The sequence below is a fragment of the Agromyces soli genome (genome assembly GCF_022811605.1).
Lineage (GTDB): Bacteria > Actinomycetota > Actinomycetes > Actinomycetales > Microbacteriaceae > Agromyces > Agromyces soli.
In genome coordinates this window covers 1,510,501-1,565,310 of the sequence record NZ_CP094533.1, presented here as the reverse complement: position 1 = coordinate 1,565,310, position 54,810 = coordinate 1,510,501, and the positions used below count along the sequence as shown (strand labels likewise).

At 73.1% G+C, this 54,810-nt stretch carries 55 protein-coding genes and 1 pseudogene (2 of these 56 cut by a window edge); 26 read left to right on the top strand and 30 right to left on the bottom strand.

Annotated elements, in window-relative coordinates:
* Positions 1-1,146 carry the 3' portion of an MFS transporter gene (locus MTP13_RS07550; protein ID WP_243570452.1) on the top strand. Its footprint begins 483 nt before the window's first position, so only the last 1,146 of its 1,629 coding nucleotides appear in the window; its start codon lies beyond the left edge, outside the window; the stop codon is at positions 1,144-1,146.
* Between the two features lie 15 nt (positions 1,147-1,161).
* Here MTP13_RS07550 and MTP13_RS07545 read toward each other — a convergent pair whose 3' ends face one another.
* The 4 genes from MTP13_RS07545 to MTP13_RS07530 form a co-directional block, all read right to left on the bottom strand.
* On the bottom strand, positions 1,162-1,719 hold the full coding sequence (locus tag MTP13_RS07545) for a hypothetical protein (RefSeq protein ID WP_243570451.1): 558 nt from the start codon (positions 1,717-1,719) through the stop codon (positions 1,162-1,164).
* A gap of 7 nt (positions 1,720-1,726) precedes the next feature.
* The gene (locus MTP13_RS07540) at positions 1,727-2,134 is read right to left on the bottom strand and encodes a DUF4383 domain-containing protein (protein WP_243570450.1); all 408 of its coding nucleotides are present in this window, start codon (positions 2,132-2,134) and stop codon (positions 1,727-1,729) included.
* 110 nt (positions 2,135-2,244) lie between these two features.
* A complete protein-coding gene (locus tag MTP13_RS07535) occupies positions 2,245-2,973 on the bottom strand; it encodes a FadR/GntR family transcriptional regulator (RefSeq protein WP_243570449.1) in 729 nt (242 codons plus the stop codon).
* 32 nt (positions 2,974-3,005) lie between these two features.
* Entirely contained in the window at positions 3,006-3,530 is a 525-nt protein-coding gene (locus MTP13_RS07530) for a RidA family protein (protein WP_189083370.1), read from the bottom strand.
* Positions 3,531-3,667: 137 nt separating this feature from the next.
* Between MTP13_RS07530 and MTP13_RS07525 the strand changes: the two genes are divergently transcribed.
* On the top strand, positions 3,668-5,260 hold the full coding sequence (locus MTP13_RS07525; protein WP_243570448.1) for a purine-cytosine permease family protein: 1,593 nt from the start codon (positions 3,668-3,670) through the stop codon (positions 5,258-5,260).
* 67 nt (positions 5,261-5,327) lie between these two features.
* Here MTP13_RS07525 and MTP13_RS07520 read toward each other — a convergent pair whose 3' ends face one another.
* Genes MTP13_RS07520 through MTP13_RS07505 form a run of 4 tightly spaced genes read right to left on the bottom strand, consistent with a single transcriptional unit; the run spans position 5,328 to position 7,123 of the window.
* Complete coding sequence (locus tag MTP13_RS07520) at positions 5,328-5,765, bottom strand: iron chaperone (protein ID WP_243570447.1); 438 nt, start codon at positions 5,763-5,765, stop codon at positions 5,328-5,330.
* A 43-nt stretch (positions 5,766-5,808) separates the two neighbouring features.
* The gene (locus MTP13_RS07515; protein ID WP_243570446.1) at positions 5,809-6,279 is read right to left on the bottom strand and encodes a hypothetical protein; all 471 of its coding nucleotides are present in this window, start codon (positions 6,277-6,279) and stop codon (positions 5,809-5,811) included.
* 2 nt (positions 6,280-6,281) lie between these two features.
* Positions 6,282-6,632, bottom strand: a complete 351-nt coding sequence (locus MTP13_RS07510; protein ID WP_243570445.1) for a hypothetical protein — start codon at positions 6,630-6,632, stop codon at positions 6,282-6,284.
* A 32-nt stretch (positions 6,633-6,664) separates the two neighbouring features.
* Positions 6,665-7,123, bottom strand: a complete 459-nt coding sequence (locus tag MTP13_RS07505; protein WP_243570444.1) for a VanZ family protein — start codon at positions 7,121-7,123, stop codon at positions 6,665-6,667.
* 87 nt (positions 7,124-7,210) lie between these two features.
* On the opposite strand from MTP13_RS07505, the gene MTP13_RS07500 reads away from it, so the two are divergent.
* Positions 7,211-7,915: a response regulator transcription factor gene (locus MTP13_RS07500; protein ID WP_243570443.1), complete on the top strand. Its 705-nt coding sequence runs from the start codon at positions 7,211-7,213 to the stop codon at positions 7,913-7,915.
* Entirely contained in the window at positions 7,908-9,029 is a 1,122-nt protein-coding gene (locus tag MTP13_RS07495) for a sensor histidine kinase (protein WP_279399769.1), read from the top strand. The genes MTP13_RS07500 and MTP13_RS07495 overlap by 8 nt, the downstream gene beginning before the upstream one ends.
* Here the strand turns inward: MTP13_RS07495 and MTP13_RS07490 are convergent.
* Entirely contained in the window at positions 8,995-10,146 is a 1,152-nt protein-coding gene (locus MTP13_RS07490; RefSeq protein ID WP_243570442.1) for a hypothetical protein, read from the bottom strand. The genes MTP13_RS07495 and MTP13_RS07490 overlap by 35 nt on opposite strands.
* 160 nt (positions 10,147-10,306) lie before the next feature.
* On the opposite strand from MTP13_RS07490, the gene MTP13_RS07485 reads away from it, so the two are divergent.
* The 7 genes and pseudogenes from MTP13_RS07485 to MTP13_RS07455 all read left to right on the top strand — a co-directional run bounded on the left by MTP13_RS07485 (position 10,307) and on the right by MTP13_RS07455 (position 13,670).
* A complete protein-coding gene (locus MTP13_RS07485) occupies positions 10,307-10,450 on the top strand; it encodes a hypothetical protein (protein ID WP_243570441.1) in 144 nt (47 codons plus the stop codon).
* A 34-nt stretch (positions 10,451-10,484) separates the two neighbouring features.
* The gene (locus MTP13_RS07480; protein WP_243570440.1) at positions 10,485-11,387 is read left to right on the top strand and encodes an arginase family protein; all 903 of its coding nucleotides are present in this window, start codon (positions 10,485-10,487) and stop codon (positions 11,385-11,387) included.
* Positions 11,388-11,437: 50 nt separating this feature from the next.
* Positions 11,438-12,067 carry a hypothetical protein gene (locus tag MTP13_RS07475; RefSeq protein WP_243570439.1) on the top strand — a complete coding sequence of 210 codons (630 nt, stop codon included), beginning with the start codon at positions 11,438-11,440 and terminating at the stop codon, positions 12,065-12,067.
* On the top strand, positions 12,067-12,303 hold the full coding sequence (locus MTP13_RS07470) for a helix-turn-helix domain-containing protein (protein WP_243570438.1): 237 nt from the start codon (positions 12,067-12,069) through the stop codon (positions 12,301-12,303). The genes MTP13_RS07475 and MTP13_RS07470 overlap by 1 nt, the downstream gene beginning before the upstream one ends.
* A 67-nt stretch (positions 12,304-12,370) precedes the next feature.
* Positions 12,371-12,541: a hypothetical protein gene (locus MTP13_RS07465; RefSeq protein WP_243570437.1), complete on the top strand. Its 171-nt coding sequence runs from the start codon at positions 12,371-12,373 to the stop codon at positions 12,539-12,541.
* A gap of 72 nt (positions 12,542-12,613) precedes the next feature.
* A pseudogene (locus MTP13_RS18285) lies at positions 12,614-12,691 on the top strand (TMEM175 family protein); the annotation flags it as partial.
* 400 nt (positions 12,692-13,091) lie between these two features.
* Complete coding sequence (locus tag MTP13_RS07455) at positions 13,092-13,670, top strand: antibiotic biosynthesis monooxygenase (RefSeq protein WP_243570436.1); 579 nt, start codon at positions 13,092-13,094, stop codon at positions 13,668-13,670.
* 154 nt (positions 13,671-13,824) lie between these two features.
* On the opposite strand, the gene MTP13_RS07450 is transcribed toward MTP13_RS07455, so the two are convergent.
* The 7 genes from MTP13_RS07450 to MTP13_RS07420 form a co-directional block, all read right to left on the bottom strand.
* On the bottom strand, positions 13,825-14,250 hold the full coding sequence (locus tag MTP13_RS07450; RefSeq protein WP_243570435.1) for a hypothetical protein: 426 nt from the start codon (positions 14,248-14,250) through the stop codon (positions 13,825-13,827).
* A 62-nt stretch (positions 14,251-14,312) separates the two neighbouring features.
* The gene (locus MTP13_RS07445) at positions 14,313-14,810 is read right to left on the bottom strand and encodes a hypothetical protein (protein ID WP_243570434.1); all 498 of its coding nucleotides are present in this window, start codon (positions 14,808-14,810) and stop codon (positions 14,313-14,315) included.
* Positions 14,811-14,888: 78 nt separating this feature from the next.
* Entirely contained in the window at positions 14,889-15,482 is a 594-nt protein-coding gene (locus MTP13_RS07440) for a response regulator transcription factor (protein ID WP_243570433.1), read from the bottom strand.
* A gap of 151 nt (positions 15,483-15,633) precedes the next feature.
* Positions 15,634-15,966: a hypothetical protein gene (locus tag MTP13_RS07435; RefSeq protein WP_243570432.1), complete on the bottom strand. Its 333-nt coding sequence runs from the start codon at positions 15,964-15,966 to the stop codon at positions 15,634-15,636.
* A gap of 400 nt (positions 15,967-16,366) precedes the next feature.
* Complete coding sequence (locus tag MTP13_RS07430; RefSeq protein ID WP_243570431.1) at positions 16,367-18,271, bottom strand: hypothetical protein; 1,905 nt, start codon at positions 18,269-18,271, stop codon at positions 16,367-16,369.
* A 292-nt stretch (positions 18,272-18,563) separates the two neighbouring features.
* Positions 18,564-19,223, bottom strand: coding sequence for a DedA family protein (locus tag MTP13_RS07425; protein ID WP_243570430.1), 660 nt, complete (start codon positions 19,221-19,223; stop codon positions 18,564-18,566).
* A gap of 134 nt (positions 19,224-19,357) precedes the next feature.
* Complete coding sequence (locus MTP13_RS07420) at positions 19,358-20,140, bottom strand: IclR family transcriptional regulator (RefSeq protein WP_243570429.1); 783 nt, start codon at positions 20,138-20,140, stop codon at positions 19,358-19,360.
* 153 nt (positions 20,141-20,293) lie between these two features.
* Here MTP13_RS07420 and hutH point away from each other — a divergent pair, with 153 nt between their 5' ends.
* Both hutH and MTP13_RS07410 read left to right on the top strand, forming a co-directional pair.
* Positions 20,294-21,856 (top strand): histidine ammonia-lyase, encoded by a 1,563-nt coding sequence (gene hutH / locus MTP13_RS07415; RefSeq protein ID WP_243570428.1) that lies wholly within the window; start codon positions 20,294-20,296, stop codon positions 21,854-21,856.
* Between the two features lie 233 nt (positions 21,857-22,089).
* Positions 22,090-23,571, top strand: a complete 1,482-nt coding sequence (locus tag MTP13_RS07410; protein ID WP_243570427.1) for a M23 family metallopeptidase — start codon at positions 22,090-22,092, stop codon at positions 23,569-23,571.
* Positions 23,572-23,632: 61 nt separating this feature from the next.
* Here the strand turns inward: MTP13_RS07410 and MTP13_RS07405 are convergent, their stop codons facing one another.
* The 4 genes from MTP13_RS07405 to MTP13_RS07390 all read right to left on the bottom strand — a co-directional run bounded on the left by MTP13_RS07405 (position 23,633) and on the right by MTP13_RS07390 (position 27,253).
* On the bottom strand, positions 23,633-24,505 hold the full coding sequence (locus MTP13_RS07405) for a transporter substrate-binding domain-containing protein (protein WP_243570426.1): 873 nt from the start codon (positions 24,503-24,505) through the stop codon (positions 23,633-23,635).
* Between the two features lie 134 nt (positions 24,506-24,639).
* Positions 24,640-25,494 (bottom strand): helix-turn-helix domain-containing protein, encoded by an 855-nt coding sequence (locus MTP13_RS07400; RefSeq protein ID WP_243570425.1) that lies wholly within the window; start codon positions 25,492-25,494, stop codon positions 24,640-24,642.
* The gene (locus MTP13_RS07395) at positions 25,491-26,333 is read right to left on the bottom strand and encodes an amino acid ABC transporter ATP-binding protein (RefSeq protein WP_243570424.1); all 843 of its coding nucleotides are present in this window, start codon (positions 26,331-26,333) and stop codon (positions 25,491-25,493) included. Before MTP13_RS07395 ends, MTP13_RS07400 begins: the two co-directional genes overlap by 4 nt.
* Positions 26,330-27,253 carry an amino acid ABC transporter permease gene (locus MTP13_RS07390; protein ID WP_243570423.1) on the bottom strand — a complete coding sequence of 308 codons (924 nt, stop codon included), beginning with the start codon at positions 27,251-27,253 and terminating at the stop codon, positions 26,330-26,332. The genes MTP13_RS07395 and MTP13_RS07390 overlap by 4 nt, the downstream gene beginning before the upstream one ends.
* A 288-nt stretch (positions 27,254-27,541) precedes the next feature.
* On the opposite strand from MTP13_RS07390, the gene MTP13_RS07385 reads away from it, so the two are divergent.
* From MTP13_RS07385 to hutI, 3 genes are all read left to right on the top strand, one after another.
* Entirely contained in the window at positions 27,542-28,024 is a 483-nt protein-coding gene (locus tag MTP13_RS07385) for a cupin domain-containing protein (protein WP_243570422.1), read from the top strand.
* Positions 28,025-28,198: 174 nt separating this feature from the next.
* Complete coding sequence (gene hutU / locus MTP13_RS07380; protein WP_243570421.1) at positions 28,199-29,905, top strand: urocanate hydratase; 1,707 nt, start codon at positions 28,199-28,201, stop codon at positions 29,903-29,905.
* Between the two features lie 14 nt (positions 29,906-29,919).
* Entirely contained in the window at positions 29,920-31,131 is a 1,212-nt protein-coding gene (gene hutI / locus MTP13_RS07375) for an imidazolonepropionase (protein ID WP_243570420.1), read from the top strand.
* Positions 31,132-31,256: 125 nt separating this feature from the next.
* Here hutI and MTP13_RS07370 read toward each other — a convergent pair whose 3' ends face one another.
* The gene (locus MTP13_RS07370) at positions 31,257-31,733 is read right to left on the bottom strand and encodes a SixA phosphatase family protein (RefSeq protein WP_243570419.1); all 477 of its coding nucleotides are present in this window, start codon (positions 31,731-31,733) and stop codon (positions 31,257-31,259) included.
* A gap of 74 nt (positions 31,734-31,807) precedes the next feature.
* Positions 31,808-32,752 carry an arginase family protein gene (locus MTP13_RS07365; RefSeq protein WP_243570418.1) on the bottom strand — a complete coding sequence of 315 codons (945 nt, stop codon included), beginning with the start codon at positions 32,750-32,752 and terminating at the stop codon, positions 31,808-31,810.
* A gap of 101 nt (positions 32,753-32,853) precedes the next feature.
* Here MTP13_RS07365 and MTP13_RS07360 point away from each other — a divergent pair, with 101 nt between their 5' ends.
* Positions 32,854-33,672 carry a hypothetical protein gene (locus MTP13_RS07360; protein WP_243570417.1) on the top strand — a complete coding sequence of 273 codons (819 nt, stop codon included), beginning with the start codon at positions 32,854-32,856 and terminating at the stop codon, positions 33,670-33,672.
* Positions 33,673-33,723: 51 nt separating this feature from the next.
* Here the strand turns inward: MTP13_RS07360 and MTP13_RS07355 are convergent, their stop codons facing one another.
* Positions 33,724-34,719 (bottom strand): NAD-dependent epimerase/dehydratase family protein, encoded by a 996-nt coding sequence (locus MTP13_RS07355; protein WP_243570416.1) that lies wholly within the window; start codon positions 34,717-34,719, stop codon positions 33,724-33,726.
* A gap of 131 nt (positions 34,720-34,850) precedes the next feature.
* Between MTP13_RS07355 and MTP13_RS07350 the strand changes: the two genes are divergently transcribed.
* Positions 34,851-37,019 (top strand): copper-translocating P-type ATPase, encoded by a 2,169-nt coding sequence (locus MTP13_RS07350; RefSeq protein WP_424221960.1) that lies wholly within the window; start codon positions 34,851-34,853, stop codon positions 37,017-37,019.
* A 98-nt stretch (positions 37,020-37,117) separates the two neighbouring features.
* Positions 37,118-38,062 (top strand): helix-turn-helix transcriptional regulator, encoded by a 945-nt coding sequence (locus MTP13_RS07345; protein WP_243570415.1) that lies wholly within the window; start codon positions 37,118-37,120, stop codon positions 38,060-38,062.
* Positions 38,063-38,246: 184 nt separating this feature from the next.
* Here the strand turns inward: MTP13_RS07345 and MTP13_RS07340 are convergent, their stop codons facing one another.
* From MTP13_RS07340 to MTP13_RS07325, 4 genes are all read right to left on the bottom strand, one after another.
* Positions 38,247-39,044, bottom strand: coding sequence for a GntR family transcriptional regulator (locus MTP13_RS07340; protein WP_243570414.1), 798 nt, complete (start codon positions 39,042-39,044; stop codon positions 38,247-38,249).
* A 107-nt stretch (positions 39,045-39,151) separates the two neighbouring features.
* Positions 39,152-39,769 (bottom strand): DUF305 domain-containing protein, encoded by a 618-nt coding sequence (locus tag MTP13_RS07335; protein ID WP_243570413.1) that lies wholly within the window; start codon positions 39,767-39,769, stop codon positions 39,152-39,154.
* A gap of 86 nt (positions 39,770-39,855) precedes the next feature.
* Entirely contained in the window at positions 39,856-40,299 is a 444-nt protein-coding gene (locus MTP13_RS07330; protein ID WP_243570412.1) for a DUF6153 family protein, read from the bottom strand.
* A gap of 10 nt (positions 40,300-40,309) precedes the next feature.
* Entirely contained in the window at positions 40,310-43,504 is a 3,195-nt protein-coding gene (locus MTP13_RS07325) for an efflux RND transporter permease subunit (RefSeq protein ID WP_243570411.1), read from the bottom strand.
* A 121-nt stretch (positions 43,505-43,625) separates the two neighbouring features.
* Between MTP13_RS07325 and MTP13_RS07320 the strand changes: the two genes are divergently transcribed.
* Both MTP13_RS07320 and MTP13_RS07315 read left to right on the top strand, forming a co-directional pair.
* Positions 43,626-44,756, top strand: a complete 1,131-nt coding sequence (locus MTP13_RS07320; protein ID WP_243570410.1) for a hypothetical protein — start codon at positions 43,626-43,628, stop codon at positions 44,754-44,756.
* 108 nt (positions 44,757-44,864) lie between these two features.
* Entirely contained in the window at positions 44,865-46,268 is a 1,404-nt protein-coding gene (locus MTP13_RS07315; RefSeq protein WP_243570409.1) for a chaplin family protein, read from the top strand.
* 215 nt (positions 46,269-46,483) lie between these two features.
* Here MTP13_RS07315 and MTP13_RS07310 read toward each other — a convergent pair whose 3' ends face one another.
* Together MTP13_RS07310 and yczR are read right to left on the bottom strand one after the other, a co-directional pair.
* Positions 46,484-49,324 carry an esterase-like activity of phytase family protein gene (locus MTP13_RS07310; protein ID WP_243570408.1) on the bottom strand — a complete coding sequence of 947 codons (2,841 nt, stop codon included), beginning with the start codon at positions 49,322-49,324 and terminating at the stop codon, positions 46,484-46,486.
* Between the two features lie 180 nt (positions 49,325-49,504).
* Positions 49,505-50,965 (bottom strand): MocR-like transcription factor YczR, encoded by a 1,461-nt coding sequence (gene yczR, locus MTP13_RS07305; RefSeq protein WP_243570407.1) that lies wholly within the window; start codon positions 50,963-50,965, stop codon positions 49,505-49,507.
* A gap of 63 nt (positions 50,966-51,028) precedes the next feature.
* On the opposite strand from yczR, the gene yczE reads away from it, so the two are divergent.
* Positions 51,029-51,715, top strand: a complete 687-nt coding sequence (gene yczE / locus MTP13_RS07300; RefSeq protein ID WP_243570406.1) for a membrane protein YczE — start codon at positions 51,029-51,031, stop codon at positions 51,713-51,715.
* A gap of 128 nt (positions 51,716-51,843) precedes the next feature.
* Here the strand turns inward: yczE and MTP13_RS07295 are convergent, their stop codons facing one another.
* Positions 51,844-52,602 carry a MerR family transcriptional regulator gene (locus MTP13_RS07295; protein WP_243570405.1) on the bottom strand — a complete coding sequence of 253 codons (759 nt, stop codon included), beginning with the start codon at positions 52,600-52,602 and terminating at the stop codon, positions 51,844-51,846.
* A 171-nt stretch (positions 52,603-52,773) separates the two neighbouring features.
* On the opposite strand from MTP13_RS07295, the gene MTP13_RS07290 reads away from it, so the two are divergent.
* The 4 genes in view from MTP13_RS07290 to crcB are tightly spaced (at most 28 nt apart) and all read left to right on the top strand, a layout consistent with a single transcriptional unit that may run on beyond the window.
* Entirely contained in the window at positions 52,774-53,634 is an 861-nt protein-coding gene (locus MTP13_RS07290; RefSeq protein WP_243570404.1) for a DUF4097 family beta strand repeat-containing protein, read from the top strand.
* On the top strand, positions 53,631-54,245 hold the full coding sequence (locus MTP13_RS07285; protein WP_243570403.1) for a PadR family transcriptional regulator: 615 nt from the start codon (positions 53,631-53,633) through the stop codon (positions 54,243-54,245). The genes MTP13_RS07290 and MTP13_RS07285 overlap by 4 nt, the downstream gene beginning before the upstream one ends.
* A 28-nt stretch (positions 54,246-54,273) precedes the next feature.
* Positions 54,274-54,693, top strand: a complete 420-nt coding sequence (locus MTP13_RS07280; RefSeq protein WP_243570402.1) for a FluC/FEX family fluoride channel — start codon at positions 54,274-54,276, stop codon at positions 54,691-54,693.
* Positions 54,690-54,810, top strand: partial view of a fluoride efflux transporter CrcB gene (gene crcB, locus MTP13_RS07275; RefSeq protein WP_243570401.1) — the start only. 257 nt of this gene lie beyond the right edge of the window; only the first 121 of its 378 coding nucleotides appear in the window; its start codon is at positions 54,690-54,692; the stop codon falls past the right edge of the window. The genes MTP13_RS07280 and crcB overlap by 4 nt, the downstream gene beginning before the upstream one ends.

The following is a 54,810-nucleotide window of genomic DNA, read 5'->3' as shown; positions in this document are numbered from 1 at the left end:
GGCACGCTCGGCACCCTCGTCGGCTGGCGGCCGGTGTTCATGATCACCCTCGGCCTCGCCGTCGCGGTCTTCGCGCTGAGCTTCGGGCTGCGTTCGGACAAGGGGGATGCCTCGGTTCGCATCGACCTCGTCGCCTCCGCCCTCATCGGCGGCGCGATCGTGCTGCTGACGCTCGGCTTCAACAACCTGAACGCCTGGGGCATCGTGCTCGCCGAGCCGGGTGCGCCGTTCGACGTGCTGGGCCTCTCGCCCGCGCCGGTCTTCGTGGTGCTGGGTCTCGTGCTCGGGCAGACGTTCTTCCTGTGGACGAGACGGCGGATGCGCCTCGGCCGGGTGCCGCTCGTGGACCTCTCGGTGCTCGGCAGCGCCCGAGAGCGCGCCGCGGTGTACGCGATGTTCATCATCGTCGCGATGGAGGCGGCGGTGAACTTCACGGTGCCGACGTACATCCAGGTGGTGCAGGGGCGCACGCCGTTCGACACCTCGCTCGCGATGATGCCGTTCAACCTGACGGTGTTCGTCACGGCGACGCTGATCGTGCGGTTCTACCGCCGGTACAGCCCGCGGGCGATCGGCCTGTTCTCGTTCGGCCTGACGACGGTCGCCCTCGTCTGGCTCGCCTTCGTCGTGACGAACAACTGGGAGACGCTGCCGACGATTCTCGGCCTCATCGTGTTCGGCATCGGCCAGGGGGCGCTCGTCACGCTCGTGTTCAACGTGCTCGTGACCGCCGCACCGAAGGAGCTCGCGGGCGACGTCGGCTCGATCCGCGGCACGACGCAGAACCTCGCGTCGGCCGTCGGCACCGCCGTGATGGGCGCGCTGCTCGTGACCATGCTGAGCCTGAACTTCACCCAGGCCGTGACGGAGCACCCGGAGCTGCCGGACGAGCTCGTCGCCCAGGTCGACCTCGATCAGGTGAACTTCATCAGCAACGACGAGCTGCGCGAGAAGTTCGCCGAGACCGACGCGAGCGCCGAGCAGATCGATGCGGCCGTCGCGATCAACGAGGAGGAGCGGTTGCGCACGCTGCGGATGGGCTTCCTCGTGCTCGCGGGCCTCAGCCTCGCGGCGGCGCTGCCCGCGTCGCGCCTGCCGCGGTACAAGCCGGAGGAGATCCCCGACCCCTCGCCCGCGGGCGAGTAGCCGGGGCCGCGCCCCTCAGTGCTGGTGCAGCTCGCCGTGCGGGACGGCGAGCTCGCCGGGCTCGGTCCCGGCGAGGGCCGGGGTCGCGAGCGCGGCGACGAGCGCGGCGCCCGCGACGAGTCCGAGGGTGGCTGCCACGGGATGCCGCGTCCGGGTGGCCGCGGGTGCGGCCGGGGATGCGGATGCCGGCGCGGCATCCCGGGTCTGATCGGGCCCCAGGCCCGGAGTGCGTGCATCGCGCAGCCGCGCCGCCGCCCCGACCGCGACGACGAGCGCGAAGCCCGCCGCCGCGATCGTCGGCAGCCCGGCGAGGCCGAGCGCCGGCGCCGCGCCCGCCCCCACGACGAGCGCGAGTCCGACGACGACCGTCAGGCCGGCCGTGAGCGTCGTGCGCGGCAGCACCGCGCCGCCCGCTCGGAGCGCGGCGAACGCCCAGGCGAGCGCCGCGAGCCCCGCCGAGCCGAGCACCCCCATGGCGACCGGTCCGGTCGCCCCCGCGGCGAGCGCCGCGAGGACGAGCCCGGCGCCGAGCGCGGCGAGCGCCGGCCAGCTGCGGAGCGCGGCGGGGAGCACGGCGGCCTCAGGCCGTCGCCAGCCGGCCGCCGCGCTCGGCCCCGAGGCCGACGCCGAGCAGCACGAGCGCGCTCGCGAGGTGGAGGAAGTGGTCCGGCGTGTTCAGCGCGAGGATGTTCGCCGCGGTGCCCGCGAGGAAGAATCCGACGATGCCGAGCAGCAGGTAGGCGGCGCCCACGATGGTGTTCACCGTCTTCGCGGCACGCGCGCTCATGAGGCCGGCGACGAGCAGCGCCGCGCCGATCAGGAGGTGCGCGATGTTGTGCAGCGGGTTCACCGCGAAGATGCCGAGCAGCAGCCCGCCCTCGGTCGCGATGAACGAGACGCCGCCCGTCACGGCGAAGCCGAGCAGTCCGACGAGCAGGTAGACCGCGCCGAACACCGTGGCGACGATGCGGTTCGGTGAGTTTCGCATGGTTCCTCCTTGATCCCGGGCCCGTGCGGGCCGTCATGTGGGATTCGGAACCGTCGCGGCAGCGGATTGGAGGAGATGCGGATGCCTCGCCGCGAAGGATTGCGCGCCGCTCAGGCGGGGAGCGCCTCGGCGCCGGGCTGCGGGGCCGAGATGACCTCGGCGATCTGCCCGAGGTGCGCGGCCATCGCCTCGTGGGCGGCGGCGGGGTCGCCCGCCCGGATGGCGTCGGCGATGCGGCCGTGCGCCCGGTGCGAGCGCAGCATCCGTTCGAGGCTCTGCAGCGTCTCGTCGCGCGAGGGCGCCGTCCACTCGTTCACGACGTCGATGAGCTCGACGAGCATCGCGTTCTGCGCGAGCGTGGCGACCGTGGTGTGGAACTCGAGGTCGAGCGCGACGAGGCGGGCGGCGGAGGGCTCGGGCCGGCCGAGCTCCTCCTCCGCGGAGGCGAGCACCCGGTCGAGCGCGGCGAGGCCCGAGGCACCCGCCCGCAGCGCCGCACGCTCGGCCAACGGGGGCTCGACCACCCCGCGGAGGTCCATCACCTCGGCGAGGAGCCGTTCGCTCGGCGGCAGCACGCCGCGCAGCGAGTCGGCGAGCTTGGGCCGGGCGACGGCTTCGACCACGCTGCCGCGGCCGGGCCGTCGGCTGACGAGGCCGCGCATCTCGAGAGCGGAGAGCGCCTCGCGCACGGTGCTGCGGGCGACGCCGCCGAGCTCGGCGAGCTCGCGCTCGCTCGGCAGCTTGTCGCCCGGCTTGAGCTCGCCCGACTCGATGAGTTCGAGCAGCCGGTTGGCCAGTTTCTCCGGCGCCCCGGCGTCGCGCGAGACCTTGAGATCCACCTCGGCCTCCCGTCGCGCGCCCCACTCGAGTGCTACGACTTTATCTCCACGGTGACCCAGTTCTCGAAGGAGGATCCGCCGGCGAGGCTCGTCACGCCGATCGTCGCGCGTCCGCCGAGTCCGGCGACGGGGCCGAAGACCTCGGCGAAGAGGTCGCTGTAACCGGAGGAGACGCGGTGCACCTCGGTGAACTCGGGCGTCGACACGACGAAGCAGAGCGAGCGGACGACGGCTTCGACGCGGTCGAGGGAGCCGAGGGCGAGGCGGATGCCGCCCAGGCAGTTGAGGGCGGTGAGACGGGCGGCCTCGTAGCCCTCCTCGACGGTGAGCGTGTCGCCGAGGCGGCCCGGGTAGCGCACCGTGCCGTCGGGCTGGTCGGGGGTGTGGCCGCTCAGGAAGAGGATGTTCCCCGAGATGTGGTGCGGCTTCATCGAGCCGTAGACGTCGGCGCCGTAGTAGCCCTCCTTGGCGAAGTCGGGGATCTCGAGCCCGAGCCGCGCGACGCGCTGCTCCGGGGTCTCGGCCGCGGCGGCGGCCTGGTCCTGCGTGTCCGTCATGTGACCTCCTTGTCCGGTTTCGCGCCGGATTCCCGGCGCTGCGCGGATCAGTATTGCACTGGTCCGACCATCAGACCATACTAGTTCCGATCCCCCAACTGGTCTGACCATCAGACCCCGACGTCCGGAGGAGCTCGATGACGACTCAACTCCCTGCTCTCGCCCCGCTCGACGTGCAGCACCACGACGACCCCAAGGTCGTCAAGGAGGCTGCCACCGAGGATTACACGACCCACGTCGTGCCGCTCTCCTGGCGGATGCCCCGGCCATCCCTCGCGATGTCCTTCTACGCCCTCGTGAGCGGCATGTTCTACCTCGTGACCGCCGCCACGCTCGCGGCGACCGTCGGCACGACCGACGCGCTCATCGGCATCGTGCTCGCCTGCGCCGCGTTCGGCGCGCTCGGCTACGCCTTCAGCCGCTACGCCGCGCGCACGGGCCTCACGGTCGCGCTCATGTCGCAGCGCATCTTCGGCACCTCCGGCTCGCTGCTCGGCGCCCTCGTGCTCGCGGCCACCGCGATCTACTACGCGGTGTTCGAGTCGTCGATGATCGCGAACGCCTTCCACGTCGCGTTCCCGCAGCTCTCGCTCGCGCTCTGGAGCGCCATCGCGGTCGCGATCAACCTGCCGCTCGTGATGGGCGGCATCCGCCGCTGGATGGACAAGTACAACGCCATCCTGCTGCCCGTCTACTGGATCGGCCTCATGGTCGTCGTCGTCATGCTCGCCATGCGCAACGACTCCTCGGGCTGGCTCGCGCACCCGCCGCAGGAGGGCGCCGACTTCGCCGCCCCGGGCTGGCTCTACGCCTTCTTCGTCTACCTCGGCGTGCTCGTGCTGATGATGTTCACGGTCGACTTCGCCCGCTTCGGCAAGCCCGAGCAGGCGCGCTCGAACGGCATCGCCGTGTTCGGCCCGGTCTTCTACGCCTTCGTCTACCTCGCCAATGGCCTCATCGGCATCTTCATCGCCTACAGTGCGGGCCTCGACGGCGCCGTCTCCTCCGAGCTCGTCGGCAACACCATGGTGAGCCTGCTCGGCGGCTGGGGGCTGTTCCTCGTCTGGGTGACCCAGGCCCGCATCAACACCGCGAACTTCTACGTCGCCTCGACGAACATGGAGGCGCTCGTCTTCCGGCTGTTCCGCGTCCGCGTGCCGCGCGTCGCCGCCGTGCTGTTCTGCGGGGCGATCACCTACGTGTTCATGCTCACCGACGTCGTCAGCTACCTGCTCGTCGCACTCGCCTGGCAGGGCGCCTTCATCGCCTCGTGGGTCGGCGTGGCCCTCGTGCACCTCGTGCGCACCTGGAACACCCGCGAGCTCGAGGAGTTCCGCGCCGGGCGCGTGCGCCGCTTCACCTGGAACGGTGCCGTCTGGGTCGCGACCTCGCTGCTCGGCATCCTGCTCTACCAGTTCGGCGGGGCCTTCGGCGCCGCCTGGTCGACGCCCATCACGCTCGTGCTCGCCGTCGTGCTCGCCGCCGTGGTCGACCGCACCGGCCGCGGCGGGCTGCTCCGCCGGGCGCACGACCCGCGCAGCGAGCTCGACGACCCCTGGGAGGCGCGCGTGCGCTGCCACGTCTGCGACCACAGCTACGTCGCCGTCGAGATGGACCGCGACCCCAGCGCCGAGGGGCAGCCGCCCATCTGCGCCGCGTGCGGCGTGCTGAGCACGGCGTACCTGCAGGCGAGCCGCCGCGAGCACGCCACCCTCACCGCAGCGGACTGATCGCCGAGCACTCGATGACGCGACGACGTGGCCGGGCCGGATCCGTGGATCCCGCCCGGCCGCGTCGTCAGCCGACGGCGCGGCGGACGAGCTCGGTGACCTCGCGCTCGACGGCGTCGGTCCACGCGCGGATCGCGAAGCCGACGGGCCACAGCTCGCCGTCGTCGAGCTTCGCCCGATCCTCGAAACCGATCGTCGCGTAGCGGGTCTTGAACTTCTTCGCCGGCTGCAGGAAGACCACGATCTTGCCCTCGCCGTTCGCGTAGCCCGGCATGCCGTAATACGTCTTCGGCACGAGCTCCGGCGCGACCTCGTGCACGACGCGGTCGAGCCCCTCGGCCAGCTCCCGGTCCTCGGGCTCGAGCGCGGCGATCGCCTCGCGCACCGCCTGCTCGCCCGCGGCCCGGCTCTTGCCGGCCTTCTCCTGCTCGCGCAGTTCCTTCGCGCGCTGCTTGACCGCCGCGCGCTCCTCCGCGCTCAGTCCGGATCCCTCGTCCTTCGCCATCAGCGGCGCTCCTCCCCGCGGGCCCCCGCCCGCGCGTCCGAGGCTACTCCCGACGCTTCCGCGGCGCAGGCTCCTCCGGTGTCGTCACGGCCTGCACCACCGTGTGCGCGGCGGCGCTCTTCGCCCACTTGCGCACCCGGTCGGCCTGCTTGCGCCGCTGCTTCAGCAGGGCGGCCCGACGCTTCGCGGCGGCCGCGGCATCCGTGATCGCCGCCCCAGGCTCGGCCGCGGCGCCCCGGTGAACCGTCGAGGGCACGACCCGGCGCGACCAGGCATCCAATCCGGCCGTCGCCCGCGCCGCGGTCCGCGCCGCCCGGCGCGGGGCGCGCTTGCGATCCGCTCTGGCCGCGCGTCGCGTCGCCCGAGACTGCGCCACGATCGCCTCCAGACGCTGCTTCGCCCGGCCCGGCGGGAGTCCGTCGGCCAGACGCTTCGCCTCCTTCTCGGCGGACTTCGCGTGCGCGAGCGCCGCCTTCGCGCGCCGCCGGTCGCGGCGCTCGGTGACCGTCGCCATCCTCAGCCCTCCGCGTCGATCAGCTCGAGCAGCGCCCGGGCGGCGTCGCGGATGTCGTCGTGGTCGTACTGCCCCGCGCGGCTCTCGAGCGAGATCACCGCGCAGCGGTGCACCCGACGGAAGTCGCCGTAGGGGAAGGAGTACGCCCCCTTCGTCTCGTCGTTCTCGTCGTCGTCCACCCCGAGGTGCCAGTGCCGGTACTCCGTCCAGCCCTCACGCTCGACGAAGGCGTTCTCCTCCTCGGCGCTCGGCGCATCCTCGCTCCAGGCGTCGCGCTCGTCGCGCACCACCTGGCCCTCGCGCACGAGCGAGCGGGCGTGCCGCAGGGCCGTCTCGTTCAACCGGATCGTCATGAATGGGTCCTCCTCCCCGGTCACCTTCTGGTCTACGTGCTCCGCGCGGACTCGACAAGGGGGTTGCGGCGGCGGCGCCCGGCCAGCACCGTCCCGAGCAGGGCGCCCGCGGTGTTCGTGAGCACATCGGTGAGGTCCGTGTGCCCGACCGCCAGCGCGAACTGCGCGAGCTCGAGCCCGGCGCTGAGCCCGGCCGCCGCCGCGGCGATCCGCCACCATCCGAAACGCGGGCGCAGCCGGGCGAGCCCGAGCCCGAAGGGCACGAACACCGCGACGTTGCCGGCGACCTCGCGCGCCGCGTTCGCGCCGTAGCCCTCGGCCGCGACGAAGGGCACGAGCTTCAGACTGCGCTGCACCGGCACCGCCTCCCACGGCAGCTGCAGCTTCCACAGCACGAGCCAGACGAGCAGCACGAGGTATACCCCGAAGAGCACGCCGAGGACCGAGGCGCCCCCTCGCCGTCCGGCCGCTGGCCTCGTCGTGGTGGTCATGCTCCCAGTCCACGCGCGGGCGTGTTGCCGCCGCGTAGGCCGTTCCGCATACGCTCGCGATACGGCCCGCCTCGTACCATCGGTGTCATGCGCGTGCTGATCGTCGAGGACGAACCCCTGATGGCCGAGGCCATCCGCACGGGACTCCGCCGGGAGGCGATCGCCGCCGACGTGGCCGGCGACGGCGACACCGCCCTCGAGCTGCTGTCGATCAACAGCTACGACCTGGCCGTGCTCGACCGCGACATCCCCGGTCCCAGCGGCGACGAGGTCGCGGCGAGCATCGTCGCCTCCGGGGTCGGGATGCCGATCCTCATGCTCACCGCCGCCGACCGCATCGACGACAAGGCCTCCGGCTTCGAGCTCGGCGCCGACGACTACCTCACGAAGCCGTTCGAGCTGCGCGAGCTGGTGCTGCGACTTCGGGCGCTCGACCGCCGGCGCAGCCAGGTGCGCCCGCCCGTGCGCGAGCTCGCCGGGCTCCGGCTCGACCCCTTCCGCCGCGAGGTCTACCGCGACGGCCGCTACGTGGCGCTCACCCGCAAGCAGTTCGCCGTGCTCGAGGTGCTCGTCGCCGCGGAGGGCGGCGTGATCAGCGCCGAGGAGCTGCTCGAGCGCGCCTGGGACGAGAACGCCGACCCGTTCACGAACGCCGTGCGCATCACGGTGTCCGCGCTGCGCAAGCGCCTCGGCACCCCGTGGGTGATCGCGACGGTGCCGGGCGTCGGCTACCGCATCGACACCGGGGACGCGGGCGGCGGCGGCGCGGATGCTGGGGCATCGGATGCCTGAGGCGCGGGTGGCTCGGCGGCCCGGGCTCTCCGTCCGCTGGAAGCTGACCCTCAGCTACGCGGGCTTCCTGCTGCTCGCGATGCTGCTGCTGCTCGCCGTCGTCTGGCTGTTCCTGCTGCGCTACGTGCCGGCCGATGCCTCCGTCACGATGGACGGTTTCACGCCCGGCCGCGACGACCTCGTGCGCGCCTTCGCCCCGGCCGCGGCCTGGGCCCTGCTGTTCCTGCTGGCCTTCGGGCTCGCCGGCGGCTGGTTCCTGGCCGGCCGGATGCTCGCCCCGCTCGGCCGCATCACGAGCGCGACGCGCAAGACGGCGGAGGGCTCGCTCTCGCACCGGATCGAGCTCGAGGGTCGCAGCGACGAGTTCCGCGAGCTCGCCGACAGCTTCGACGCGATGCTCGCCCGGCTCGAGGCGCACATCGCCGAGCAGCAGCGCTTCGCCGCGAACGCCTCGCACGAGCTGCGCACGCCGCTCGCGATCACGCAGACGATGCTCGAGGTCGCCCGCGACGACCCCGGGGCCGACCAGGCGCTCGTCGAACGGCTCCGACTCGTGAACGGTCGAGCGATCGAACTGACCGAGGCGCTGCTGCTGCTCAGCCGGGCCGACCGGCGGGCGTTCCACCGCGACGCGGTCGACCTCTCGCTGCTCGCCGAGGAGTCGGTCGAGACGCTGCTGCCGCTCGCGGAGCGGCGCGGGGTCGCCGTCGAGGCATCCGGCGACGTCGTCGCGGCCCTCGGATCGCCCGCGCTCCTGCTGCAGCTCACCACCAATCTCGTGCACAACGCCATCGTGCACAACCTGCCCGAGGGCGGCGAGGTGACGGTCACGACGGTCGCGGCGCCGGGCCGCGCGGTGCTCGTGGTCGAGAACACCGGGCCCGCGCTCGCACCCCACGTCGTGGCGACGCTCACCGAACCGTTCCAGCGCGGCGCGGAACGGATCCGCGGCGATCACGCCGGCGTGGGACTCGGACTCGCGATCGTGCAGAGCATCGTGACCGCGCACGACGGCGTGCTCGTCGTCGAGCCCGGCCCGCGCGGGGGCCTGCGGGTGAGCGTGCGGCTGCCGGCGGCGGTCAGCTCGCCGCCCGGCCCGAGCCATCCTGCGTGATCGGCTGGATCACGACGGGCAGCTGCGCGTTCCAGTCGCGGATGACCTGGCGCTGGCTCTCGGTGCAGGTGTAGCCGTAGCCGATGCTCACTTCCCAGTAGGTGGTGTCGCTCGTCCAGATCTCGTGGTCGAGCGTCCAGCCGTCGAGGAACGTCAGCGAATAGCAGTCGGCCATGGTCTCGTAGTCGCCGCCGAAGGCCTGTGCGGCGGCCTCGCCCGCCTCGGGGTTCAGATTCTGCAGCGTGTGCGCGAACTCGTGATAGGCGACGCCGGTGCGGAGCCAGTCGGTCATCGACTCGGCCGCGTCCTGGCCTGCGGAGACGCGCACGATCGTGGGCTCGTTGCTGCTGACGCACGCGAGCGCCTCGGCGCCGCACGGGGTGTCGCCGCGCTCGATCCGGGTGGTCACGTAGCCACGACCCAGCCGATCGAGCGTCGCCTCCCAGGCGGAGCCGCTCGCGTTCGTCGCGGCCTCGGCGGCCGCCGCCGCGTGCAGGCTCTCGAGCTGCTCGGCCGCCTGCTCGGCGCGCGCGATGTCGGTGTCGAGCGCGTCCGCGTCCCAGCGGTGGAACCAGCCGCTCGTCGCGATCGACTGATACCGCTCCCAGTCGGCGAGCGCGGTGAACGGCAGCCCCTCCAGCGGCACGACACCCTCGTGGAGCCGGGTCATCGCAGCGCCGAAGACCTCCTTCTTCTCGATGAGCTCACGCTGCTCCTCGAGCTCCTGGTTCTGCTCGACGATGCGGTCGCTCGCGTCGCCGAGCTGCACGTACAGCCAGCCGGCGACGGCGCCCGCGCCGAGCAGCAGCACGCCGAGGATCGAGATGACGACGATCGGCCAGCGGCGACGGCGCACGGGGGCGGGCGCGTCGGCGGGGGAGGCATCGGGGACGGATGCGCCGGGGGCGGAAGCCTCGGGGGCGGGCGCCTCGGCCTCGGAAGGCTCGGGGGCGGGCGCCTCGGCCTCGGAAGGCTCGGGGGCGGATGCCTCGGGCGCCTCCGACGCGGACGGCGGGCCGGCCGGCTCGACCTCGTCGGGCAGCGCGTCCTCGGCAGGCTGTACGGCCTCGGTCGGCTGCACGGGTTCGTCGCTGGGAGTCGTGCGGGGATCGGGCAACTCGGGCTCGTTTCTCTGGGCGGCGCTGCGCAGGGCTCATGGCTGCGGCCGCGGAAGCTCCCCGCGGCCAGCACTCCAGTATGTCGCGCCGGCCCACGATTCCGGGAAGAACTGAAGCGTTTCCTCCGGTATGTTGAGGGTTCACCCCCGGAGGTGGGCCATGCAGAGACGGAGAAGCGGATTCTGGCGGGTCGTCCGCGCCCTGTTCGCGAGCCTCGCGGCCGCGCTCGACGGCCTCGGCGGCCTCCCCCCGGCCCGGCCCGAGGTGCGTCATCCGGAGCCGCGCGAGGAGTACCGGCCGTAGTCGTGATGTCGGCCGTGCATGACAGCCTGAGTCCATGATCGCGCTCGTCGCCGCCCCGAGCAGCCTCGGCCTGCGCCCGCCGCGGCCCGGCGCGGTGCCCGGGGCGTGGCGAGCGCCCGAGGCGCTGCGTGCGGCCGGACTCTTCGAGCGGCTGCTCACGGCCGGTGCCCGCGACGCCGGTACGGTCCCCGCGGGGCCGTATCTCGACGACGACGCGAGCCGAGCGCCCGGCCACGTGCGCAACGAGGCCGCCCTGGTCGAACACGCTCGGGGGCTCGCGCAGCGCCTCGACGCAGTGCTCGACGCCGGTGACGCGCCGCTCATCCTCGGCGGCGACTGCAGCATCCTGCTCGGCGCGGGGCTCGCCTTGGCCCGCCGCGGCGGCACCGGGCTCGTGCACCTCGACGGGCACACCGACTTCCGGCATCCCGGCAACAGCGAGGCCTGCGCCAGCGTCGCCGGCGAGGACCTCGCGGCCGTGGTCGGCCTGCACTGGCCCGCGATCGCCGACCTCGACGGCGCGGGACCCTCCTTCGACGCGGCGCGCGCAGTGCACCTCGGCCACCGCGACGACGACGAGCACGCCGACGAGGCACGCCGCACGCTCGGGCTCGTCGTCTCCGCGGCGGAGGCCCTGGCCCAGCCTGCGTCGCGGCTCGCCGAGCGCATCCGGGCGACCGCCGGCGTCGGGTACTGGCTGCAGCTCGACGTCGATCTGCTCGACCCGAGCGTCATGCCGGCGGTCGACAGCCCCGACCCCGGCGGGCTCGACGTCGAGACGCTGACGGCGCTGCTCGCCGAGCTCGCACCCGCCGCGATCGGCGCCTCGGTGACGGTCTTCGACCCCGAGCTCGACCCCGACGGGCGCTACGCCAGGCTGCTGGCCGACGTGGTGGTCGAGGGGTTGGGAACGCTCGGCTCCGCTCTGCCCCGCTGACCTCAACATATCGATTTCCATTATTATCGAATATCGGTATGCTGCTGCCCATGCAGACGAACACCACGCCGAACACGGCCCACGCCATCAAGCTCGCCGACCGGGTGAGCCTCTGGCTCTTCGCCGCGGCCGGGGCGGTCATCGCGGCCTGGGTCGCCTGGTCGGCCGTCACGCGGATCATCGAAGTACTGCCGAACCGCGACGTCGCCGTGCTGGCCACGTTCGCCGGGACCCCCGCTGAGGCCCCGATCGGCCCAGACGGGGCGCCCGTGCCCGTCGCCCTGGATCAAGCCGTTCTCACGGTTCCCGCGCTCCCGGTCGCGTCGCAGTGGGCCATCGTCATCCAGCAGCTCGTGCTGATGGTCGCGGTCATCGTCGGCGTCGCAGCCCTCGTCTGGCTCATCCGGAACGTGGCCCGCGGCGTCGTCTTCTGCCGCACCAATACCGTGCTGGTCGCCACCGCCGGGTTCGTCGGCCTCGCCGGCTTCATCGCCGTGCCCTTCTTCGGCAACATGGCGGCGAACGGCGGGTTCGCCGTGCTCAGCGAGCGCACCTTCGACAACGTGATCATGAGCGTCGACCCCTTCGCCCTCGTGCTGTGGGCGTTCGCCGTGGCCCTCCTGTGCACCGTCTTCTCGATCGGGGAACGACTGCAGCGCGACACCGAGGGCCTCGTCTGATGGCGCCGGCCGAGATCGAGGACGGCACGGACGTGCACTGCCGGCTCGACGAGCTGCTCGAGGAGCGCGGGCTGACCCTCACCCGGCTCGCCGAGATCGTCGGCGTGACGGTCGTGAACCTCAGCGTGCTGAAGAACGATCGGGCCCGGGCCATCCGCTTCTCGACGCTGCAGGCGATCTGCCGCGCGCTCGACTGCGAGATCGGCGAACTGCTCGTGCTGCGCCCGCGCGGATGAGCACGAACTCCAGCAGGCGACCGAGCAGCGCGCCCGCGTGATTGCGGTGCGGTCGTAGAGTTTCGATATGTCCAAGTTCACGGAGAAGTTGAAGTCGTTGTTCCGACGGCCTCGGCCGGTGACGAAGGAGGACGCCGCCGAGATCGCGGATTGGGTGAATGAAGGCGGCGCCGTCTCCCCTGACGGGCCCCCGCCGATCGCCGAGGACCCCGAGGACACCGGGCGGCGTCCCGGCTGAGCCCGAGCAGCGTCGTGCTCCGCGCCGCACCCGTTCGCGTGGACGGCGCTCGCCAGCGCCGCCCCGCTGTTCGTGAACTTCGTCGTCAGCTTCCGGCTGCTCTGCCTGCTCTGGATGGTCCACGTCGACCAGTTCGAGCACATCGCCCGGGTCGACACGACGATGGTCTGGCTGAACAACATCCGGCTGCTCTTCATCGTGCTCGTGCCGTTCGCCACGAACCTGACGACCGAGCACCCCGACACGCTCGCGGGTCGGATCGCGATGCCGTTGGCGTTCCTCCTCGCCATCCTGTGCGGCGGACTGCAGTGGGCCTGGGCGATGCGATACCAGAGGGTGATGCTGCCGGACCTCGACCGGGATCAAGCGAGCCTGTACGGCCGGGGTTCGCTCAGCGCACTCCTCCGGCAGCCGAAACCAGCGCGAAATGCGCCCGAGCTACACTCGCTGACGGCCGCGGTCACCACGTCACCAACGAAACGACCGAATCTGCCCGAGTCTCGCGACCACCCTGCGCGAGCCCACGCGAACTCACCACCCCCGAGGTCCCATGTCAGAGCCCATCACCGTGTCGATCCGCCGCGAGGTCGACCCCGCCCGCATCTCCGAGGCCACCGCCTGGGTGCAGACCGGCGTGAACCTCGCGAACAAGCATCCCGGCTTCCTCGGTTCCGGCTGGGTGCGCGCCGGCGGCGACTCCCAGGTCTGGCACATGCTCTACCGCTTCACGAGCGAGGAGACGCTCGAGGCGTGGGAACGCTCCCCCGAGCGCAGCTGGTGGCTCTCGATGGGCGAGGGCTTCGTGCGCAGCGAACGCTCCAAGCGCCGCACCGGGATCGAGGGATGGTTCGACGAACCCGCCACCGGCTCCATCCCCGCCGTCGACGCCGAACCGATGGAGGCCCCGCCCGCCCCGCCGCGCTGGAAGCAGGCCGTGACGATCTGGCTCGGCTTCTTCCCCGTGAACCTCGTGTTCTCGTACCTCATGACGCCCGTGCCGGGCTGGGGCGAGCTGCCGCTGTGGCTGCGGGTGCTCGTGACGACCCTCGTGCTCACGCCGATCATGACGTACTGGGTGCTGCCGTTCGTGACCCGTTCGCTGCGCCGCTGGCTGACACCGCGCACCTGACGCCTCCCCGCCCCGCCCGCTCACACAACTCAGGAACATCCCGGGGTTATGGGCGCCGAGGCATCCGCCGATCCGCGGAAGCGCGGGGATCGCCGGGTGCGGCTTCCTGAGTTGTGCGATCGCACCGCAAGCGGGCGACTCCACTCGATTCAATTCACTGCGAGATACTCACGGGCGCATCGATCTCGTCGCAGCGCTTGACGATCGGATCCAGGCTCAGCGCGACGGGCGACCCGTCACCTGTCTGCGGCGCACCCTCCGCTGTCGCGAGGTCACCGATCGCCGATCTGAGCGAATCCACCGCAGGGATCAACGTCGCCTCCGAGTGCATGATGCGCAGCAAACGGAGGGAGTCGGCGAGGTCGGCCGCCACGATGGTGAAGCTCGATCGGTCCAACGCACCCGCCGAGTACGCAGCCGAGCCCTTCTCCAGCATGGTCATCACGAGCGAGACCGAATGGCACACACCGACATCGCCGGTTTCGCCGGAAGCGTTCTCCACTGCGGGCGAGACCGCAGCCTCACGCGAAGTCGGGGGCTCGACCGCTGAGCACCCGACCGTTCCGATCACCAGGGACACCAGGAGCCCCGCCGCGAGGCAGGCTTTCGTCCAATTCATCCCGTATCGCGGACCAAGCACCCCTACCCTCCGCTGGACGCGTTGATCACGAGCTCTGTGCCTGCCGCGCTGCAGAGGCTCCCGAGGTTGGAACCGAGCCTGGCGAACTCGTCAGTGCTCGGATCGAAGATCGCGCCATCGGGAGTCGGAGTACTCGAGTCGATGTACGCGATCACCGCGTGAATTCCGGTCTCGAGCTCGCTACCGGGTTCGACGGGCACCGTCCGATATCCGACGGATGCCTCCTCAAGCAGTTGGTTTCGCGCCTCAGCCCCGATGTTGCCCTTCCGGAGTTCATTGAACGCGTTGAATGCCGCGGACTCCGGGATACTCAACTCCAGGCAAGTTTCTCTGGCCGTAACACCGTCGGCCTCCGACGAAGTGCTCTCGGGGTCCCTCGCTGGCTCAGTCTGTTCTGCCCGGTCCCAGAGACCACCTGCGCACGCAGTCAGCGCGACGGTAGTACTGAAAACGACCGCAATGCTCAGCAGCCGCATCGTCAACGATGACGAGTTCGTCATGAGGGTCCTTTCTCGCCTCGGGATCAGCTGGTCCGAGTGCCGAGTCGATGTGTCTTAAGTAGCAGTCCGACTCAGGTTTCAGATCAGCCCGAGCGATCGTGCTCGGTTCACCGCATCGATTCGGGAGCGCGCTTCGAGCACGGTGAACACATCGTTCAGATGACGCTTGACCGTGCCGGGTGCGATCGACAACTGCTGGCTGATCTCTTTGTTCGACCGGGCACCGGCGACCAGCAGGAGCACGTCGCGCTGGCGCGGCGTCAATTCGACGCCCTGCGTGAGACTGCCAGACGGAGCGTCACCGAATCCACGCTCGACCGCGCGAATCAGCACTGCCAGGTCCACGTCCGAGGCGACGAGTGTCAGCCGTGGGTGCTTCACCGGGACCTCCGGATCGGTCGTTCGAGATGAGGCGACGGCGATGACCTCAACCCCATCCGGGTGCCTGAGCAACGAGGGGATGCCGGCCGTCGCGTCGCGGACCCAGCGCGATCCCAGATCGACGACCGCGACGGATCGGTACGCCTGCCCCAAGCTCCGCGTCACGACCTTCTGGTGTGCGGCGTCGACGAGACGGTCGACCTCGACCGCTGCCAGCAACGCCCGGACTCCCGCCCTGAAGAGACTCCTCGTGGAAACGACGAGGATTTGCCGGGGTCGTGCATCGTCCATCGGGGCGCCTTCTCTGTGCAACGTCGATCCTGTGACGCTTGGCCCCCGGATACCCCGCGCTCACATTGACTGTTTCCACACGACCGCTCCGCGTTACCGCAGCTCGTCAAAAATGTTCCTCGACGCGCCAGTTCCCCGCGGATCGAGCGTCTCACGAGCCATGATTCAGACTGAGCAGGTACCAATTGCAGAGCGCCGGAACTGCACCGAGCACCGCACAGACGATCCCGGACACCAGCCAGCGTCGGTGAATCGCTTCGATCAGGACCATGCCTGCCAGCAGCATGACGGACGCGGTGAGGATGACGGCAGTGACCCACAGCCAGGGGTCCTCGGCGTACTCGACATGGTTGGTCGTAGGCCCCCCGAAGTAGTTCGTTCTCCGAAATCCAATCCTCACCATCCGCACGAATGCGAAGAAGCTCGTTACGACGATGCCGAAGCCGAAGACGGTGAACGAGGCGCGCCAGGTGAAGTGGCGCACGGTCGCGGCTCCGGCCGACCCCGATGCCCCCCAACGTCCCATCTGCTGCCCCATCCCCTCGGCGAACGCACGGTTACGGCGACCGTAGCCACGGGGCTTGAGGCAGCGGTATGGGCCGTTCGGTCCATACCGGTCGCCAAAGCCCTCACACAACTCAGGAACATCCCGGGGTTCTGGGCCCCGAGGCATCCGCCGATCCGCGGAAGCGCGGGGATCGCCGGGCGCGCGTTCCTGAGTTGTGCATCCGGGGCGGAGGGGGCGAGCGGGCGAAGGGGGCGAACGGGGCAAGGGGGGGGCGAACGGGGCGAGGGGGCGAGGGGGCGACGGGGGCAGGGAACGCGGCCCCGCGAGCGCGAAGAGGGGCCCGGCTCGCGCCGGGCCCCTCATCGAGCGGATGCCGCTACGCGCGCTTGCGGCGCAGGATCAGCTGCACGGCGAGCGCCAGGGCGCCGGCCAGCACGAGGCCGCCCGCGAGCCCGATCGCCGGGCCGCCCGCGAAACCGGTGCTGGCGAGGCCCTGCCCGTCGCCGTCACCGGACGTGACCGGGGTGCCGGGGGTGCCGGTCGACTTCGACGACGGCGCGCAGGCGACGACGGCCGGCGGGTACTCGAGGTCGATCGAGAGCTCCGGGTTCACCTCGATGGACGCCGAGGTGAGCGCGTGCGTCCAGCCGAAGTTCTCCTCCGTGACGACCCAGCGACCGTTCGGCAGCTGCTTCCAGCCCGGCCACGCGGTGGGGTTACCGGCCTCGTCGATCGCGGCGCCCGGCCACAGCACGCGGCCGTCGACGGAGCCGTCCTCGCCGAGCGGGCCGAGCTCGACCCGCTCGGTGTGGGTGCCGTCACTCAGCACGAGGTAGGCGGTGTGCCCGGTCGACTGCTGGTCGGGGTCGGTGAGTACCACGTCGAAGTCGATCCACGGCACGTTGGCCACGCAGAGTGCCGCGGCGCTGGAGCCCGCGAGGGTCGGCGGCACGCACTCGGTCTGGTCGAACTCGAACACGAAGCGCTCGCTCGTTTCGCCGCTCTCGAAGACGTGCCCCTCGGCGGCGGTGGCCACGGCGACGGCCGAACCGGTGGTCGCGTCACCCTCGATGGCCCAGCTCACCGTGTCGGTGTCGGCGGGCAGCACGATGCGGTCGTCGTCGACGCCGCAGAGGTCGACAGCGGCGGGCTTCGCCGGCACGGGCAGCTCGATCGGGCAGGGCTCGTTCGTGAACGAGAGCTCGAAGCGGCGCTCGGTGGTGCCGTCCTCGAAGACGTGGTGGCCCTTCGTCACGGCGACGGCGGTGACGGAGCCGCTCGACGGCTCGCCCTCGACGTGCCAGACCAGCTGCTCGGTCTCCTCGGGCAGCAGGACCTCGTCGCGGTCGACGTCGCAGAGGTCGACGATCTCCGGCGTGACCGGCTCGGGCACGATCACGGGGCAGGGCTCGTTCGTGAAGGTGTAGTCGTAGCGCTGCTCGGTCGTGCCGCCGGGGAACTCGTAGCCCTCGACGGCCGTCGCGACCGCGGTGGCCGCGCCCGTCTTCGGGTCGCCCTCGAGCTTCCACGTCACGGTGTCGCTGTCGTCGGGAAGGATGACCGCGTCGCCGTCGACGCCGCAGGCCTCGGTGGCGGCGGGCTTCGGCGGCACGGGGATCTCGACGACGCAGGGCACGTCGGTGAACTCGAAGTCCCAGCTCTTCACGGCGCTGCCGTCGCTGAACACGTAGCCGGGCTTCGCGGTCGCGGTGGCCTTGGCCTTGCCGCCGGCGACCGGCGAGATCGACCAGGTGACGCCCTCGGTGGCGCGGGGCTCGACGACGTGGTCGCCGGAGGTGCCGCAGAGGTCGACGATGGACGGCTTCACGGGCACCGGGATCTCCTTCGGCGCCGGGGGCGCGCAGTCGCCCTTGAGCCCCTCGATGCGGCCGTCCGAGCCCTTGCCGTAGCCGTCGTTCCAGCTCGTGTAGGCGTAGACCCAGGGGCCGCCGCCCTTCGTGGTGCCGGGCAGGCTCTCGGTGCCGAGCGTCAGGGTGGTGTTGCCCTTCGAGCTGATCGGCCCGCGGTCCATGCCGTTCGCGTTCGTCGGCGTGCCCTGGAACGAGGTGGTGCCGACGCGCCACTTCGTGGTGCCGGTGAGAGTGCTGCCCACGTTCGTGAGCTTCAGCGTGTAGGTCACGTCGTACTGGCCGGTCGCGGTGTTGCAGACGGCGTTGGCGAGCAGGTCGCCCGTGTGCGCGCTCGCGGGTGCCGCGGCGCCGACGACGGCGAGGCCGGCGCCGAGCGCGAAGGCGGCGATCGCCGCGAGGACGCGGCGCATGGGGCGTTGACGGGAATTGGGCAGCGCGGTGCGCGCACCGGTTCTCTTCATCGGGTCGGGATCTCCATGGGTCCTCGGCGGGACGCGGGCCCGATGCGGAAGCGCGCGGGTACGGCTTCGCACGGCACCGCCGCGCGGTCAGGCGCGACGAGGCCAGGGAGGTTCGGGTGGATCGGGTACTGCGTTCGGGTCCGCATCGTGCCCGTGGGCACGAAGACCAAGCATGACGGGCTCATCCGTTTCGTGTCCACACTTTGGAGGACCTGTAGACGAAATGCCCCCCGAACAGGGGTCAGTCGCCGGCGGTGATCCGTTTCACTCGGCGCGCCTCCCGGATGCGGCGGACGACGAGCACGACGAGCGCCGCGGCGATGGCCGTGTAGACGACGAGATCCAGGTACTCGAGCCACTGTTCGAGGAGGTGGTGCTGCGTGCCGAGCGCCGCACCGACCCCGATCAGCAGCGTGTTCCAGAGCCCCGAGCCGAGCACCGTGAACAGCGAGAACACGACGAGCGGCATGCGATCGGCGCCCGCGGGGAGCGAGATGAGACTGCGTACGCCGGGGATCAGCCGGCCGAGCAGCACCGACCACTTGCCGAAGCGGTGGAACCACTCGGCGCCGCGCTCGAGATCGGACAGGCTCACGAGCCGCGTCCAGGCGATCCAGCGGATGGCCCGCTCGAGGCCGATCGCCGCGCCGAGGCCGTAGAGCACGAGGGCGCCCGCGAGGGACGCGGCCGTGCTCCAGACGATGAGCCAGCCGAGGTTCAGGTCTCCGGCCTGGCTGAGGTAGCCGGCGAACGGCAGGATCACCTCGCTCGGGATCGGCGGGATCAGCACCTCGAGGAAGACGAGCACGCCGACGCCGACGTCGCCGAGGGCGTTCAGCACGTCGGCGGCGAATCCGGTGAGCCCGGTGAATCCGTGGTCGTCGGTCGTCAGGGCGGTCATGGCGGCTCCCGTCGTCGTGATCGTGCCCGGCGTTCGGCCACGCTACGCGGCGCGGATGAACGCGGGCTGAGATCGGGCGCAGCACGCCGGACGCGGGGCACCCGGACCACGCACGCGGGACGCCGGACGCCTCGTCAGCGCGCGCGGGCGGCGCCGATCCGCCGGCCGAGCTCGTCGGCTGCGGCGCGCACCGCGCTCGCGATCTCCACCGCGGGCCGCGTGCGCGGCGAGTCATCCGGATAGGTCACCGCGATGGCCGCGGCGGGCCAGCCGACGTGGTCGAGCACCGCGACGCCGACCGAGGCGAGCCCCGGGGTGACCTCGCCGGCCTCGGCCGCCCAGCCGGTCTCGCGCACCTCGTGCAGCACCTGCTTCAGCCGCGAGGCGCGCCATTCGCCCGCGGCGTCCGGGTCGCCGCGCCAGGCGAAGGCCGCGCGGTCCGGGTAGAGCGCGCGGAGCTGGGCGGGCGGCAGGGCGGCGAGCATCGCCCGCCCGGTCGCGGTGAGGTGGGCGGGCAGCCGCACGCCCACGTCGGTGACGAGCGAGGGCCGGCGCGGCGCGCGCTCCTCGACGAGGTAGAGCACGTCCCGACCGTGCAGCACGGCGAGGTGCCCGCTCTCGCCGAGCCGGTCGACGAGGCCGGCGACGAGCGGCCCGCCGAGGCGCGCGAGCGGCTGCTGCCGACTGAAGCCGCTCGAGAGCTCGAAGGCGGCGACGCCGAGCCCGTAGCGGCGCTCCTCGGGCAGGTGCACGACGAAGCCGCGCTCCTGCATGACCGCGAGCAGATGGTAGACGGTCGATCGCGGCAGCTCGAGGGCGGCGGCGATCGTCGCGGCCGGCACGGGACCGCGCTGGTGCGCCAGATGACTGAGGATCGCGAGCGTCTGATCCGCCGCGGGCACCTTCGCCTTCGCCATCCGCCGTCCCTCTCTTCTTCGACTTGCCCGACTTTCATGAAAGTCGGGCAAGTCGGGGTGTGGAGGCGAGCGTAGCGCGCTTCGTCTGGGATCGCAGACGGATGCCTCGTCCAGCCACTCCCGCCGAGGCGCCCGAGCCGCTGGAATCGAAGCATGAGCACGAGCGCGCCCTCCACCAGCCCGGTCACCGTCGGCATCCCCGGCCTCTCGATCGAGGAGGTCGTCGCCGTCGCCCGCCACGGCGCCCCCGTCGCCCTCGACCCGGCCGCGCTCGAGGAGGTCGAGCGCAGCCGCGCCATCGTCGACGGCCTCGCCGCCGACCCGAACCCGCACTACGGCATCTCCACCGGCTTCGGCGCCCTCGCGACGACGTTCATCGCCGCGGACCGTCGCGCCCAGCTGCAGGCGAGCCTCGTGCGCTCGCACGCCGCAGGATCTGGCGCCGAGGTCGAGCGCGAGGTCGTGCGCGCGCTCATGCTGCTGCGCCTGTCCACCCTGATGACCGGCCGCACCGGCGTGCGCCGGGCGACCGTCGAGACCTACGCCGCGATCCTGAACGCCGGCATCACCCCGGTCGTGCGCGAATACGGCTCGCTCGGCTGCTCCGGCGACCTCGCGCCGCTCGCGCACTGCGCGCTCGTCGCGATGGGCGAGGGCGAGGTGCGCACGGCCGACGGCGAGCTGGTGGATGCCGGGGCCGCCCTCGCCGCGGAGGGCATCGCGCCGCTGCAGCTCGGCGAGAAGGAGGGCCTCGCCCTCATCAACGGCACCGACGGCATGCTCGGCATGCTCGCGCTCGCCATCACCGACCTGCGCCTGCTGCTCACCACCGCCGACCTCGCCGCCTCGATGAGCGTCGAGGGGCTCATGGGCACCGACGCCGTCTTCGCCGCCGATCTGCAGGCGCTCCGCCCGCAGCGCGGCCAGGCTCGCTCGGCCGCGAACTTCCGGGCCGCCCTCGCCGGCTCGCCGATCGTCGCCAGCCACGCCGGCCCCGAGGACGGCCGTGTCCAGGATGCCTATTCGTTGCGCTGCGCGCCGCAGGTGCACGGTGCCGCCCGCGACACCGTCGCGCACGCGGCATCCGTCGCCGACGCCGAGCTCGCGAGCGCCGTCGACAACCCGGTGCTCACGACGGACGGCCGGGTCGAGTCGAACGGCAACTTCCACGGCGCGCCCGTCGCGTACGTGCTCGACTTCCTCGCGATCGCCGCGGCCGACGTCGCCTCGATGAGCGAGCGTCGCACCGACCGCTTCCTCGACCGGGCGCGCAACCAGGGGCTGCCGCCGTTCCTCGCCCACGAGGTCGGCGTCGACTCGGGCCTCATGATCGCGCAGTACACGGCGGCGGGCATCGTCTCCGAGCTGAAGCGGCTCGCCGTGCCCGCCTCGGTCGACTCGATCCCCTCCTCCGCCATGCAGGAGGACCACGTGTCGATGGGCTGGGCGGCGGCGCGCAAGCTGCGGCGGGCGATCGACGGGCTCACCCGGGTGCTCGCGATCGAGATCATGACCGCCGGGCGGGGCCTGCAGTTGCGCGCACCGCTGCAGCCGGGACCGGTCACCGGCGCGATCGTCGAGCTCATCGCGGCCGAGGGCTCGGTGCCCGGCGAGGACCGCTTCCTCTCGCCCGAGATCGAGCGGCTGACGGAGCTCGTGGGCTCCGGCGAGGTGCTCGCACGAGCCTCCGCGGCGACCGCGACGCCGCTCGACTGAGCCGGCGGACGCGAGGACGACACGCCGGACCGGGGAAGAAAACCGCCCCGAAAAGGTGACAATGGCTCACTGAATGAACGTTGTGCCCGCAGGGATGCGGTGCGAGACTGAGCGCGTCGGTACCCGAAACCGACACCCTTGGAATGTCGATGAAGCCACCACTGGACGAAGCGCCGCACCCTGGACGCCGGGCCCTGAGCCCCCGGCGCGCCGGATTCGCTGCGGCCACCGCCGTGACTGCCGTACTGCTCGGCGTCACCGGCACCACCTCGGCCTATGCCGATGATGGCGCCCCGGTCGCCGACCCAGGCACCGACCCCGCCGCCGTCTCCGCGCCCGCCCCGGCCCCGGACCCCGCCCCGGCCGACGCGAGCACGACGAGCGACCCCGCGCCGAGCGATCCACCGCCGAGCGACCCGCCGCCGGACCCGGGCACCGACCCCGGCACCGATCCGGGCACAGATCCAGGAACCGACCCCGGGACCGATCCGGGCACCGATCCAGGAACCGACCCCGGGACCGATCCGGGCACTGACCCGGGAACCGACCCCGGCACCGATCCAGGAACCGACCCCGGCACGACGCCGCCGACCACTCCCCCGGTGACGACCCCGCCGACCACCACGCCGAAGCCGACGACGCCGAAGCCGGCCGCGCCCAAGCCCGCCGCACCCGCCCCGAGCGGCGGTGCCGCGAAGCCCGGACCGCGGCCGCTCAAGCTGAGCGCCGACATCCTCTCCGCCGGCACGGCCGTGTCGGCGGAGATCCGACAGGCGCAGCGCGTCCTGAGTGAGGCGACCGCCGCGCTCCGGGCCGCGCAGGACGAGCTGGCCGCGGCTCGCGACTCGCGAGAGGCCGCCCGCTCCACCGCGATGGAGCTCGACGAGCTCGCCGAGGCGGCCCGGGGCAAGGCCGACGCAGCAGCCCGGCTCTACATCGGCGCCCTCCGCGGCGACGGCGACGCGCTGGGCTCGATCGACGCCGCGGTGAAGCCCGGCGGCGACCTGCTCGCCGGCCTCGGCAGCATGCAGCGGGTCTCCGAGCTCACGGGCGACGTGCAGGGCCTCCGCGAGGCGGCCGACCGGCTCGACGGCGAAGCCGACGCGGCCGAGGCGCGCGCCGAGGCCGCCTGGGAGAAGGTCGACGCGGTCCCGGTCGAGACGCTGCAGCAGAAGGTCGACGACGCCGAGGCCGCCGTGGCCAAGGCGCGCGACGCGCTCGCATCCGTGCGCACGGTGCTCGCCGCGTCGAGCGTCACGGTCATCGAGAACCTGCCGACCGACTCCGGGCAGCTGAGCGATCAGGGCTGGTCGCTGCCGGTGAGCGGACACCTGACCGACGGCTTCGGCCCGCGCCCGAACAAGCCGATCGCGGGGGTGAACGACTTCCACCGCGGCACCGACCTCGCGGCGTCCTGCGGCTCGCCCGTCTTCGCCGCGACCGGCGGTACCGTGATCGAGGCCGGCCGCAGCGGCAGCTACGGCAACTGGATCCTCATCGACCACGGCGACGGCGTCTCCACCGGCTACGCCCACCTCGTGGACGGCGGCATCCTCGTCTCCGTCGGCGACGTGGTCCAGGCCGGCGGGCTGATCGGCGCGGTCGGCTCGACGGGCGCGTCCACGGGCTGCCACCTGCACTACGAGGTGCGGCTCGGCGGCGTCGCGATCGACGCGATCCCGTTCATGGCCTCGCGCGGCATCCAGCTCGGCTGAACTCCAACGAACACCGAGTTGCCCGACTTTCATGAAAGTCGGGCAACTCGGTGGTTGGGGCCTACTTCTGCAGGTTGATCCCGGGGGCGACGGGCTTCACCCCGTACTTCGCGAACAGCTCCTCGGTCGTGCCGTCCTCGTAGAGCGTGGTCATCGCCGCGAGCACGGCGTCGACGAGCTCCGGCTTGGCGGTGTTCATCATGCTGCCGACGTAGAAGCCGCCGTCGAACGGCTCCGCCACGATCTCGCGGTTCGCCCCCTGCTCGATCGCGTACGCGGCACCCGCCTCGCTCTGGATGCCGAGCGCCGTGCGGCCCGACTCGAGCGCGAGCTCGGCGTCCTGCTGGGTCGGGTACTCGGTGACCTGCATGCCCGGCTTGCCGGCCTCCTCGCACTCGGCGGTGAGCGCCTCGGCGTAGCTCACGTCGGTCGTGCCGCGGATCGTCGCGAGCGTCTGCCCGCAGGCGTCGAGGCGGGTCGCGTAGGCGCCGCCGTTCCCGGCCGTCGTGATGAGCGTCGCCTGCTCGGTCATGAAGTCGACGAAGGTGCCGGCCTGCTGGCGCTCGAGCGTGTCGTAGAGGCTGCCGCCGTAGATGTCGTAGCGGCCGGCGGCGACGCCCGTGATGCCGCCCTCCCACGCGACCGGGATGAACTCGATCTCGAGGCCGAGCTCGGCGGCGACCGCGTCGAGCAGGTCCTTCGTGATGCCGGACTGCGGCACGTTGTCGGCGTCGGGGATCATGTACGGCGCGTCGGGCAGGGTCACGCCCACGCTCAGCACGCCGGGCTTCACGAGCCCGTCGAGGCCGGCCGCGGCGCCGTCGGACGGGCCGGCCTCGTTGCCCGGCGCGTCGAAGGTGCAGGCCGCGAGAGCGAGGGCCGTGGCGGCGGCGAGGGCGGCCGGCAACAGGCGTCGTCGGATGTTGCGGGTCATCGGGGGATCCTTCCGGTCGGTGGCTGCCGGCACCGCCGGCTCCCCCGACGGTAGGAGCGGCGTCGGGCGGCCTCCAGGGATCGGTCGCGGCATCCGTTGCACTTTCCGCGGATGCCCGGGCCGAGGCATCCGCCTCAGGCCGCGATGCCGAGCTGCGCGCGCCGGAACGCGGTCGGCGTGAGCCCGCACTCCCGCCGGAAGAAGCGCGAGAAGTAGGACGCGTCGTCGAAGCCGAGCCGGCCGGCGATCTGCGCGCAGCTGAGCTCGGTGCGGGCGAGCAGGCGCTGCGCCTCGCGCACGACCTCGGCGCGGATGAGCTCGCCGGGGCTGCGCCCGGCCTGCTGCCCGACCGTCTCCGCGAGGTGCCCGGGCGTGATGCCGAGCGCCTTCGCGCACTCGGCGACCGTGAGGGTCGCCGAGGCGCGCTCGCGCACGAGCCGCTCGAACGAGGCCGACAGCCCGCGGCTCGGCCCGGCGGTCGGGTCGGGGGCGAGGCGGCGCAGCTGCAGGAGCAGCAGCGACAGCAGGGTGCGGATGGCCCGGGCCTGCAGCGCGTCGGGCAGGGCGAGTTCGGCGCGGAGCTCGGCGAACACGCGCTCGAGGCGACGGCGCTGGGCGTCGGTGGGCCGCAACCGGGCGTTCGTCCAGCCGGGCAGGCCGGCCCCGGGGCCGCCCTCGCCGGTGAGGAAGTCCTCGCCGAAGAGCACGATCGTGCCCGTGACGGGCGCCGTCTCCTCCCAGTGGTGCAGCTGCCCGGGCGCGATGAGGAACAGCTGCGGCGCGGCGATCGCGATCGACTCGGTGTCGATGTGATGGAAGCCGGCCCCGCCGGTGACGAGCACGAGCTCGACGAAGTCGTGGCGGTGCGGCCGACCCGCCCACGGCCCCGGCCCGAGCGTCTCCAGCGGACCGATCAGGAAGTCCGCGGCGAGGCTGGACGGCGACTCGCTGATCCGGTGGGTCGGCGGCGCGACCGGGTGCACGGTCACGAGGCGGCCGCCTCGGGCTCGCGCGCCTCGCCGCCGTGCGCTTCGTCCGCCTCCGCCTCGTGCGCCTCGCCACCGGAGCGCCGCAGGAACGCCGCCGTCCGCGGCGAGCGCAGCGCCCCGAAGAGCTGCGCCGGCGGCCCCTGCTCGACGACGACCCCGCCCTCCATGAACACGACCGTGTCGGCGACCTCCCGGGCGAAGCCCATCTCGTGGGTGACGACGACCATCGTCGTGCCGCCGGCGGCGAGCGCCTTCATGACTGTGAGGACTTCGCCGACGAGCTCCGGGTCGAGCGCGCTCGTGGGCTCGTCGAACAGCAGGATCGCGGGCTCCATCGCGAGCGCGCGGGCGATCGCCACGCGCTGCTGCTGCCCCCCGGACAGCTGCGAGGGGTACTTGCCCGCATGCTCGGCGAGCCCGACCGAGGCGAGCAGCTCGCGCGCCCGGCGCTCGGCGTCGGCCTTGCGTCGCCCGAGCACCTTCACCGGCCCGATGGCGACGTTCTGCACGGCCGTGAGGTGGCCGAAGAGATTGAACTGCTGGAACACCATGCCGAGGTTCCGCCGCACGCGGCTGGTCTCGCGGTCGCTCGCCTCGGTCAGGTGGCCGCCGTGCGCGGTGTAGCCGATGAGCTCGCCGTCGACGGCCACGACCCCGCCGTCGAGCGACTCGAGCTGGTTGATGCAGCGCAGCAGGGTCGACTTGCCGCCGCCGGAGGGGCCGATGAGGCAGACCACCTCGCCGGGGGCGACGTCGAGGTCGATGCCGCGCAGGATCTCGGTGCCGTGGTACGACTTGCGCACGCCGCGCAGGGCGAGCGAGCCGCGTGCCGCGCTCATCGGGCGGCCTCCGCCTTGAGGACCCGCCGTCTGCTGCGGTCGAGGCCGCGTTCGAGGAAGTGCTGTCCGATCGTCGCGAGCGTGACGAGCGCGAGGTACCAGAGCGAGGCGACGACGAGCATCGCGATCACCTGGTAGTTCTGCCCGTAGATCTGCTGGGCGATGGTCATCAGGTCGCCGCCGCCGATCACGGAGACGATCGCGGTCGCCTTCAGGATGTCGATGAACTGGTTGCCGAGGGGCGGCAGGATGACCCGGACCGCCTGCGGGATGACGATGAGCCGCTGCGCCTCGAGGCTCGTCATGCCGATCGCCTTCGCCGCGTCGGTCTGCCCGGGCGGGACGGCGAGGAAGCCGCCCCGGACGACCTCCGCCATGTACGCCGCCGTGTGCAGCACGAGGCCGATGAGCGCCGCGAGGAACGGCGTCACGAGCTCGTTGGTGCTGCCGCCGATGGTGAGCCCGAGCGCCGGGATGCGCACCCCGATGACCGGGAAGATCAGGGCGAGGTTGAACCAGAACACGAGCTGCACGAGCAGCGGCGTGCCGCGGAACAGCCAGATGTAGCCGTCGACGATGACGCGCAGCACGGGGTTGCCGGACTGGCGCATGACCTCGAGCACGATGCCCAGCAGCAGCCCGAGGGCGAAGGTCAGCACCGTGAACAGCAGCGTCGTGGCGACGCCGGCGAGGATGCGCGGGCTGAACAGATATTGCGCCACGACCGGCCAGTTCATGGCCGGGGCGGAGACGAAGGCCCAGCCGATCGCGGCGACGAGGGCGCCGACGACGACGGCGGGGACCCAGCGGCTGAGGATGCGGGATCGGGAGCGCAGCGGCAGTGCCGCGAGCCGGGCGAGCGGGTCGCCGCCGCCGGCGGCGGTGCCGGGCGGGTCGGTGAGGAGCTGGGTGGAGGTCATGGGGTTCATTCCAGGAATCGGGGGTCCGGCCGGCAAGGCTTCGGCCGGCTCTGCTATCCGGTATCCCAGACCTGGCGCCCGCGGAGCGCGATCGTGCGCGCTGGAGCAAGGCCGAGGCGTTCCGGGTCAAGCCGCTTCGGGGTGCGAGCCCGGCGAGGCCCCTCACGGCACCCGAGAGGAGTCACAGCATCCCCGCCGCGCGTCCATCGACGCCCGGTCGAGGCATCCGTAGCGTCGCCAGCGGCCGACGCACCGTCGGCCGACCGACGACGATCTGGAGGATGGCCGATGGCCGGAAAGTACGAGCACCTCTTCGTGCGACACATGGGCGACTCGAGCGCCGACCTCGTGAACGAGGGCGCCGTGGCGACGGGCGTGCCGCGCCCCGCGCACATCGGCGACGCGTTCGCGCTGATGCGGGCCGAGGACGTGCCCGAGTCGAAGATCCACATGACCTACTCGTGGATCGGGCCGACCGACGAGCCCTCGCACTGGGTGAACGAGCACGAGCACGACTACGACGAGGTGCTCATCTGGACGGGCTCCGACCCGGAGAACCCGCACGACCTCGGCGGCGAGATCCTCATCGACATCGAGGGCGAGACGTACAGCGTGACGACCTCGGGCGCGCTCTACATCCCGGCCGGCATCCGGCACTGCCCGCTGGACTTCAAGCGCGTGACCCGGCCGATCCGCTTCAGCGCGCTGTCGCTCTCGGGCGACGGCGCCTACTCCTCGGACGAGGACGTCCCCCGCGACGCCTCCGCCTGAGCGCACCCCGCGCCGCTCGCGCGACGAGCTCGATCTCGACTTGCCCGACTTTCATCGAAGTCGGGCAAGTCGCGTTTGGGCCGGGCGGATGCCCCGGGGCGCATGTCCGGGATCGCAGACACCCGCCCCGCGGCATCCGTTGTCCCCGCCGCTCCGCTGCGCGAACCTGGGGACATGACCGATGCACCCTCCACCGAAGCGCGCGGCGCCCGCACCGTCCGCGCCGCCCGCGGCTCGACGCTGAGCGCGAAGAGCTGGCAGACCGAGGCGCCCCTGCGCATGCTCATGAACAACCTCGACCCCGAGGTCGCCGAGCGCCACGAGGACCTCATCGTCTACGGCGGCACCGGCAAGGCCGCCCGCAACTGGGAGTCCTTCGACGCGATCGTCGCCACGCTCGAGCGCCTCGAGGACGACGAGACCCTGCTCGTGCAGTCGGGCAAGCCCGTCGGCGTCTTCCGCACCCACGCCTGGGCGCCGCGCGTGCTCATCGCGAACTCCAACCTCGTCGGCGACTGGGCGAACTGGCCCGAATTCCGCCGGCTCGAGTCGCTCGGCCTCACCATGTACGGCCAGATGACCGCCGGCTCGTGGATCTACATCGGCTCGCAGGGCATCCTGCAGGGCACCTACGAGACCTTCGGCGCCGTCGCCCGGGTGCTCGCCGAGCGCCACGGCCGCAGCGTCGAGGAGGTCGCGCAGGCGAGCCTCGCCGGCACGCTCACCCTCACCGGCGGCTGCGGCGGGATGGGCGGCGCCCAGCCTCTCGCGGTCACCATGAACGGCGGCGCCGTGCTCATCGTCGACGTCGACGAGACGCGCCTCGCCCGCCGAGTGCAGCACGGCTACCTCGACGAGTACCACCCCGATCTCGACGCCGCCCTCGCCCGGGCCGTCGAGGCGAAGGAGGCCGGCATCGCCCGCAGCGTCGGCGTCGTCGGCAACGCCGCGACGATCTTCGCGGAGCTGCTCGACCGCGAGGCGCCCATCGACGTCGTCACCGACCAGACGAGCGCGCACGACCCGCTCTCCTACCTGCCCGAGGGCGTCTCCGTCGCCGAGTGGCACGAGCTCGCCGCGAGCGACGCCGAGGAGTTCACCCGGCTCGCCCGCGCCTCGATGGCCAAGCAGGTCGAGGCGATGGTCGGCTTCCAGTCGCGCGGGGCCGAGGTGTTCGACTACGGCAACTCGATCCGCCGCGAGGCGGAGCTCGGCGGCTACGCGCACGCCTTCGACTTCCCCGGCTTCGTACCCGCGTACATCCGGCCGCTCTTCGCCGAGGGCAAGGGGCCGTTCCGCTGGGCGGCGCTCTCGGGCGACCCCGCCGACATCGCGGCCACCGACCGGGCCATCCTGGAGCTGTTCCCCGAGGACGAGCACCTCCGCCGCTGGATCACCCAGGCCGGCGAGAAGGTGCACTTCGAGGGCCTGCCCGCGCGCATCTGCTGGCTCGGTTACCAGGAGCGCCACCTCGCCGGACTGAAGTTCAACGAGATGGTCGCCTCGGGCGAGCTCAGCGCGCCCGTCGTCATCGGCCGCGACCACCTCGACTCCGGCAGCGTCGCGAGCCCCTACCGCGAGACCGAGTCCATGGCCGACGGCTCCGACGCGATCGCCGACTGGCCGCTGCTGAACGCGCTGCTCAACACCGCGTCCGGCGCGAGCTGGGTGTCGATCCACCACGGCGGCGGCGTCGGCATCGGCCGCTCGATCCACGCGGGCCAGGTGGTCGTCGCCGACGGCACCGAGCTCGCCGCGGAGAAGATCGCCCGCGTGCTCGTCAACGACCCCGGCACCGGCGTCATGCGACACGTCGACGCGGGGTACGAGCGGGCGATCGAGGTGGCGCGCGAGCGCGGCCTCGACGTGCCGATGGCCTGAGCGGAGGACGGCGGATGCCTCGGACGACCCTCTTCACGAACATCGGCGAGCTGACCACGAACGACCAAGCGCCCGGTCGCGAGGGCGGCCCGCTCGGGATCGTCCGCGATGCCGCGCTGCTCGCCGTCGACGGGCGGGTGGCCTGGGTCGGGCCGGCAGCGGAGGCGGCATCCGCCGTCCCGTCGCCCGACGAGATCGTCGACCTCGGCGGCCGCGCGGTCATCCCGGGCTTCGTCGACTCGCACTCGCACCTCGTGTTCGGCGGCGACCGGGCCGAGGAGTTCGCCGCCCGCATGGCCGGCCGGCCGTACGAGGCGGGAGGCATCCGCTCCACCGTGCAAGCGACCCGCGAGGCGAGCGACGAGGAGCTGCGCGCCCGCCTCGCCGCCTTCGTCGGAGAGCTGCACCGGCAGGGCACGACGACGTTCGAGATCAAGTCCGGCTACGGGCTCTCGGTCGAGGCGGAGGAGCGCCTCGTGCGCCTCGCGCGCGAGGTCACCGAGGAGGTCACCTTCCTCGGTGCGCACGTCGTGCCGTTCGAGTACCGCGAGCCCGACGGCCCCGGCGCCGACGCGTACGTCGAGCTCGTCACGGGCGAGATGCTCGCCGCCTGCGCGCCGCACGCGAAGTGGGTCGACGCGTTCTGCGAGCGCGGGGCGTTCACGGCGGAGCAGTCCCGTCGGGTGCTCGAGGCCGGCCGGGCGGGCGGGCTCGGCGTGCGCGTGCACGGCAACCAGCTCGGACCGGGCGAGGGCGTGCGGCTCGCGGTGGAGCTCGGCGCGGCATCCGTCGACCACTGCACCTACCTGAGCGACGAGGACGTCGCGGCGCTCGCCGCCTCGGACACGGTCGCGACCCTGCTGCCGGGCGTCGAGTTCTCGACCCGCCAGCCGTACCCCGACGCGCGGCGGCTGCTCGACGCGGGCGCCACCGTCGCGATCGCGAGCGACTGCAACCCGGGCTCGAGCTTCACGAGCTCGATGCCGTTCTGCATCGCCGTCGCGGTCCGCGACATGCGGATGACTCCGGCCGAGGCCGTGTGGGCGGCGACCGCGGGCGGCGCCCTGGCACTGCGCCGCGAGGACGTCGGCGCGCTCCGCCCGGGCATGTCGGCCGATCTCGTCGAGCTCGACGCACCCAGCCACGTGCACCTCGCCTACCGGCCGGGCGTGCCGCTCGTGCGTCGCGTGTTCCGCGCGGGCGAGCACCTCGCCGGGGCCGCGTAGCCTGTGCCCGGCTCCCTCCGGAGTTGCCCGACTTTCATGAAAGTTGGGCAACTCGGGATAGGGGTGGTCCAGGTCCGACTTGCCCGACTTTCATGAAAGTCGGGCAAGTCGAGTGAGGGGGGTGCTCAGTCGCGCGGCGCGCGGACGAGCTCGAGCCGGCCGCTGCCCTCGATCAGCTCGGCCCACGAGCCGACGTCGACCGTGCACGTCACGACCGCGCACGTCGGCAGCTCGACGAACTCCCCGGTGAGCTCGGCGACCGCGTCGCTCATGCCGGGATTGTGGCCGACGAGCATGGCGACGGACGCCTCGTCGGGCAGCGCGGCGGCGGCCGCGAGGATGGTCCGGGCCGACGCCGCGTAGAGCTCCGGCCGCTCGACCGGATCGACGCCGAACGCCTCGGCGTACTCGCGTGCGGTCGTGATGGCGCGGAGCGCGGGGCTCGACACGACGAGCTGCACGCCGGCCTCTTCGTCCAGGAGCCGGCGCGCCATGGCCGGGGCGTCGCGCAGTCCACGGGCGTTCAACGGTCGGTCGACGTCGTCGAGCCCCGGGTCGCCCCAGTCGGACTTCGCGTGCCGGGCGAGGAGGAGCGTCTTCATGCCCCCAGCCTGGCACCGCTCGCCCGTCGGCGCGAGGGTGCGCCGCCCGTCGGTGCGAGAGGGCGGGCGTCGCTTCAGCCGCGCCCCGGTCGGCTCGCGATCCCGGCGAGCACCTCGAGCACGCACAGGGCGGCGAGCCGCACGGTGCGCCCGTCCGGGGCATCCGCCGTCGCGTCCACCTCCGCGAGGTCGACGCTCGCCACGCGCGGATCGCTCGCCGCGGCGCGCGCGAAGGCCCGCAGCTCCCACGCGGCGAGGCCGCCGGGCATCGAAGCCGGGCAGCCGGGGACGACGGAACGGTCGCAGACGTCGACGTCGAGGTCGAGGTGCACGGGGCCGCCCGCTGCGCCGGCGATCTCGAGCGCCTCGGCCATGACCGCGGCGGGCGCTCGGCCGTGCAGTTCGTCGCGGTGGATGACGGTGATGCCGAGCTCGCGCGCCCGACGGGCGTACTCCGCCGAGTTCGCGAAGTCGGCGATGCCGATCTGCACGATGCGCGACGGGTCGAGCCCGGCCTCGACGAGCCGCCGCACCGGGGAGCCGTTCGAGACGCCGTCGCGCAGATCGTAGTGGGCGTCGAGGGTGACGAGTCCGGCGCGGTCGAGCCCGTCGCCCCAGGCGCCGAGGGCGGCGGCGACCGTGACGGAGTTGTCGCCGCCGATCGCGAGCACCACGTCGGCCAATTCGCGGAGCCGTGCGACCTCGGCGCGGGTGCGCGCCTCGCCCTCCGGGCCGTCCGGTTCCTCGAGGTCGCCCGCGTCGACGACGGCGACCGGCGCGGACTCGGCGAGGTCGAGCTCTCGGCCGCTCCCGCGCCGGTCGGGCACCAGGGCGGCGCTGTAGCGCTGCAGCGCCTCGCGCACGGCGGACGGGGTCGCGTGCGCACCGGTCGGTGAGAGCGAGGTGCGCCACGCGGGCACGCCGAGCACGGCGAGCGCCGCGCGCTCCCCCGCTGCGAGGACATCGGGGGCGGGCCAGGCTCCGGCGCGCGGCCAGAGCGGATCGTGCGAGAGCGCCATGCGCCCACGCTAGGCGGTCGGGCCCGCGAGCGCAGCGGCCGCGGATGCCTCGTCGTCTGCGATCCCGGACGGATGCCGCGTGCTCGCGTATCGTGGCTCGCATGCCCGAGCCCGAGCGCCACCCCGGTCCGCCCGTGGCATCCGGCCCGGTGCTCGGCGCCCTCGCGGTGGTGCTCGCCGCGTTCGCGGTCGCCGTCGTCCCGCTCGCCCGGCAGGCGCAGCTCGCCCTGGTGTCCGGGGTCGGCCCGGCCCAGCTCGGCGCCGTCGGCGCGATGGCGCTCGGCACCGTGCTGCTCGTGATCGGGTCGATCGCCGTGCGCGGCCGCACGCTCATCGGGGTCGCCGGGGGCGTGGCAGCCGTGCACTTCCTGCTGCTCGCCGCCGCGACGGTCGCCCGGCTCGGCCTCGGCGGCGCGCCCGGCGGCACGGTCGCCGACGTCGGCGCGCTGCTCGCGCTCGCGATCGCCGCCACCGCCGCTGGACTCGCACTCGTCGGCGCGCGGGCGGCGTCGAGCGCGGCGGAGCTCGGCATCCGCCGAGTCGCCCTCGTGCTCGCCGTCGGCGCCGCCGCGGTGCTCGCGCTCTCCGAGCTGCCGGGGCTCGTCGCCGCGCTCGGCTACGGCGCCGCCTCGGCGCTCTCGACGGTCGTGGTGTGGACCCGGGCGCTCGCGATGGTGCTCGCCGTGCTGCTCGTCGCCCGCGCCGCTCGGGGCGGACGGGGCGCGCGCCCAGTCGCCGTCGTCGCCGCCCTGCTCGCGGCCGCGCTCGCCGCCGAGGCGGCGCTCGGCGTGCGCGAGTGGAGCGGTGTCGCCTTCGCCGCCGCCGTCGTCGCTGCGCTCTGCTGGGCGGCGGTCGCCGTCATCGCGGTGCGGCTCGGGATCGTCGCCGGGCCGGCCGCGGGTGGCCGCCCCCGCTCCTGAGCGGCATCCCACCCGCACCGGCACCCACCGAGGGGTCTGGGGAAGCGCGGGCTAGCCGCGCTGGGCGCGCAGCAGCGCCACGAGCTCCCGCTCGCGCTCGGCGGTGAGCCCGGCGCGCCGCTCACGGTCGAGCCCCTGCTCGCGCTCCCACGCCAGCACGTCGGCGAGGGTCTGCTCGATCGGGCGCGGCACGAAGCCCTCGCGCCTGGCGGCTTCGTTCGAGTGGTCCTGGAAGGCGTGCCAGCTCGGCTCGGCGATCCAGAGCGGCAGGGATGCCTCGCCCGCCCACTGCGCGACGCCCTGCTCGGCGAGCCAAGCGGGATCCGCCTCGAGCTGCTCGCCCGCGAACCCGCCGACCGCCACGGAGGCGTCGAGCACCGCGCCGAAGGTCGAGCGGTCGCCGACGAGGTTGAACGCACCGCCGAGGCCGCGCTCGATCGCGTCGAGCGTCCAGGCGACCAGATCGCGCACGTCGACGAGCTGAGCGGCGGCGTCGCGGATGCCCGGCACGAGCATCGGCGCGTCGTCGCGCGCCGCACGGGCGACCCAGTATCCGCTCCGGCCGGACTCGTCGCCCGGGCCTCCGATGAGCCCCGGCCGGACGATGAGCGCGCGGTCGCCGAAGGCCTCGCGGTAGGCGCGCTCGATCGCGGACTTCGCCTCGCCGTAGGTCTCGGGATCGGACTCGTCGGACTCGAGCGGCGGCAGCAGCTCGGCCGACTCGTCGGCGCCGGGCTCGTCGTGGTGCGCGTAGACGTTGCCGGACGAGATGGCGACGGCGCGATCGGCCACCCCGGCGAGCGCGGTGGCGGCCCGTCTGGCGAAGCCGGGCTGACGGGTGACGTCGATGACGGCATCCCAGCGTCGGTCCGCGACGGCGTCGTAGGCGTCGGGCTGCGAGCGGTCGGCGACGACGAGCCGGGCCCCGTCCGCGACCTCGCCGCCCGCGCCGCGCGCGAGGCAGGTGACGCGATGGTCGCGGCGCAGGGCCTCGCGGGCGAATTCACGGCCGAGCCACTGGGTGCCGCCGAGGATCAGGATCTCCATTCCGCCATTCCAGCACCCCTTCGACGAGCTCAGGGAACCAGGTGTCCGGGAATAGCCCCGTGAACGGGACGGTTCCCCTTGCAGATACCCCAGAGGGGTATTAATCTGGCGAGAGGACACAGGAGGGCACGATGAACGCGAGCCAGCACGACCCGCACACCGAGCACCAGGCATCCGACCACGATCCGCACGCGATGCACGCGGGCCACGACATGCACGCGGACCACGACATGCACGCGGACCACGACGCGCACGCCGGCCACGACGCGCACGCGGGCCACGACATGAGCGGCCACGGCGGGCACGGCGACCACGTCGGCCAGTTCCGCCGCCTCTTCTGGATCATGCTCGTCGTCGCGGTGCCGACCGTCGCGCTCAGCCCAATGTTCGCCGGCCTGATCGGCTACCAGCTGCCAGACTCGGGCGTGGTGCCGTGGATCTCGCCGATCCTCGGCACGGTCATGTACTTCTGGGGCGGCAAGCCCTTCCTCACCGGCGCCTGGTCGGAGCTGAAGGCGCGCAAGCCCGGCATGATGCTGCTCATCGGCCTCGCCATCACGGTCGCGTACTTCGCGAGCCTCGCCGCGAGCTTCGGCCTCGTCAGCCACCACCTCGACTTCTGGTGGGAGCTCGCGCTCCTCATCGTCATCATGCTGCTCGGCCACTGGATCGAGATGAAGTCGATCGCCCAGGCCTCCAACGCGCTCGACGCCCTGGCCGCGCTGCTGCCCGACGAGGCCGAGCGCGTGATCGACGGCCCCGACGGACAGTCCGTCGAGACGGTCTCCCCCGCCGAGCTCGCCCTCGGCGACGTCGTGATCGTGCGCCCCGGCGGCCGCGTGCCCGCCGACGGCGAGGTCGTCGACGGCACCGCCGACGTCGACGAGTCGATGATCACGGGCGAGTCGCGCCCCGTGCGCCGCGGCCCGGGCGATCACGTCGTCGCGGGCACCGTCGCGACGGACACGGCGATCCGCGTGCGCGTCGGCGCGGTCGGCGACGACACCGCGCTCGCCGGCATCCAGCGGCTCGTCGCGCAGGCGCAGGCCTCGAGCTCGCACGCGCAGCGGCTCGCCGACCGCGCGGCCGGCTGGCTGTTCTGGTTCGCACTCGGCGCGGCCGTGCTGACCGCCATCGCGTGGACGCTGCTCGGTGATCCGGATGACGCCGTCGTCCGCACCATCACCGTGCTCGTGATCGCCTGCCCGCACGCGCTCGGCCTCGCCATCCCGCTCGTCGTGCAGATCGCGACTGAGCGCGCGGCGAAGGGCGGCGTGCTCATCACCGACCGGCTCGCACTCGAGACGATGCGCACCGTCGGCGCCGTGCTCTTCGACAAGACCGGCACGCTCACGAAGGGCGAGCCCGAGGTGACGGATGCCGCGGCGGCCCCGGGCCACGAGCTCGACGAGGTGCTCGCGCTCGCGGCATCCGCCGAGTCCGACTCGGAGCACCCGCTGGCGAAGGCCATCGTCGCAGATGCCGAGCACCGCGGCCTGCGCCGCAGCGCAACGAGCGAGTTCGAAGCCTCGGCCGCGATCGGCGTGCGCGCCGTCGTCGGCGGTCGCATCGTCCAGGTCGGCGGCCCCGGACTGCTGCAGCGCGAGGGCGTCGAGGCGCTCCCCGCCTCCGCCCCGTGGGCCGACGCCGGATCGACCGTGCTGCACGTGCTCGTCGACGGCGAGGTCGCGGGGGCGCTCGCGCTGGACGACGAGATCCGACCCGAGTCCCGTGAAGCGGTCGACGCGCTGCACGCGCTCGACATCCAGGTCGTGATGATCACTGGTGACGCCGAGCCCGTCGCGCGCCGGGTCGCCGGCGAGCTCGGCATCGACCGGGTGTTCGCGGGGGTACGGCCCGAGGACAAGGCCGCGAAGGTGCAGGAGCTGCAGCGCGAACGGCTCAGCGTCGCGATGGTCGGCGACGGCGTGAACGACGCGCCCGCGCTCGCCCAGGCGGACGTCGGCATCGCGATCGGCGCCGGCACGGATGTCGCGATCGCCTCCGCCGGCGTGGTGCTCGCCTCGAGCGACCCGCGCTCGGTGCTGTCCGTGATCGAGCTGTCGCGGGCGAGCTACCGCAAGATGTCGCAGAACCTCTGGTGGGCGGCCGGGTACAACCTCATCTCCGTGCCGCTCGCGGCGGGCGTGCTCGCCCCGATCGGCTTCGTGCTGCCGATGTCGATCGGCGCCATCCTGATGAGCCTGTCGACCGTCATCGTGGCGCTGAACGCGCAGCTGCTGCGCCGGCTCGACCTGCGACCGGAAGCCTCGGCGAAGGCGGTGCTCGAGCGGCGCTGAGCGGGATACCGGCGGCCGACCCGCGTTCGGGCCGGCCGCCGGGCGCCGCTCGGCTCGCATGTCGGCGGTGCGGCCTACACTGGCGCCAGGGAGGTCGAATGCCGTTGCAGCGCTTCGCCTCGCACGCGACCGACGTCGACCGGGCCGAGCGCGAGATGCAGCAGATCTGGCCGACGACGCGGCTCGGGCGCGACCCCGACCACCACTTCGTGTACGAGCAGACGGTGCTGAGCGACGCTTCGGCGAGCTTCATCCGGCTGCGCATCGGCACCAGTCTCGAACGGGCGTCGACCCGCCTCGACGACGCATTCATGATCGGGCGCCGCTCCGGCGGCAGCTACGAGTACCGCACCGACGGCAAGGCGGGCAGCCGCAGCGCGGTGATGCTGTTCCACCCGGGCGCGGTGCAGGCCGACATCCGCGACCTCAAGATCGATCTGGTCTCGCTCTCCCACAGTGAGGCCCAGCGGGTCGCCGCGGGCCTCGTCGGCGCCGACTCCGCCACACTGCGCTTCGGGGGCGTCGGCGCTCGCAACGCCAAGCTCGAGCGGTACTGGGCGGCGCTGCACGAGCACGTGCTGCGCGAGGTGCTCGCCGACGACGAGCTCGCGTCGAACGACCTGATCCGAGGTCAGGCGGTGCGCTCGCTGCTCGTCGCGGCCTTCGCGGCATTCCCGATCGAGATCCTCGGTGACGCGGGCTACGCCGACGGCGCCCTGCCCGCCACGGTGCGCCGCGCCGTCGAGTACGCGGAGTCGCACGCCGCCGAAGCGATCACCGTCGACGACCTCGCGGCGGCGGCGCGGCTGACGAGCCGCGGGCTGCAGGCGGCGTTCCGGCGGCACCTCGGCACGACGCCGAGCGAGCACCTCCGCCGTGTGCGGCTCGCGCGGGCCCACGAGGAACTCCGCGAGGCCGACCCCACCGCGGGCGCCACCGTGCGCGGCATCGCGCGCCGCTGGGGCTTCGGCAACGATGCCCGCTTCGCACGCGCCTACCGCGAGGCGTACGGCGTGGCGCCGGTCTCGACGCTGCGCGGCTGACACGTCCCGCGCGGCATCCGCCCGGCGTCCCACCCGTGTCCCCTCCTCACCCCCTGCCCTCCTCACCCCGCGCCCTCTCTGCCCCGCAAAACGGCAGTATTTGCGGGTGCGCGGGCGCGAACACCCGCAAATACTGCCGTCTTGCGGGGTGGTCAGGGGGCTACCGGCCAGCGGGCGGGCGCGCTCAGGCGAGCGAGCGCACCTCGATCGGGCTCGCGGCGGTGGTGCCCGCCTCGCCGCCGGTGAACCCGGCGGCCGCGTTGTCGATCCGGAACGTCGCGAACTCCGAGCGGTAGCGCGCCTCGGCGTACTCGACGGCCCGGCCGTGCGCGTCGCGGGAGAGCCGGCGCTCGCGCAGCAGCGCCGCGCCGGACGGGACGCCGAGCGCCTCCCCGTCGAGCGGGTTCGCGGCGACGGCGTCGATCGTGTGCCGCGCCTGCACGAGACCGAAGCCGTGCCGCGCGAGCTCGTCCGAGACCGAGGCGTGGTCGAGATCGAGGCCGAAGAGCGTGCGGCCGACGTCCGGCACGAAGCTCGCGCGCTCGATCATGATCGGCACCTCGTCGAGGAGCCGCACGCGGATCAGCTCGACGACGACCGCGCCCTCGTCGAGCTCGAGCAGGCCGGCGACGGCGGATGCCGCGTGGCGGCGTTCGAGCGACAGCGTCCTGGTACCCGGGGTCTTGCCCTCGGCCCGCGCCCAATCGGTGAAGGAGCGGAAGGTCGCGAGCGACTGGGCCGGGACGACCTTGCCCACGACGGGCGGCTTGCCGCGGCCGCCGACGATGAAGCCCTCCGCGCGGAGTGCCGCGAGCGCTCGACGCACCGGCCCCCGCGAGGTGCCGAACTCCCGGCAGAGGGCGGCTTCGCTCGGCAGCGCCATCCCGGCCGCCCAGACGCCGCGCTCGATGCGTGTGCGCAGCTCGGCCCGCACTCGGAGCGAGACGGGGGACCGGCGGCCCGACGGTGCGCTGATGACCATGCTCCGACGATAGGGAGCGCGGTGTCCCCCGAACCGGGCACCCGGCGACGCGGCGGTGAACACTGCGTGAACTCGGCCGCGGCCCGGCTCGGCTCGGGGCCACCCCGCTACCGGCCGAGCAGCTCGCGCATCTCGGCGATCTCCGCGGTCTGGTCGGCGACCACCGCCTCGGCGAGCTCGAGCACGTCGGCGTTCTCGCCCTCGGCGAGCACGTCCTCGGCCATCGCGACGGCGCCCTCGTGGTGCACGATCATCTGCTCGAGGAACAGCGGCCCGGCCTCGGCCCCGCTCGCCGCCTCGAGCGCAGCGAGGTCCTCGGCCGACATCATCGTGCTGTGGTCCATCCCGGCCATGCCGCCGCCGGACTGCCCCCAGTCCTCGAGCCACCCTTCCATGCGGTCGATCTCGGGCTGCTGGGCGGCCTTGATCCGCTCGGCGAGCGCCGCGACCTCGGGGTCGAGCCCGTCCTTCGCGAGCACGAGCTCGGCCATCTCGATGGCCTGCTGGTGGTGCATGATCATGCCCGCCGTGAACGCGACGTCGGCCTCGTTCGCCGCGGCGAGTTCGCCCGCCGACTGGCTGGGGTCGCCGCCCGTGCCGGAGTGGTCCATCCCGTCCATCCCGTCGCCGGCGGCGGCGCAGCCGCTGAGGACGAGGAGGCCGGCGGATGCCGCGGCGACCGTGGCGAGACGCGCGGCGGCGCGGGGGGTCAACTGAATCTTCATGGTGTGCTCTTCCGTTCGTGATCGGCGCGCCGCCGGTCGACGGCGCGCGTGGCGCTGGCGTCGCGCAGGGGCGACGCGAGCGCGGATCACGTCCGACTGATCGAGAGCTGCAGCAGCGAGGGCACCGGACGGCGGCCGTCGCTCGCGAGTCGGCGCGCGACGGCGACGAGCCGCATCGCACCGGGCAGGCGGAGCGGCGCTGCGGCGGCGCCGAGCAGCAGCACGGCGAGCAGCGCGAGGATGCAGATGAGCGCGGCGACCCCGCCGTCGCCGGGGTCGGCGGCCGCGTGCGCTCCGCTCACCGCGTGCGCTCCGCTCGCGGCGTGCGCGGATGCCTCGGCGACAACGGGCCTGGATGCCTCGGCGACGACCGGCCCGGATGCCTCGCCGGAGACTTCGGCGGCCTGCGCGACGGGCATCACGTGCCCGCCCTCGTGGCCGCCCGCGCCGCCGAGAGCGTGCATGCCGAGCAGGCCGAGCAGGATGGCGGGCACGGCGAGCAGCGCGAGGAGCGCCCGCCGAATACCCATACCCCCTACCCTAGGCCGTCGACGCCTCCGGCGCACCCGCCGCAGCGCTTCCGCCCGAGGCATCCGCCCCGCCGTCCGCGCGAGCGGCGCGCTTGGCCCGCCGCCGCTCCCGGCCGCCCTCGACGAGGTCGTAGAGCACCGGCAGCACGACGAGCGTCAGCGCCGTCGAGGAGATCAGTCCGCCGATGACCACGATCGCGAGCGGCTGCGAGATGAAGCCCGAGTGCCCGGTGATGCCGAGCGCCATCGGCAGCAGCGCGAAGATCGTCGCCAGCGCGGTCATCAGGATCGGCCGCAGTCGCCTCGAGGCGCCGTGCAGCAGGGCCTCGCGCACACTCATCCCCCGGTCGCGGTACTGGTTCACGAGGTCGACGAGCACGATGGCGTTCGTCACGACGATGCCGACGAGCATGAGCACGCCGACGAGCGAGGCGACACCGAGCGGAATCCCGCTCAGGATCTGCAGCGCGATCGCGCCCGTCGCCGCGAACGGCACCGAGACGAGCAGCAGCAGCGGCTGCAGCAGCGAACGGAACGTCGCCACCATCACCACGTACACGATGAGGATCGCCGCGAGCAGCGCGAGCCCGAGCTGCGAGAACGACTCGGTCTGATCCGCGGTGACCCCGCCGACCGAGGCTGCAGTGCCGTCGGGCAGCTCGACGTCGGCGAGCGCCTGCGAGACGGCGGCGCTCGCGGTGCCGAGGTCGTCGCCCGACGGCGTCGCCGAGACGGTCGCGCTGCGCAGCCCCTGCACCGTCGTGACCGTGGCCGGGCCGTCGACCTGCGCGACGGTCGCCAGCGAGTCGAGCCGCACCGGGCCGGCCGCGGTCGGCACCTGCAGCGCCTGGAGCGTGGCGATCGTGGCCGGCGGCTCCTCCGAGTCGAGGTAGATCGTGAGCGTCTTCTCGTCGATCACGATCGAGCCCGCGCTCTGCGGTTGCATCGCCGCAGAGACGAAGCCGCCGAGGGCGACCTCCGAGTAGCCGGCCTCCGCGGCTGCCGAGCGGTTCACCTCGACGGCGATGTAGGGCCGCCCCTCGGAGAGGTTCGAGGTGACCTGGGCGAGGGAGTCGATGTCGCCGAGCTCCTTCACGACGGCGTCGGTCGCGGTGCGCAGGTCCTCCGCGTTCGAGGCGGTGATGTCGACCTCGATGTCGTTCGAGGCGCCGAAGCCGCTCGCCGCAGAGAGGGTGACCTCGCCGACGTCCTTCAGCCCGTCGAGCTCGCCGCGCACGGTCGCCTGCAGCGCGTCCTGGTCGGCCGACTCGTCGGTCGTCACCGAGTATGTGACGGTCGCGGCGCCGCCGCCGAGCAGGGCCGACAGGCCGCGCCCGCCCGAGCCGATCGAGGTCTGCACGGTGTCGACGCCCTCGGTGTCGAGCAGCGCCTGCTCGACGGGCTTCGAGGCGGCGTCGAGCGCGTCGAGGCTCGTGCCGACCGGGAGCTCCTGCGTGACCTGGAAAGTGTTCTGCCCCGAAGAGCCGAGGAAGTTCGTCTTCATCAGCGGCGTCAGTGCGATCGTGCCGCCGAGCACGAGCACGGCGAGCAGGATGGTCGTGACGCCGTGCTTCAGCGTCCAGTGGATGATCGGCAGGTAACCGCGCTGCAGCCGCGAGGGGTGCTCCAGCTCGTCGGCGCCCGCCGCCCCGCCGGTCGCGGATGCCTCGTCGATGAATGCCGCGGCCGAGGCATCCGAGCCGTCGTGCTTGTGCACCTTGGCGGGCTTCAGGAACCAGTACGCGAGCACCGGCACGATCGTGAGCGCCACGAGCAGCGAGGCGAGCAGCGCGATCGTGACGGTGAGCGAGAACGGCCGGAACAGCTCGCCCGTGACGCCCTCGACGAGCGCCATCGGCAGGAACACCGCGACCGTCGTGATCGTCGAGGCGGTGATCGCGCCGGCGACCTCGCGCACGGCGCGCACGATCGTGGCGGCCTTGTCGACGCCGGCGACGAGGTGCCGCTTGATGTTCTCGATGACGACGATCGAGTCGTCGACGACGCGGCCGATCGCGATGGTGAGCGCGCCGAGCGTGAGGATGTTCAGCGTGTAGTCGGCGGCCTGCAGGCCGATGAAGGTGATCAGCACCGAGGTCGGGATGGAGATCGCGGTGACGAGCGTCGCCCGCACCGAGAGCAGGAACACGAGGATCACGATGACGGCGAACGCGAGGCCGAGCAGGCCCTCGGTCGCGAGCGACTCGATCGACTGCTCGATGTACGGCGCCTGGTCGAAGACGACGGTGAACGTCGCACCGGGGTTGGTCGTGTCGAGCGAGGACTCGAGATCGGGCAGCAGCGCCTTGACGGCGTTCGACACCTCGACCGTGTTCGCGGCGGGCAGCTTCGTGACGGAGATCGTGAGGGCCGGCTCGCCGTTCACCCGCGAGATGCTCGTCACGGGGTTCTCGCCGAGGGCGACCGTGGCGACGTCGCCGATCGTCGGCGGGGTCGCCCCGGGCTGAGCGACGAGGGGCAGGGCGGCGACGTCGTCGACGCTGCCGAGCCGGGCGCCCGACTGCACGGCGAAGGTGCGGTCGTCCTCGGTGATCGTGCCGGCGGGCACGAGCACGCCGTTCTGCGAGAGGGCGTCGCGGATGGCCTGCATGGTGAGGCCGCGCGCGGCGAGGGCGGCGGGGTCCGGGGTGATGCTCACCCGCTGGCCGACGTCGCCGACGAGGGTCGCGTCGCGCACGCCGTCGACGTCGGTGATCTCGCCGAGGGTGGTGCGGCTGATCTCGTCGGAGAGCGCGGCCGTGTCGTCGACGCCGGTGACGGCGAGCTGCACGACGGGGAAGTCGTCGAGCGAGAGCGCGACGACCTGCGGGTCGACATCGTCGGGCAGCGACTGCTGGATGCGGTTCACCGCGGAGAGCAGCTTCTGCTCGGCGAAGGCGAGGTCGGTGCCGTAGGTGAAGCTCGCGATCACCCGGGAGAGGCCGGTCGAGCTCGTCGTCGAGGTCGACTCGAGCCCGGTGATGCCCTGGATCGCGGTCTCGATCGGCGTGGACACGTCGGCATCGACCACGTCGGGCGAGGCGCCGGGGTAGCTGGTCACGATCGAGAGCTGCGGGAACGCGATGGAGGGCGCGAGCTCCTGCTTGAGGCTCGTGAGCGAGAGGGCGCCGAAGATCGCCACGACGATCGTGACGAGGGCGATGAGCGCACGGTTGCGCATGCTGAGCTTCGCGAGCAGGTGCATGGGCACGATTCTCGCAGTCAGATTCGATCGGAAAGGTCACGGTTCGCTGAATACCGAGCTCGCGGGGGTTGCTTGAGGCATCCTCAGGGCGTATGTTCGGCTGCACCGGGGGGTGATCGGAATGACCGATCTGGTCGTTGCACGGCGAACGCCGCTGCAGCGCCCTGCGCTCCGAATCGCCCTCGCGGGCGCGGCCGTCTCGGCCGCCTGGCTCGCGATCTCCCTCTTCACCGGGGCCTCCGGCGCCTCCGCGGAGGAGGCCGCACCACCCTCGGACGGCGGTTCGTCGAGCTCGAGCGGCTCCGGCCTGCTCGGCGCCGTCGGCTCGGTGCTCGGCACCGTGGGCGACGTCACCGGCGCGGTCGGCGACACGCTCGACGGCGTCGTCGGCACCGTGACGACCCCCGTGAACCAGGTGCTCGAGCCCGTCGTCGAGGTCGCTCCGGCGCCCGTCGCCGAGATCGTCGAGGAGGTTCCGGCCGTCGTCGACACCGTCACCGAGACCGCGAACGAGGTCGTCGACACCGTCGACGACACGGTCACCGGCACCGTCGGCTCGGTCGGCGGAGCCGTCTCCGGCGTCGCGAACGGCGGCACGGTCGGCGGCGTCGTGACGCCCGTCACGGACGCGGTGGACCACCTCGTCGGCACGCTCCCCGTCGTCGGCGGCCTGCTCGGACCGGCCCCCGTCGGCGGCATCCTGATCCCGGTCGTCGACACGGTCGACGACACCCTCGGCGGCGTCGTCGGCACGCTCGGGCCACTGCCCGACGGCGGCGTGCTGCCGCAGCTGCCGAACGTGCCCGTGCTGCCCGGAGCCCCCGGCGGACCCGGCGAGCCGGGCGGCCCCGGAGACCCGGGCACGATCACGACCCCGCCCGGCGGCCAGGCACCGACCGCGGCGCCGGCGCTCGCCGCCACCGCCTCGGGCCCGCCCGCCCGGGCCGGCACGGACACGCCCTCGACGAGCGACGAGGCGCTCGGCGCCCAGCTGCGCGCGCCGCACGACGCCTCGCCGCCGAACGCCCCGAGCGGGCCGGGCGCACCGTTCCCCGGCGCCCCGTTCTCGCCCGCCCTCGGCGGCGCCGCAGGCGGTTCCGCCGCGGGCTCCGGTTCAGCCGGGGCATCCACCAGCTCCGACGCGGCCTTCGCCGCCGTCGGCCACGAGGCGAACGCCTCCCTGGCGCTCAGCACGGTGAACGACGAGCTGCCCTCGTCTCCCGTGTTCGAGACCGACACCACTCCTGACTGACGGGAACCGTCGTCCGTCGACGCGCTCATGCGCGCGTGCGGACACACGGTCACTCCGCTCCGGCCTGCGCCGGGGCGTCGATTCCCAACACAGTCAGGAGAACTGATCATGAATCTCAAGCGGCTCGCCGTGAGGGCGCTCTATGCGACCCTCGTCACCGGGGGGCTCACGCTCCTCGGCGCCGGCGTCGCGCACGCTGCGGACACCAGCGGCGACGACGGCATCCTGTCCGGCTCCCAGGCCGGCATCTCGATCGATCTCCCGATCACGCTCGGCGGCAACGCCGTCAGCGTGCTCGGCGACTCGAGCTCCAGCGACGCGAGCACGGAGACGGCACCCGCCGCCCCGGCCGCCCCCGCCGAGGAGGCCCCGGCCGACGCGGCACCCGCCGCGGAGGCCACCACCTCCGGCGACGACGGGGTCGGCTCGGGCACGCAGGCCCTCGTCGACGTGAACGTGCCGATCACCGTCGGCGGGAACGCGATCAGCGTGCTCGGCGACAGCAGCACGAGCGAGCCGACGACCGAGGTCGCCCCGGCTGCCGAGGCCCCGGCGGACGCGGGCAGCGCTCCGGCCGAGACCAGCGGCAGCGACGGCATCCTCGGCGGCACCCAGGGCCTCGTCGACGTCGCCGTGCCCGTCACGGTCGGCGGCAACGCCATCTCGGCGCTCGGCGACAGCTCGTCCGAGGGCGCCGGCACGACGGTCGCGGAGGGCGCGGGCAGCGCACCGGCCGCGGGCGCGGGCGGCTCGACCTCTGGCGACGACTCGATCCTCGGCGGCACCCAGGTGCTCGGCGGGGCGGGCGTGCCGGTCACGGTCGGCGGCAACGCGATCAGTGTCGTCGGCGACAGCGAGTCGACGGATGCCTCCACCGAGGTGACCGGCGGCACGGGCACCGGCTCCGGCAGCGGGGCCGAGACCAGCGGCAGCGACGGCATCCTGGGCGGCACGCAGCTGCTGCCCTCGGTCGGCGTCCCGGTCACCGTCGGTGGCAACGCCATCTCGGCGGTCGGCGACAGCGAGTCGACGGATGCCTCCACCGAGGTGACCGGCGGCACGGGCACCGGCTCCGGCAGCGGGGCCGAGACCAGCGGCCTCGGCGGCCTGCTCGGCGGCACACAGCTCGTGCCCGGCCTCTCGCTGCCGATCACGGTCGGCGGCAACGCCATCTCGGTGATCGGGGACAGCGAGACGGACGGGCCGACGACGATCGTCGACCCGACGGATCCCACGGACCCGACCGACCCGACGGACCCGACGGATCCCACGGACCCGACGGACCCGACCGACCCGACCGACCCGACTGAGCCCACGACGCCGACCACGCCGACCACCCCGTCGACGCCGGCCGGCACGAACGGCAGCGGCGGAGGCGCGACGATGGTCGCCGCCGAGGGCCAGACGGGGCTCGCCAGCACCGGAGTCGACGGCTCGATCCTGTGGGCCGCGCTCGCGCTGCTCGCACTCGGCCTGCTGCTCGTCGGACGGCGTCGCATCGCCCGCAACTGAATCACTGGGGCCCGGGCTCCGGCCCGGGCCCCGAAACCCCTGCGCTCCCGGTCGCCGACACGGTGGACCGGGCGGCCGGATCCGTCCGGCCGGGGTCGGGGCGGTGACATCCCCCCGTTGCCGCCCCGCTCTCCCCTGCCCGCAACACCCCACAGAGTTGCCCGACTTTCATGAAAGTCGGGCAACTCGAGCGGAGGGAGAGCGGGTGCCGCGGCTCAGGCCTCGCGGCGGCGACGACGGGCGACGAGGAGCGCGGCACCGCCGCCGAGCACGACGAGGAGCGCGGCGCCGGCGAGCCAGCCGCCGTCGAAGCCCGTGTGCGCGAGCGAGCCGTCGCCCGAGCCGTCGGTGCCGCCATCGGTTCCGCCATCGGTTCCGCCATCAGTGCCGCCGTCCGTGCCGCCCGGCGCCGCCGTCACCGTCAACTCGGCTGCGACCTCGCTGCCGTCCGCCGCGATCGCGACGAGGTGGTGCGCGCCGGGCGCGGTCGTCGCGGGGATCTTCGCCGTGAAGCTGAGCGCCCCTGCCTCGTCGGCCTCGGCCGAGCCGAGTGCGACGGGCGTGCTGCGCAGCTCGAAGCGCACGGTGTCGCCGGGCACGAAGCCGGTGCCCGTGACGCTCACGGTGCCGCCCGCGGCGACCTTCGCGGCGCCGAGCACGAGGCTCGCCTCGCCCGGCTGCGGCTCCTCGTCACCCGGGAAGATCTCGTCGGCCTGCCCGAGGCGCAGGAACACGGTCTCGCCCGTGGCATCCTTCAGCCCGTCGTTGTCGGTCACCGCGTAGAGCGCGCCGTCGGCCGCCTTCGCGAAGCCCTCGAGCTTCTCCTGCGTCCAGCCGCCCGTGGCGCGGAGCGCCGGCAGCACGTCGACCGCCGTGGACTTCTCGAGGATCGGCAGCTCCCCGGCGAGACCGGGGAGGCCCGAGGCGTCCGCCGGGACGTCCACCCGGGTGATCCGCTTGACCTGCGCGGCCGGGCCGTTCAGCTTGTCTCGCTCGATGATCGCGAAGGTGTCGTCGTCGATCGCGGTGATCTCGGAGAGGCCGAGCCAGTCGCCCGCGACCGCGGTGTGCTCGAGCCGGTAGCCGAACCAGCTCCACTCGCCGGTCGCCGGGTCGAGCCGGCCGATGCGCGCCACGTCGTCGCCCTCGACGGCGCCCGCCGCGGGGTTCGCCGGGTCGGTCCACAGCGGCCGCTGCAGCACCGCCCAGACCCGGAGGTCCAAACCGGCGCCGGTCGTCGTGACGCCCTCGAAGCCCCACTTGCCGACGTGCGCCGCGATCTCGGCGGGCAGCGGGAAGCTGTCGACGACGGCGCCCGAGGCATCCGTGCGCTTCAGCACGTTGCCCGCGCCCGTCGCGCCCTCGACGGCGAGCCAGAAGCCGCCGTCCTCGGCGACCGCCAGGCCCTCGACGTCGAGCGCGGCAGGCGCGCCGCCCTCGGTGATCGCGAGCGAGCCCGTGATCCGCGCCGGGGTCTGCGCGACGTCCACCGTGAACACCGTGGCGGGCGAGAGCACCGAGTCGCTCGCGGCGTACACGCGGGAGGCGTCCGTCGGGTGGCCGGCCAGGGCGCCGAGCGCCGACCAGCCGATCGGCGCGCCGCCGACGACGTCCGAGACGAGGCTGGGCTGCGCGGCGGCGCCGGCGGGCGCGTGGGCGGCCGCCTCGCCGAAGGCGTACAGGTTCACCGAGGCGCGCACGCCGACCGCGGCGTCGTCGGTCTCGCTCGACACGACGAGGAGGTCGCGCTCGGGCACGGGCAGGATGCCCTCCGGCCCGTTGGTCGAGAACAGCAGCTGCTTGAAGGCGGGGGATGCCGGGTCGCTCACGTCGTACACGGCGACGAAGTTCGAGCGCTCGCTCGCGACGAAGGCGTAGGGCACGCCGTCGAACTCGGCGACCGAGATGCCCTCGGGCTCCGCGCCCTTCTTCGCCGCGCGGTCCTCGTTGTGCAGGCCGTGCTGGACGGCGAGGTTCGCGAAGCTGTTGCCGGCGTCCCAGACCACGGCGCCGTCGGCGGCGTCGAAGACGGTCCAGCCGCGGGTGCCGCCCTTCCAGTCGCCCTCGTTCGCGGTCGCGAGGCGGTCGTCGCCGATCCAGGCGATGGCGTCGGGTTCGCGCGGCGTCGCGGGGATCGAGCCCGAGAGGTCGATGCGGCCGTCCTTCGCGACGTCGATGCCGCTGACCGCGACCGAGCCCGCGGAGAAGGCGCGGGTGACCTCGAGCGTCGGCAGATCGATGATCGCGATGCCGTTGTTCTCCTGCAGGGTCACGGCGAGCTCGTTGCGCGAGTTGATCGTGACGTACTCGGGCTCCGGGTCCTGCGGGGTGTCGAGGCCGGCGGCGGCCATCACCGGGATCGGGGCGCCGGTCTCGTCGACGAAGGGCACGGCGTCGACCGTCCACGCGACGGGGTCGGCCGGGTCGACGAGGCCGAGCACCTGCACGAAGCCGGCGGGCAGCTGCGGCAGATCGCCCTTCTTGCCGCCGGCGGGCTTGAACTCCTCGTCGCGCTGGTTCTCCATCGCGATGGCGGCGTACGCGCCGTCCTTCGAGATCGCGATCGAGTCCGGCTGCCCGCCGAGGTCGATCGAGCGCACCAGGGTGCGGTCGCTCGCCCGGAGCACGTCGACGCGGCCCTTCGGGTTCACGAAGTCGCCGCCCGTCTCGTCGATGACGACGAGGACGAAATCGCCGTAGGCGGCGACCGAGGTCGGCTGGTCGTCGGCGTGGCCGAGCTCGGCGAGCTCGACGGTGCCCGAGCCGACCGGGTTCGCCAGGTCGCTGACGTCGAGGAAGCCGATCCGCTTGCCGAGGGCGTCGGTGTAGACGACGGTGCCGTCGTCGGTGATCGTCGAGATCTCGGCGACGGTGGCGGCGGTCGGGTCGGCGCCCGCCGGCACGTTCTGGAAGACGGGGTACGTGGCGGTGCGCACGAAGGCGCCGGGCGCCGACGGCTCAGCGGCGGCGGCGATCGCGCCGCTCGACACGAGCCCGGCGGCGGCCAGGCACGCCACGGTGAGCGCGGCGGCGGACAGGGGACGACGAGCGGGCATGCGGGCACTCCAGTGGGTCGCGACGGCGGGGGTTCCGCGCCAGCGTGCTGGCGCCCGATGGCTCAGGAGTGCCCGCCGGGTGTCGCGCGCGCGTCCGGCCGGTGTCCGCTCGGTGAACGGCGCCCGGTCGGCGGCCGGCCCTCGCGGCTCAGCGCGCACCCGGCCCGCGCGCGGCTCGCGCTAGACGACCTCGGCGAGCAGGCCCGCCTCCGGCACGGCCGTGCCCGGCAGGGCGAGCCAGGCCCGCGAGAGCGCCTGCACCGCCTCGTCGATCGTCTCGGGCGGCAGGCAGATCGGCAGCCGCAGGTAGCGCTCGAAGGCGCCGTCGATGCCGAAGCGGGGGCCGGCTGCGATGAGCAGGCCCTGGGCCCGGGCGGCGAGCGCGAGCTGCGAGCTGACCGGCGCGCCGAGGCCGATCCACGTCGCGATGCCGCCGTCGACGTGCGGCACGTGCCAGCTCGGGAACGCCTCGGCCAACCGCGCTTCGAGGAGGTCACGGCCTTGGCGGAGCTCGGCGCGGCGGAACGCGAGGATCTCGTCCATGCCGCGCACCAGCCGGGTCGCGATGAGCTGCTCGAGGATGGGCGTGCCGAGGTCGCCCGGCGCGCGGATCGCCACGAGGCGCCGGATGAGCGCGGGCTCGGCGCGGATCCAGCCGACGCGGATGCCGCCCCACGCCGTCTTGCCGAGCGAGCCGACGAGCACGGCGGAGCCGGCCGGGCCGTACGCCGCGAACGGGCGGAGCGCCGCCTCGCGATCGAGGTCGAGCTCGGCGGTCGTCTCGTCGGCGATGATCACGGCGCCCTGACGGGCCGCCGCGTCGAGCACCCGCTCGCGGCCCGCCTCGTCGAGGGAGCGGCCGGTCGGGTTCTGGAAGTCGGGCATCAGATATGCCGTCGAGGGGTTGGCGTGGCCGAAGGCGCGGACGAGCGCACCCACCTCGTCGTCGACGTCGAGCCCGCCCGCGTCGTGCGGGGCGACGGGCACGGGCACGAGCCGGGCGCCAGCGGCGCGCAGCGCCTCGTACGCGTGCGGGTAGGTGGGGGCCTCGATGACGGCGCGGTCGCCCCGGCCGACGAGCACCTTCGAGAGCAGCCCGATCGCGTGCTGCGCCCCGATCGTCACCATCACCTGCTCGGGGGCCGTGGGCAGCCCGCGGGCGGTGTACCGCTCGGCGATCGCGAGCCGCAGCTCGGGCAGGCCGACGGGGTCGAAGCCCGAGCCGGCGAGCTGGGCGGGCAGCTCCTCGACGGCCTCGCGGGCCACCTCGGCGAGCCAGGGCAGGGCGGGCGGTGCGGCCTTCGACAGGTCGAGGTGCTCGGCGGCGGGCGGCGCGGGCAGCACCGCGGGCGCGCCGGGAAGCCGGGTGACGCTGCCCGAGCCGCGGAGGCTGCGCAGCAGGTCCTGCTCGCGCAGCCGTCGGTACGCGGCTGCGACCGTGGTGCGGCTCGCGCCGAGCCGCTCGGCCAGCTCGCGCTCGGCGGGCAGCCGGGTGCCGACGCTCACGCGGCCGTCGAGCACGAGCAGACGCACGCGGTCGGCGAGGGCGACGTAGGCAGGGCCGCTCGGCCCGGTGCCGCCGTCGCGCCAGTCGCCGAGCAGGGTCACGAGCGCGCGTGCGCTGATCGAGGCATCCGCCATGCGATCCACTTTAGGAGAATTGGCCTCTTGTCGACAGTCCAATTCTCGAATTGGATGGCTCTCATGCTCCGCCGGATCCCTCAACTGCTCATCGGCCTCGTCCTCTACGGCATCGCCGACGCCATGATGATCCGTGCGGCCCTCGGCGTCGACCCGTGGACGGTCTTCGCGCAGGGCCTCTCCCACCTCACCGGCATCGGCATCGGCTGGCTCACGAACATCGTCGGCCTGCTCGTGCTGCTGCTGTGGATCCCGCTGCGCCAGCGCCCCGGGCTCGGCACCGTGCTGAACATCCTGCTGATCGGGCCGAGCATCGAGCTCGGACTCTGGCTCATCCAGACCCCGCCGGAGCTCTGGCAGCGCATCCTGCTGTTCACGGGCGGCCTGCTGCTGCTCGCCGTCGCGAGCGGCCTCTACATCGGCAGCCGCTTCGGCCCCGGCCCGCGCGATGGACTGATGACGGGCATCCACGCCCGCACCGGCTGGCCGATCTGGGTGGGGCGCACCATCGTCGAGGTGACCGTGCTCGCGATCGGCTGGCTGCTCGGCGGCGACGTCGGCTTCGGCACCGTCGCGTTCGCGATCCTCATCGGCCCGCTCTGCGGGATCACGCTGCCGCTCTTCGCCGTGCGCGAGCGGCGCCCGGCGAGCGCCACCCCGGCGGATGCCCCGCCAGTGGATGCCCCGCCGGCGGATGCCTCGCCGCAGCCGGCCACGCCGACGCATCCCACCGCCGCCGCGCCGCACTGAGCGGCGCCAACCGACCGCTGCGGCCCCCGGGCCGGGACACCTCGGGGGCCGCAGCGCACGCGCACCCAAACGTCGAGTTGCCCGACTTTCATGAAAGTCGGGCAACTCGGAGTAGGAAGCGGCGCGGGTCAGAGCTCGCGCTCGGCGTAGGCGCGCAGCGCGTCGCGGACGAACTCCGCGCCGGCCTGGCCGCCGTAGTTCGCCCCGAAGCGCGGGTCCGCGACGTACATCTCGCCGAGGCCGAGCACGTAGCCCTTGACGTCGCCGCCGGGAACCGCCGCGGGCGTGCCGGGCACGCCGGTCAGCCACTCGACGTGACGCTTCGCGAGCGCCTGCGCCTCGGCGCCGTCCGGGGCGAGCCCGGATTCGGCCGCCGCGGTCCAGTCGCGGGAGAGCGCCGCCGTGCGGGCCTTCCACTCGCGCTGACCGGTCTCGCCGAGTCCGCGCCACCAGCGGTCGCCGGCGGCATACGCCTCGGCGCCCCAGCGCTGTTCGACCTCCGCGCGGTGCACGGTGTGGTCGAAGCCGTCGAACATCTCGTCTGCCATCAGTCGTTCACCTCCTTCCAATGCCGTGATCGTCTTCTCGACCGACGCGATCTGCCGCGCCAGTCGGCCTTGCTCCTGCCGCAGCCAGCCGAGATGGGCTTCGAGGGCGCGCGCCTCGTCGGCGCTGCCCTCGAGCACCTCGGCGATGGCGGGCAGGCCGAGCCCGAGCTCGCGCAGCAGCAGGATCCGTTGCAGCCGCACGAGCGCGCGCTCGTCGTAGTGGCGGTAGCCGTTGCCGGCGACCCTCGTGGGCGCGAGCAGGCCGAGATCGTCGTAGTGCCGCAGGGTGCGGCTCGTCGTCCCGGCGAGCTTCGCGATCTCTTGAATCGACCAGTCCACGTCTCAACCTCCGGGGTCCACGGTAGAACTTGACGTTACGTCAAGGTCAAGCCGTGATGCCTGAGTTTTCGCCCGGAGCCCTTGCATGCGCCCTAGACGCGATATATCGTGTCTCACGTAAACGCGATATATCGCGTCGCGAGCAGTGTCATCGTCCAGCAAGGAGTCGCAATGTCCATCGAGAAGTGGGTGATCGCCCCCGGCGAGTCCCGGATCATCGACCTCGAGCTCGTCCGCAAGCTCAAGGTCAGCCTCATCGGCGGCAAGGTCGACGTCATCGCGCACGACGAGCCCGGCGCCCGCGTCGAGGTCTCGACCGTCACGGGCAAGGAACTCGCCGTCTCCATCGACGGCGACGTGCTCGAGATCGACCACCCCCAGCTGCGCTGGGACAACTTCATCGAGGCCTTCAAGGGCTGGGCGGGCAACGCCAAGGCCGAGGTCTCGATCCTCGCCCCGCGCCACGTCGTGCTGCAGCTCGGCGTCGTCTCCGGCGACGCCCTCGTATCCGGCTTCGACGGCGACGCCAAGCTCAGCACCGTCTCCGGCGAGCTCGTCATCGACAACCACGACGGCGACCTCGAGCTGTCCGGCGTCTCCGGCGAGATCTCGGTCGGCAACCATGTCGGCCGCATCACCGCCCACACCGTGTCCGGCGACATCATCGCCACCGGCGGGATCACGAGCTTCAACGCCGACTCCGTGTCGGGCAACATGATCGTCGACGCGCACGGCACCCCCGACCGCATCGACACGAACACCGTCTCGGGCGACCTCACCGTGCGCTTCGCCGGCGGCGCCGGGGCCCGCTACCGCATCAACACCGTCGCCGGCACGCTCGTGCTCGACGACATCACCGTGAAGGGCATGCGCGGCAAGGGCTTCGAGCGCGTCGTCGGTGAGCTCGCCGGCACCTGGCTCGACCTCGGCGCCAACAGCGTCTCGGGCAACATCTCGGTGCTGCGGCGCACGGTCGCGGAGACGACGGATGCCTCGGCCGCGGCATCCTCGAGCGACGAGGCATCCCGATGACCCCGCCGGTCTTCGCGCACGGCAGCCTGCGCCTCTACCTGCTCGCCCTCCTCGAGGAGCGGCCGCGGCACGGCTACGAACTCATCCAGGCGCTGTCGGAGCGCTTCGGCGGCACCTACTCCCCGAGCGCCGGCACCATCTACCCGCGCCTCGCGAAGCTCGAAGAGGAGGGGCTCGTCACCAAGACGAGCGACGGCCGCAAGTCGATCTACGAGATCACCGACGCCGGCCGAGCCGAGCTCGACGCCAGGCGGCACGAGCTCGACGACATCGAGAACGACGTCACCGACTCGGTGCGCCGGCTCGCGCAGGACGTGCGGCAGAACGTCGACGACGCGATGCGCTCCCTCCGCGCCGAGCTCGCGAGCGCCGCCCGCGAGGCGAAGCGCTCCGCGACGAGCGTGCGCGGCGAAACCGTGAACCTGCACGCCGACTCGAACCGCGCCGTGCACGAGGCCGACGTGGTGCTGAACGAGTTCCGCCAGCAGCTGCGCACCGAACTGCGCCGGCAGGCGAGCCGCGGCCGGGTCGCCCCCGCCACCGTCGACCTGCTGCGGGCCCGGCTCGCCGAGGTGCGCGCCGAGGTGCTCGGCACCTTCGCCGACCGCTGATCCGGCACGGCGGCGCTACCCTCGACACGTGCGCAACATCCTCGCGGTCGCCGTCGGCGGGCTCCTCGGCACCGGGCTGCGCCTCGTCTTCGACCTCGCGTTCCCGCACGCCGATCACGAGTTCCCGCTGGAGACGCTGCTCGTCAATCTCGTCGGCGCCTTCGCGCTGGGCTGGCTCGCCGGCGGGCTGTGGCGCCGTCCCTCGACGCCCGCGTGGCTGAAGGCCGGTGTCGGTTCGGGCGTGCTCGGCTCCTTCACGACGTTGTCGGCCGTGATGGCCTCGCTCGTCGTGCTCGAGCGCGAGGGCGCGCACCTCACCGCGGCGCTCTACCTCGTCGTCTCCGTGCTCGCCGGTCTCGCGGCCGCGGCCGCGGGACTCTGGCTCGGCTCGCGGATCGGCCGCCGCCGCATGCCGGACACGATCACCGACTCCGGGGAGACGCTGTGACCGCCCTCAGTCCCCTCGTCATCGCGACCGTGCTCGTCGCGGGCAGCCTCGGCGCCGTCATCCGCTATCTCCTGTCGCGGCGCTTCCCGGTGCGGCCGGGTCACCTGCCGGGCGGCA

Excerpts from the sequence above, each read along its gene's own strand:
- MTP13_RS07365 (WP_243570418.1), bottom strand. The coding sequence starts at position 32,752 with ATGGCGCTCTCGCACGATCCGCTCTGGCCGCGCGCCGGAGCCTGGCCC.
- MTP13_RS07505 (WP_243570444.1), bottom strand. The coding sequence starts at position 7,123 with ATGACCACCACGACGAGGCCAGCGGCCGGACGGCGAGGGGGCGCCTCG.
- MTP13_RS07360 (WP_243570417.1), top strand. The coding sequence starts at position 32,854 with ATGCCCGAGCCCGAGCGCCACCCCGGTCCGCCCGTGGCATCCGGCCCG.
- MTP13_RS07425 (WP_243570430.1), bottom strand. The coding sequence starts at position 19,223 with ATGACCGCCCTGACGACCGACGACCACGGATTCACCGGGCTCACCGGA.
- MTP13_RS07455 (WP_243570436.1), top strand. The coding sequence starts at position 13,092 with ATGTCAGAGCCCATCACCGTGTCGATCCGCCGCGAGGTCGACCCCGCC.
- MTP13_RS07420 (WP_243570429.1), bottom strand. The coding sequence starts at position 20,140 with ATGGCGAAGGCGAAGGTGCCCGCGGCGGATCAGACGCTCGCGATCCTC.
- MTP13_RS07520 (WP_243570447.1), bottom strand. The coding sequence starts at position 5,765 with ATGGCGAAGGACGAGGGATCCGGACTGAGCGCGGAGGAGCGCGCGGCG.
- MTP13_RS07465 (WP_243570437.1), top strand. The coding sequence starts at position 12,371 with ATGTCCAAGTTCACGGAGAAGTTGAAGTCGTTGTTCCGACGGCCTCGG.
- MTP13_RS07330 (WP_243570412.1), bottom strand. The coding sequence starts at position 40,299 with ATGGGTATTCGGCGGGCGCTCCTCGCGCTGCTCGCCGTGCCCGCCATC.
- MTP13_RS07540 (WP_243570450.1), bottom strand. The coding sequence starts at position 2,134 with ATGCGAAACTCACCGAACCGCATCGTCGCCACGGTGTTCGGCGCGGTC.
- MTP13_RS07445 (WP_243570434.1), bottom strand. The coding sequence starts at position 14,810 with ATGACGAACTCGTCATCGTTGACGATGCGGCTGCTGAGCATTGCGGTC.
- MTP13_RS07320 (WP_243570410.1), top strand. The coding sequence starts at position 43,626 with ATGACCGATCTGGTCGTTGCACGGCGAACGCCGCTGCAGCGCCCTGCG.
- hutU (WP_243570421.1), top strand. The coding sequence starts at position 28,199 with ATGACCGATGCACCCTCCACCGAAGCGCGCGGCGCCCGCACCGTCCGC.
- MTP13_RS07340 (WP_243570414.1), bottom strand. The coding sequence starts at position 39,044 with ATGGTCATCAGCGCACCGTCGGGCCGCCGGTCCCCCGTCTCGCTCCGA.
- MTP13_RS07285 (WP_243570403.1), top strand. The coding sequence starts at position 53,631 with ATGACCCCGCCGGTCTTCGCGCACGGCAGCCTGCGCCTCTACCTGCTC.
- MTP13_RS07530 (WP_189083370.1), bottom strand. The coding sequence starts at position 3,530 with ATGACGGACACGCAGGACCAGGCCGCCGCCGCGGCCGAGACCCCGGAG.
- MTP13_RS07470 (WP_243570438.1), top strand. The coding sequence starts at position 12,067 with ATGGCGCCGGCCGAGATCGAGGACGGCACGGACGTGCACTGCCGGCTC.
- MTP13_RS07370 (WP_243570419.1), bottom strand. The coding sequence starts at position 31,733 with ATGAAGACGCTCCTCCTCGCCCGGCACGCGAAGTCCGACTGGGGCGAC.
- MTP13_RS07395 (WP_243570424.1), bottom strand. The coding sequence starts at position 26,333 with ATGAGCGCGGCACGCGGCTCGCTCGCCCTGCGCGGCGTGCGCAAGTCG.
- MTP13_RS07430 (WP_243570431.1), bottom strand. The coding sequence starts at position 18,271 with ATGCGCCGCGTCCTCGCGGCGATCGCCGCCTTCGCGCTCGGCGCCGGC.
- hutI (WP_243570420.1), top strand. The coding sequence starts at position 29,920 with ATGCCTCGGACGACCCTCTTCACGAACATCGGCGAGCTGACCACGAAC.
- MTP13_RS07345 (WP_243570415.1), top strand. The coding sequence starts at position 37,118 with ATGCCGTTGCAGCGCTTCGCCTCGCACGCGACCGACGTCGACCGGGCC.
- MTP13_RS07390 (WP_243570423.1), bottom strand. The coding sequence starts at position 27,253 with ATGACCTCCACCCAGCTCCTCACCGACCCGCCCGGCACCGCCGCCGGC.
- MTP13_RS07525 (WP_243570448.1), top strand. The coding sequence starts at position 3,668 with ATGACGACTCAACTCCCTGCTCTCGCCCCGCTCGACGTGCAGCACCAC.
- MTP13_RS07485 (WP_243570441.1), top strand. The coding sequence starts at position 10,307 with ATGCAGAGACGGAGAAGCGGATTCTGGCGGGTCGTCCGCGCCCTGTTC.
- MTP13_RS07515 (WP_243570446.1), bottom strand. The coding sequence starts at position 6,279 with ATGGCGACGGTCACCGAGCGCCGCGACCGGCGGCGCGCGAAGGCGGCG.
- MTP13_RS07475 (WP_243570439.1), top strand. The coding sequence starts at position 11,438 with ATGCAGACGAACACCACGCCGAACACGGCCCACGCCATCAAGCTCGCC.
- hutH (WP_243570428.1), top strand. The coding sequence starts at position 20,294 with ATGAGCACGAGCGCGCCCTCCACCAGCCCGGTCACCGTCGGCATCCCC.
- MTP13_RS07290 (WP_243570404.1), top strand. The coding sequence starts at position 52,774 with ATGTCCATCGAGAAGTGGGTGATCGCCCCCGGCGAGTCCCGGATCATC.
- MTP13_RS07510 (WP_243570445.1), bottom strand. The coding sequence starts at position 6,632 with ATGACGATCCGGTTGAACGAGACGGCCCTGCGGCACGCCCGCTCGCTC.
- MTP13_RS07495 (WP_279399769.1), top strand. The coding sequence starts at position 7,908 with ATGCCTGAGGCGCGGGTGGCTCGGCGGCCCGGGCTCTCCGTCCGCTGG.
- yczE (WP_243570406.1), top strand. The coding sequence starts at position 51,029 with ATGCTCCGCCGGATCCCTCAACTGCTCATCGGCCTCGTCCTCTACGGC.
- MTP13_RS07325 (WP_243570411.1), bottom strand. The coding sequence starts at position 43,504 with ATGCACCTGCTCGCGAAGCTCAGCATGCGCAACCGTGCGCTCATCGCC.
- MTP13_RS07405 (WP_243570426.1), bottom strand. The coding sequence starts at position 24,505 with ATGACCCGCAACATCCGACGACGCCTGTTGCCGGCCGCCCTCGCCGCC.
- MTP13_RS07355 (WP_243570416.1), bottom strand. The coding sequence starts at position 34,719 with ATGGAGATCCTGATCCTCGGCGGCACCCAGTGGCTCGGCCGTGAATTC.
- MTP13_RS07315 (WP_243570409.1), top strand. The coding sequence starts at position 44,865 with ATGAATCTCAAGCGGCTCGCCGTGAGGGCGCTCTATGCGACCCTCGTC.
- MTP13_RS07350 (WP_424221960.1), top strand. The coding sequence starts at position 34,851 with ATGAACGCGAGCCAGCACGACCCGCACACCGAGCACCAGGCATCCGAC.
- MTP13_RS07335 (WP_243570413.1), bottom strand. The coding sequence starts at position 39,769 with ATGAAGATTCAGTTGACCCCCCGCGCCGCCGCGCGTCTCGCCACGGTC.
- yczR (WP_243570407.1), bottom strand. The coding sequence starts at position 50,965 with ATGGCGGATGCCTCGATCAGCGCACGCGCGCTCGTGACCCTGCTCGGC.
- MTP13_RS07310 (WP_243570408.1), bottom strand. The coding sequence starts at position 49,324 with ATGCCCGCTCGTCGTCCCCTGTCCGCCGCCGCGCTCACCGTGGCGTGC.
- MTP13_RS07500 (WP_243570443.1), top strand. The coding sequence starts at position 7,211 with ATGCGCGTGCTGATCGTCGAGGACGAACCCCTGATGGCCGAGGCCATC.
- MTP13_RS07385 (WP_243570422.1), top strand. The coding sequence starts at position 27,542 with ATGGCCGGAAAGTACGAGCACCTCTTCGTGCGACACATGGGCGACTCG.
- MTP13_RS07480 (WP_243570440.1), top strand. The coding sequence starts at position 10,485 with ATGATCGCGCTCGTCGCCGCCCCGAGCAGCCTCGGCCTGCGCCCGCCG.
- MTP13_RS07440 (WP_243570433.1), bottom strand. The coding sequence starts at position 15,482 with ATGGACGATGCACGACCCCGGCAAATCCTCGTCGTTTCCACGAGGAGT.